General features: G+C 69.7%; 58 protein-coding genes (2 of these 58 only partly in view). 39 read left to right on the top strand and 19 right to left on the bottom strand.

Annotation, left to right across the window (positions count from 1 at the left end):
* Both BZG35_RS01390 and BZG35_RS01385 read left to right on the top strand, forming a co-directional pair.
* On the top strand, nucleotides 1-870 hold the 3' portion of the coding sequence (locus BZG35_RS01390) for an MltA domain-containing protein (protein ID WP_077354009.1). The gene continues 225 nt to the left of window position 1, outside the view; only the last 870 of its 1,095 coding nucleotides appear in the window; the start codon falls outside the window, past its left edge; its stop codon occupies nucleotides 868-870.
* Nucleotides 871-932: 62 nt separating this feature from the next.
* Complete coding sequence (locus tag BZG35_RS01385) at nucleotides 933-1,346, top strand: BLUF domain-containing protein (protein WP_077354008.1); 414 nt, start codon at nucleotides 933-935, stop codon at nucleotides 1,344-1,346.
* A 3-nt stretch (nucleotides 1,347-1,349) separates the two neighbouring features.
* Here the strand turns inward: BZG35_RS01385 and BZG35_RS01380 are convergent, their stop codons facing one another.
* Complete coding sequence (locus BZG35_RS01380; RefSeq protein WP_077357715.1) at nucleotides 1,350-2,882, bottom strand: helicase HerA-like domain-containing protein; 1,533 nt, start codon at nucleotides 2,880-2,882, stop codon at nucleotides 1,350-1,352.
* Nucleotides 2,883-2,991: 109 nt separating this feature from the next.
* Between BZG35_RS01380 and BZG35_RS01375 the strand changes: the two genes are divergently transcribed.
* The 15 genes from BZG35_RS01375 to BZG35_RS01305 all read left to right on the top strand — a co-directional run bounded on the left by BZG35_RS01375 (nucleotide 2,992) and on the right by BZG35_RS01305 (nucleotide 19,332).
* Nucleotides 2,992-4,140, top strand: a complete 1,149-nt coding sequence (locus tag BZG35_RS01375; protein ID WP_077357713.1) for an AI-2E family transporter — start codon at nucleotides 2,992-2,994, stop codon at nucleotides 4,138-4,140.
* 317 nt (nucleotides 4,141-4,457) lie between these two features.
* Nucleotides 4,458-5,297 (top strand): outer membrane protein, encoded by an 840-nt coding sequence (locus BZG35_RS01370; protein ID WP_077354007.1) that lies wholly within the window; start codon nucleotides 4,458-4,460, stop codon nucleotides 5,295-5,297.
* Nucleotides 5,298-5,443: 146 nt separating this feature from the next.
* On the top strand, nucleotides 5,444-10,360 hold the full coding sequence (locus BZG35_RS01365) for an NAD-glutamate dehydrogenase (RefSeq protein WP_077357711.1): 4,917 nt from the start codon (nucleotides 5,444-5,446) through the stop codon (nucleotides 10,358-10,360).
* On the top strand, nucleotides 10,360-10,827 hold the full coding sequence (locus BZG35_RS01360; RefSeq protein WP_077354006.1) for a universal stress protein: 468 nt from the start codon (nucleotides 10,360-10,362) through the stop codon (nucleotides 10,825-10,827). Before BZG35_RS01365 ends, BZG35_RS01360 begins: the two co-directional genes overlap by 1 nt.
* A 153-nt stretch (nucleotides 10,828-10,980) precedes the next feature.
* Nucleotides 10,981-11,538, top strand: coding sequence for a NifU family protein (locus tag BZG35_RS01355; RefSeq protein WP_077354005.1), 558 nt, complete (start codon nucleotides 10,981-10,983; stop codon nucleotides 11,536-11,538).
* A gap of 62 nt (nucleotides 11,539-11,600) precedes the next feature.
* Nucleotides 11,601-12,197, top strand: coding sequence for a helix-turn-helix transcriptional regulator (locus BZG35_RS01350; RefSeq protein WP_077354004.1), 597 nt, complete (start codon nucleotides 11,601-11,603; stop codon nucleotides 12,195-12,197).
* A gap of 72 nt (nucleotides 12,198-12,269) precedes the next feature.
* Nucleotides 12,270-12,656, top strand: a complete 387-nt coding sequence (locus BZG35_RS01345; RefSeq protein WP_077354003.1) for a helix-turn-helix domain-containing protein — start codon at nucleotides 12,270-12,272, stop codon at nucleotides 12,654-12,656.
* 34 nt (nucleotides 12,657-12,690) lie between these two features.
* Nucleotides 12,691-13,356, top strand: a complete 666-nt coding sequence (gene tsaB / locus BZG35_RS01340) for a tRNA (adenosine(37)-N6)-threonylcarbamoyltransferase complex dimerization subunit type 1 TsaB (protein ID WP_077354002.1) — start codon at nucleotides 12,691-12,693, stop codon at nucleotides 13,354-13,356.
* Between the two features lie 11 nt (nucleotides 13,357-13,367).
* Complete coding sequence (locus BZG35_RS01335) at nucleotides 13,368-13,805, top strand: GNAT family N-acetyltransferase (protein ID WP_077357709.1); 438 nt, start codon at nucleotides 13,368-13,370, stop codon at nucleotides 13,803-13,805.
* A gap of 23 nt (nucleotides 13,806-13,828) precedes the next feature.
* Entirely contained in the window at nucleotides 13,829-14,308 is a 480-nt protein-coding gene (locus tag BZG35_RS01330) for a Fur family transcriptional regulator (RefSeq protein ID WP_077354001.1), read from the top strand.
* Between the two features lie 58 nt (nucleotides 14,309-14,366).
* Nucleotides 14,367-15,755: a tRNA (N6-isopentenyl adenosine(37)-C2)-methylthiotransferase MiaB gene (miaB, locus tag BZG35_RS01325; RefSeq protein ID WP_077354000.1), complete on the top strand. Its 1,389-nt coding sequence runs from the start codon at nucleotides 14,367-14,369 to the stop codon at nucleotides 15,753-15,755.
* Nucleotides 15,745-16,746: a PhoH family protein gene (locus BZG35_RS01320; protein ID WP_077353999.1), complete on the top strand. Its 1,002-nt coding sequence runs from the start codon at nucleotides 15,745-15,747 to the stop codon at nucleotides 16,744-16,746. The genes miaB and BZG35_RS01320 overlap by 11 nt, the downstream gene beginning before the upstream one ends.
* On the top strand, nucleotides 16,743-17,201 hold the full coding sequence (gene ybeY / locus BZG35_RS01315) for an rRNA maturation RNase YbeY (RefSeq protein ID WP_077353998.1): 459 nt from the start codon (nucleotides 16,743-16,745) through the stop codon (nucleotides 17,199-17,201). The genes BZG35_RS01320 and ybeY overlap by 4 nt, the downstream gene beginning before the upstream one ends.
* Nucleotides 17,191-18,801, top strand: coding sequence for an apolipoprotein N-acyltransferase (gene lnt, locus BZG35_RS01310; RefSeq protein WP_077353997.1), 1,611 nt, complete (start codon nucleotides 17,191-17,193; stop codon nucleotides 18,799-18,801). Before ybeY ends, lnt begins: the two co-directional genes overlap by 11 nt.
* 117 nt (nucleotides 18,802-18,918) lie before the next feature.
* Nucleotides 18,919-19,332: a helix-turn-helix domain-containing protein gene (locus BZG35_RS01305; RefSeq protein ID WP_077353996.1), complete on the top strand. Its 414-nt coding sequence runs from the start codon at nucleotides 18,919-18,921 to the stop codon at nucleotides 19,330-19,332.
* 103 nt (nucleotides 19,333-19,435) lie between these two features.
* Here BZG35_RS01305 and BZG35_RS01300 read toward each other — a convergent pair whose 3' ends face one another.
* The gene (locus BZG35_RS01300; RefSeq protein ID WP_150125881.1) at nucleotides 19,436-19,951 is read right to left on the bottom strand and encodes an S-type pyocin family protein; all 516 of its coding nucleotides are present in this window, start codon (nucleotides 19,949-19,951) and stop codon (nucleotides 19,436-19,438) included.
* 123 nt (nucleotides 19,952-20,074) lie between these two features.
* On the opposite strand from BZG35_RS01300, the gene coaBC reads away from it, so the two are divergent.
* The 9 genes from coaBC (at nucleotide 20,075) to BZG35_RS01255 (ending at nucleotide 30,046) form a co-directional block, all read left to right on the top strand.
* Complete coding sequence (gene coaBC / locus BZG35_RS01295; protein WP_077353994.1) at nucleotides 20,075-21,304, top strand: bifunctional phosphopantothenoylcysteine decarboxylase/phosphopantothenate--cysteine ligase CoaBC; 1,230 nt, start codon at nucleotides 20,075-20,077, stop codon at nucleotides 21,302-21,304.
* Nucleotides 21,305-21,313: 9 nt separating this feature from the next.
* Entirely contained in the window at nucleotides 21,314-21,763 is a 450-nt protein-coding gene (gene dut / locus BZG35_RS01290) for a dUTP diphosphatase (RefSeq protein WP_077353993.1), read from the top strand.
* Between the two features lie 80 nt (nucleotides 21,764-21,843).
* Entirely contained in the window at nucleotides 21,844-22,212 is a 369-nt protein-coding gene (locus BZG35_RS01285; protein ID WP_077353992.1) for a hypothetical protein, read from the top strand.
* Nucleotides 22,213-22,377: 165 nt separating this feature from the next.
* Nucleotides 22,378-22,971, top strand: a complete 594-nt coding sequence (rimP, locus tag BZG35_RS01280) for a ribosome maturation factor RimP (protein WP_077353991.1) — start codon at nucleotides 22,378-22,380, stop codon at nucleotides 22,969-22,971.
* Complete coding sequence (gene nusA / locus BZG35_RS01275) at nucleotides 22,971-24,719, top strand: transcription termination factor NusA (protein WP_077353990.1); 1,749 nt, start codon at nucleotides 22,971-22,973, stop codon at nucleotides 24,717-24,719. The genes rimP and nusA overlap by 1 nt, the downstream gene beginning before the upstream one ends.
* A 15-nt stretch (nucleotides 24,720-24,734) precedes the next feature.
* A complete protein-coding gene (locus BZG35_RS01270; RefSeq protein ID WP_077353989.1) occupies nucleotides 24,735-25,415 on the top strand; it encodes an RNA-binding protein in 681 nt (226 codons plus the stop codon).
* 120 nt (nucleotides 25,416-25,535) lie between these two features.
* Nucleotides 25,536-28,604 carry a translation initiation factor IF-2 gene (infB, locus tag BZG35_RS01265; protein ID WP_077353988.1) on the top strand — a complete coding sequence of 1,023 codons (3,069 nt, stop codon included), beginning with the start codon at nucleotides 25,536-25,538 and terminating at the stop codon, nucleotides 28,602-28,604.
* A 267-nt stretch (nucleotides 28,605-28,871) separates the two neighbouring features.
* Nucleotides 28,872-29,366, top strand: a complete 495-nt coding sequence (locus BZG35_RS01260) for a hypothetical protein (protein ID WP_077353987.1) — start codon at nucleotides 28,872-28,874, stop codon at nucleotides 29,364-29,366.
* Nucleotides 29,366-30,046: a DUF2459 domain-containing protein gene (locus BZG35_RS01255; RefSeq protein WP_077357707.1), complete on the top strand. Its 681-nt coding sequence runs from the start codon at nucleotides 29,366-29,368 to the stop codon at nucleotides 30,044-30,046. Before BZG35_RS01260 ends, BZG35_RS01255 begins: the two co-directional genes overlap by 1 nt.
* Here BZG35_RS01255 and BZG35_RS01250 read toward each other — a convergent pair.
* Both BZG35_RS01250 and BZG35_RS01245 read right to left on the bottom strand, forming a co-directional pair.
* Entirely contained in the window at nucleotides 30,000-30,317 is a 318-nt protein-coding gene (locus tag BZG35_RS01250; RefSeq protein WP_077353986.1) for a transcriptional regulator, read from the bottom strand. The two genes, BZG35_RS01255 and BZG35_RS01250, sit on opposite strands and share 47 nt — an antisense overlap.
* Before the next feature lie 8 nt (nucleotides 30,318-30,325).
* Nucleotides 30,326-30,892, bottom strand: coding sequence for a hypothetical protein (locus BZG35_RS01245; RefSeq protein ID WP_077353985.1), 567 nt, complete (start codon nucleotides 30,890-30,892; stop codon nucleotides 30,326-30,328).
* A 199-nt stretch (nucleotides 30,893-31,091) separates the two neighbouring features.
* On the opposite strand from BZG35_RS01245, the gene rbfA reads away from it, so the two are divergent.
* The 4 genes from rbfA (at nucleotide 31,092) to pnp (ending at nucleotide 35,272) form a co-directional block, all read left to right on the top strand.
* Complete coding sequence (rbfA, locus tag BZG35_RS01240; protein WP_077353984.1) at nucleotides 31,092-31,568, top strand: 30S ribosome-binding factor RbfA; 477 nt, start codon at nucleotides 31,092-31,094, stop codon at nucleotides 31,566-31,568.
* Nucleotides 31,568-32,500 (top strand): tRNA pseudouridine(55) synthase TruB, encoded by a 933-nt coding sequence (gene truB, locus BZG35_RS01235; protein ID WP_077353983.1) that lies wholly within the window; start codon nucleotides 31,568-31,570, stop codon nucleotides 32,498-32,500. Before rbfA ends, truB begins: the two co-directional genes overlap by 1 nt.
* Nucleotides 32,501-32,512: 12 nt before the next feature.
* Nucleotides 32,513-32,782: a 30S ribosomal protein S15 gene (gene rpsO / locus BZG35_RS01230; protein WP_077353982.1), complete on the top strand. Its 270-nt coding sequence runs from the start codon at nucleotides 32,513-32,515 to the stop codon at nucleotides 32,780-32,782.
* Between the two features lie 243 nt (nucleotides 32,783-33,025).
* Nucleotides 33,026-35,272: a polyribonucleotide nucleotidyltransferase gene (pnp, locus tag BZG35_RS01225; RefSeq protein ID WP_077353981.1), complete on the top strand. Its 2,247-nt coding sequence runs from the start codon at nucleotides 33,026-33,028 to the stop codon at nucleotides 35,270-35,272.
* Nucleotides 35,273-35,370: 98 nt separating this feature from the next.
* On the opposite strand, the gene BZG35_RS01220 is transcribed toward pnp, so the two are convergent.
* Nucleotides 35,371-35,760, bottom strand: coding sequence for a hypothetical protein (locus BZG35_RS01220; protein WP_077353980.1), 390 nt, complete (start codon nucleotides 35,758-35,760; stop codon nucleotides 35,371-35,373).
* Nucleotides 35,761-35,824: 64 nt separating this feature from the next.
* Nucleotides 35,825-36,553, bottom strand: coding sequence for a ribonuclease PH (gene rph, locus BZG35_RS01215; RefSeq protein ID WP_077353979.1), 729 nt, complete (start codon nucleotides 36,551-36,553; stop codon nucleotides 35,825-35,827).
* Between the two features lie 70 nt (nucleotides 36,554-36,623).
* Here rph and hrcA point away from each other — a divergent pair, with 70 nt between their 5' ends.
* Together hrcA and grpE are read left to right on the top strand one after the other, a co-directional pair.
* On the top strand, nucleotides 36,624-37,721 hold the full coding sequence (hrcA, locus tag BZG35_RS01210) for a heat-inducible transcriptional repressor HrcA (protein WP_371454828.1): 1,098 nt from the start codon (nucleotides 36,624-36,626) through the stop codon (nucleotides 37,719-37,721).
* A gap of 29 nt (nucleotides 37,722-37,750) precedes the next feature.
* Entirely contained in the window at nucleotides 37,751-38,362 is a 612-nt protein-coding gene (gene grpE, locus BZG35_RS01205) for a nucleotide exchange factor GrpE (protein ID WP_077353977.1), read from the top strand.
* Here the strand turns inward: grpE and BZG35_RS01200 are convergent.
* The 7 genes from BZG35_RS01200 to BZG35_RS01170 form a co-directional block, all read right to left on the bottom strand.
* The gene (locus tag BZG35_RS01200) at nucleotides 38,359-39,264 is read right to left on the bottom strand and encodes a dienelactone hydrolase family protein (protein WP_077353976.1); all 906 of its coding nucleotides are present in this window, start codon (nucleotides 39,262-39,264) and stop codon (nucleotides 38,359-38,361) included. The genes grpE and BZG35_RS01200 overlap by 4 nt on opposite strands.
* Before the next feature lie 70 nt (nucleotides 39,265-39,334).
* Nucleotides 39,335-39,940, bottom strand: a complete 606-nt coding sequence (locus tag BZG35_RS01195; protein WP_077353975.1) for an alpha-ketoglutarate-dependent dioxygenase AlkB — start codon at nucleotides 39,938-39,940, stop codon at nucleotides 39,335-39,337.
* A gap of 17 nt (nucleotides 39,941-39,957) precedes the next feature.
* Nucleotides 39,958-40,152: a Trm112 family protein gene (locus BZG35_RS01190; RefSeq protein WP_077357705.1), complete on the bottom strand. Its 195-nt coding sequence runs from the start codon at nucleotides 40,150-40,152 to the stop codon at nucleotides 39,958-39,960.
* Between the two features lie 111 nt (nucleotides 40,153-40,263).
* Nucleotides 40,264-40,923: an LON peptidase substrate-binding domain-containing protein gene (locus BZG35_RS01185; protein WP_077353974.1), complete on the bottom strand. Its 660-nt coding sequence runs from the start codon at nucleotides 40,921-40,923 to the stop codon at nucleotides 40,264-40,266.
* Nucleotides 40,924-40,936: 13 nt separating this feature from the next.
* The gene (locus BZG35_RS01180; RefSeq protein WP_077353973.1) at nucleotides 40,937-41,839 is read right to left on the bottom strand and encodes a co-chaperone YbbN; all 903 of its coding nucleotides are present in this window, start codon (nucleotides 41,837-41,839) and stop codon (nucleotides 40,937-40,939) included.
* 129 nt (nucleotides 41,840-41,968) lie between these two features.
* The gene (locus BZG35_RS01175) at nucleotides 41,969-43,213 is read right to left on the bottom strand and encodes an alkaline phosphatase (RefSeq protein WP_077353972.1); all 1,245 of its coding nucleotides are present in this window, start codon (nucleotides 43,211-43,213) and stop codon (nucleotides 41,969-41,971) included.
* Nucleotides 43,214-43,346: 133 nt separating this feature from the next.
* On the bottom strand, nucleotides 43,347-43,877 hold the full coding sequence (locus tag BZG35_RS01170) for a prolyl-tRNA synthetase associated domain-containing protein (RefSeq protein ID WP_077353971.1): 531 nt from the start codon (nucleotides 43,875-43,877) through the stop codon (nucleotides 43,347-43,349).
* A gap of 53 nt (nucleotides 43,878-43,930) precedes the next feature.
* On the opposite strand from BZG35_RS01170, the gene BZG35_RS01165 reads away from it, so the two are divergent.
* Nucleotides 43,931-44,671, top strand: coding sequence for a DUF6065 family protein (locus tag BZG35_RS01165; protein ID WP_077353970.1), 741 nt, complete (start codon nucleotides 43,931-43,933; stop codon nucleotides 44,669-44,671).
* Nucleotides 44,672-44,690: 19 nt separating this feature from the next.
* Here BZG35_RS01165 and BZG35_RS01160 read toward each other — a convergent pair whose 3' ends face one another.
* The 4 genes from BZG35_RS01160 to BZG35_RS01145 form a co-directional block, all read right to left on the bottom strand.
* Entirely contained in the window at nucleotides 44,691-45,239 is a 549-nt protein-coding gene (locus tag BZG35_RS01160; protein WP_077353969.1) for a hypothetical protein, read from the bottom strand.
* 85 nt (nucleotides 45,240-45,324) lie between these two features.
* The gene (locus tag BZG35_RS01155; RefSeq protein WP_077353968.1) at nucleotides 45,325-45,969 is read right to left on the bottom strand and encodes a LysE family translocator; all 645 of its coding nucleotides are present in this window, start codon (nucleotides 45,967-45,969) and stop codon (nucleotides 45,325-45,327) included.
* Nucleotides 45,970-45,976: 7 nt separating this feature from the next.
* Nucleotides 45,977-46,807 carry a serine protease gene (locus tag BZG35_RS01150; RefSeq protein ID WP_077353967.1) on the bottom strand — a complete coding sequence of 277 codons (831 nt, stop codon included), beginning with the start codon at nucleotides 46,805-46,807 and terminating at the stop codon, nucleotides 45,977-45,979.
* A 6-nt stretch (nucleotides 46,808-46,813) separates the two neighbouring features.
* On the bottom strand, nucleotides 46,814-47,257 hold the full coding sequence (locus BZG35_RS01145; protein WP_077353966.1) for a DUF350 domain-containing protein: 444 nt from the start codon (nucleotides 47,255-47,257) through the stop codon (nucleotides 46,814-46,816).
* Between the two features lie 146 nt (nucleotides 47,258-47,403).
* Here BZG35_RS01145 and BZG35_RS01140 point away from each other — a divergent pair, with 146 nt between their 5' ends.
* The 3 genes from BZG35_RS01140 (at nucleotide 47,404) to BZG35_RS01130 (ending at nucleotide 50,295) form a co-directional block, all read left to right on the top strand.
* Entirely contained in the window at nucleotides 47,404-47,820 is a 417-nt protein-coding gene (locus BZG35_RS01140; RefSeq protein WP_077353965.1) for a (deoxy)nucleoside triphosphate pyrophosphohydrolase, read from the top strand.
* A gap of 29 nt (nucleotides 47,821-47,849) precedes the next feature.
* A complete protein-coding gene (locus BZG35_RS01135) occupies nucleotides 47,850-48,023 on the top strand; it encodes a Flp family type IVb pilin (protein WP_150125880.1) in 174 nt (57 codons plus the stop codon).
* A gap of 94 nt (nucleotides 48,024-48,117) precedes the next feature.
* Nucleotides 48,118-50,295, top strand: coding sequence for a protein-disulfide reductase DsbD (locus BZG35_RS01130; RefSeq protein ID WP_253189230.1), 2,178 nt, complete (start codon nucleotides 48,118-48,120; stop codon nucleotides 50,293-50,295).
* Here BZG35_RS01130 and BZG35_RS01125 read toward each other — a convergent pair.
* A complete protein-coding gene (locus BZG35_RS01125) occupies nucleotides 50,292-50,768 on the bottom strand; it encodes a hypothetical protein (protein WP_077353963.1) in 477 nt (158 codons plus the stop codon). The genes BZG35_RS01130 and BZG35_RS01125 overlap by 4 nt on opposite strands.
* Nucleotides 50,769-50,852: 84 nt before the next feature.
* On the opposite strand from BZG35_RS01125, the gene pgi reads away from it, so the two are divergent.
* The 3 genes from pgi (at nucleotide 50,853) to groL (ending at nucleotide 54,650) form a co-directional block, all read left to right on the top strand.
* Nucleotides 50,853-52,460 carry a glucose-6-phosphate isomerase gene (pgi, locus tag BZG35_RS01120; RefSeq protein WP_077353962.1) on the top strand — a complete coding sequence of 536 codons (1,608 nt, stop codon included), beginning with the start codon at nucleotides 50,853-50,855 and terminating at the stop codon, nucleotides 52,458-52,460.
* Between the two features lie 136 nt (nucleotides 52,461-52,596).
* Complete coding sequence (gene groES, locus BZG35_RS01115; protein WP_013267610.1) at nucleotides 52,597-52,881, top strand: co-chaperone GroES; 285 nt, start codon at nucleotides 52,597-52,599, stop codon at nucleotides 52,879-52,881.
* Nucleotides 52,882-52,994: 113 nt separating this feature from the next.
* Nucleotides 52,995-54,650 carry a chaperonin GroEL gene (gene groL / locus BZG35_RS01110; protein ID WP_077353961.1) on the top strand — a complete coding sequence of 552 codons (1,656 nt, stop codon included), beginning with the start codon at nucleotides 52,995-52,997 and terminating at the stop codon, nucleotides 54,648-54,650.
* Nucleotides 54,651-54,749: 99 nt separating this feature from the next.
* Here the strand turns inward: groL and BZG35_RS01105 are convergent, their stop codons facing one another.
* Nucleotides 54,750-54,813, bottom strand: the 3' portion of a protein-coding gene (locus tag BZG35_RS01105; protein ID WP_077353960.1) for a TetR/AcrR family transcriptional regulator. It continues 605 nt past the right edge of the window; 64 of the gene's 669 nt are visible here — the last part of the coding sequence; its start codon lies beyond the right edge, outside the window; the stop codon is at nucleotides 54,750-54,752.

The raw sequence follows: 54,813 nt of genomic DNA, 5'->3' as shown, positions 1-54,813 counted from the left end.
CGCGAGGCGGTTGCTTCTGCGCGATGCGAGCAGGCCCAACAGATCCGCCGGACTTCGAAGCCGGTCACGCCGTCGGCCGCGCGCGCCTTCTTTCAGGACGGGTTCGTGGTGGTGGCGGCCGAGACGCCCAACGGCCGCCCGGGGCTGATGACCGCCTATTTCGCGCCCGAATACCCGGCGCGCCGGCAGGCTGACGCCGTGTTCGATACCCCCGTCCTGGCGCGGCCGCCGGGCTGGATGCGGGGACAGGTCCTGCCCGAGCGGGCCGAGATCGAGGCCGCCGCCCCGCCCTCCCCGCCCCTGGCCTGGATGCGGGCCGAGGATCTGTTTTTCCTGCAGATCCAGGGCTCGGGCTATTTGACCTTCGAGGACGGGTCCAAGGCGCGCGCCGCTTATGCCGCCGACAACGGCCGCCCTTTCGTCGGGATCGCCCGGCCGATGGCCGAGCGGGGCCTGTTGCCGCCGAACGGCACCTCGGGCGAGGCCATCCGGGCCTGGCTGGCGACGCATCGCGGACCGGAAGCCAGGGCGGTCACGGCGCTGAACCCCCGCTATATCTATTTCGCGCTGGATGCGGACGACGGCGGCGATCCGTCGGGCGCGGCCGGTGTGCCGCTGACGGCGCGGCGCGCGATCGCGGTCGATCCGGCGAGCTGGACCTATGGTGACCTGGTGTGGATCGCGGCGGACGCCGGCAATCTGGTCGGGGCCCGGCACGGCTACCAAGGTCTGGTCATGGCCCTGGACACGGGCTCGGCCATCCGCGGACCGGTTCGGGCCGACCTCTATCTCGGGCGCGGGCCGGAGGCGGGGTCCGAGGCGGGCCCGGTGCGCCATCCCCTGCGGATGTGGCGTCTGGTGCCGCGTTAGGCTTTTGGGCCGGATGCGCCTAGGGACATGGGGCGGATTCGCCGCCAGGTTCCCCCCGTAGCATGACATCCCCGATCGAACGCATCGTCTACCGCAGCGATGCCGTGGCCCTGTCCGAAGGGCCCATCGATGTGTCGGGGATCGTCTCCACCTCGGTCCGCAACAATGCGAAACGCCGGGTGACGGGGGCGCTGGCCCTGCGCGACGGGACCTTCGTCCAGGTGCTGGAGGGCGACCCCGAGGTCCTGACGGCCCTGCTGGAAACCCTCGAAGGGGACGATCGGCACCGCAATGTGCGCGTCCTGGCCCGCTGGCCGGTTCAGGCCCAGCTGTTCATGGGATGGGCCATGGCCCTGGTGGATACGCGCGGCCTGTCGGCCCATCACTCGAAACTCCTGACCCAGACCGGATCGGGGGCCCAGGTCACCGGGGTCATGATCGATCTCGCCAGCGCTCGACTGGGGTCGATGATTTAAGGTCTAGCGCCGTTTCAATCCGCCCAGCACGCCGCGCAGCAGCTCACGCGTCAGGGTGGAGCCCGCCGTCCGCAGGACGGACTTGGTCAGGGCCTCGAGCGGGGACTGGCGCGTGGATCGGCGCGGCGCCCTGGGGGGCGGTGCCTCGCGGCGGGACGGCGCGGCCCGACCCTTCGGTGCCGGCGGCGTGGGCGCGTCGGTCGCCTGGGCCTGAACCTCGGCCTGTCGGGCGGCCAGCATCTCCTCGGCCGACTCGCGGTCGATCACGGCGTCATAGACCCCCCGCACCGGACTGGCGGCCATGACGGCCGCGCGCTCCGGGTCGGTGGCCGGTCCCAGCCGGCTGTCCGGCGGGCGGATCAGGGTGCGCTGGACGATGGTGGGCGCGCCCTTTTCGTCGAGGACCGAGACCAGGGCCTCTCCGGTGCCCAGGGCCTGGATCGCTTCGGCCGTGTCGAAGGCGGGGTTGACGCGAAAACTGTCGGACGCCGCCCGCAGCCCCCGCTGATCCGCCGGCGTATAGGCGCGCAGGGCGTGCTGGATCCGGTTGCCCAGCTGGGCCAGGACGCTGTCGGGAATGTCGGCCGGGTTCTGGGTGACGAAATAGATGCCCACGCCCTTGGACCGGATCAGGCGCACCACCTGTTCGACCTTTTCCAGCAGGGGCTTGGGGGCGTCCCGGAACAGCAGATGCGCCTCGTCGAAGAAGAAGACGAGCCGCGGCTGCTCCGGATCGCCGATCTCTGGCAGCTGTTCGAACAGTTCGGAGATCAGCCACAGCAGAAAGGCCCCGTACAGACGGGGACTGTTCATCAGCCGGGTCGAGTCCAGCACATTGACCTGACCCCGGCCGTCCAGGCCGGTGCGGATCATGTCGGTCAGCCTCAGGGCCGGTTCGCCGAAGAAGGCGTCGCCGCCGTCCTGTTCCAGCTGCAGCAGGGCGCGCTGGATCGCGGCGATCGAAGCGGGAGCGACATGGCCGACCTCCCGACCGATGCGGGCGGCATTCTCGGCGACGTGGACGAGCATGGCCCGCAGGTCCTGAAGATCGAGCAGCAGCAGCCCCTCCTGGTCGGCCACGTGGAAAACGACGCTCAGGACGCCCTCCTGCACGTCGTTCAGATCCAGCATGCGCGCCAGCAGCAGCGGCCCGATCTCGGAAACCGTGGCGCGCACGGGGTGGCCTTTCTGTCCGTACAGATCCCAGAACACCGTCGGAGCCGCGCGGGGTTCCAGGGTCAGACCCATGCCGGCCGCGCGAGCCAGCAGCTTGTCACTGGGGGTCCCGACCTGGCTGATGCCGCTGAGGTCGCCCTTCACATCGGCGCAGAAGACCGGCACGCCGCGGTCGGAAAACCCCTGGGCCATGATCTGCAGGGTCACGGTCTTGCCGGTCCCGGTAGCCCCCGCAATGACCCCGTGGCGGTTGGCCCGATGCCAGAGAAGGTGTTCCGCCCGGCCGATGCCAGGGTCGGAGGACTGCCCGAGGAACAGTCCCTCGGCGGCATTCGGGACGGGGCGGGCGGCGTCTGTCATTCTGATCTCCGGGGGTCCGGCCACCATACAGATTCCTTCGCAGCGCGGGAGGGACGATGGCGCGCGGTGCAGCTTGACCACCGGTTCGGTCACCTCCAACAGTCGGCCGATGAAATTGCCTGTCGCTCTTCCGTCCGACGCCGTTGCCCGCAACGCCCTGGTGACCCTGTCGGTGGTGGCGGTCGGCGCGGCGCTGTTCTGGTTGCGGGACATCCTGACGCCGCTGGCCATGGCCATCTTCCTGATGATCATGATCGATGGGGTGAAGCGGTTCATCGAGGAACGGACGGCCCTGCCCAGCCACTGGGCCGGGATCGCCGCCCTGACCCTGGTCATCGTCGTCTTCCTCGCGGCCATCGCCTTCATCGTCAACGGCGCGGCGGGGTTCTTCACGGACGCCTCGGGGGTCTCGAGCGGCATCGGTCCCCGGATCGACGCCATCATCGCCGATGGGGCCAAGCTGTTCGGGGTCGCCGCGCCGCCGACGGCGCAGGACCTGATCGGCAGCATCGATCTGCGCGGCTATCTGATCGGCCTGGCGACCCAGATGCAGGGCGTGGTGTCCGGATCCTTCTTCGTCCTGGTCTATCTCGGCTTCCTTCTGGCCTCCCAGGCCGGGTTCCGCCGCAAGATCATCGCCATGTTTCCGCAGCGCGATCAGCGCAACGAGGCGCTGGAGGTGTTCCAGCGGGTTCGCGGTGGGGTCGAGGGCTATCTGTGGGTCCAGGCGGTCACCGGCGTCATCATCTGTATCGCGGCCTGGATCCTGATGCGGGTCGTGGGTCTGGAGCATGCGGAGTTCTGGACGTTCGTCATCTTCGTCGTGGGCTTCATTCCGGTGCTGGGGGGCGCGATCGCGGGCCTGGCCCCGCCCTTGTTCGCCCTGGTGCAGTTCCCGACCTACTGGCCGGCCTTGATCCTGCTGATCGGTCTGCAACTGATCCTGTTCGTGGTCGGCAACCTGATTCAGCCGCGCATGCAGGGCGAGAACCAGAACATCGACCCGGTCGCGGTCCTGCTGGCCCTGGCCCTGTGGGGCAAGATGTGGGGCGTGGTCGGCATGTTCCTGTCGACGCCGCTGGCGGTCATGGCCATGGCGATCTTGGCGGAGTTCAAGGGCTCGCGATGGATCGCGGTACTGCTGTCCGGCGATGGAAAACCCTATGCCGACGAGGACCAGGGTCCGAAAGCCCACAAACCCCCTGCCAGACGACCGGACCGCGTCAAACCGCCGCGCCCCGGCGCAAGCGAACCCTGACCCGCCGCCCTTGAAGGGCGCGACCCGCTTCCCATCTTGCCTTCAGACGTCGCGGCCCCTCCCCCCTCCTGGTCGCGGCGGCATCGGACCTGCGCCCACTCCCCCCCCCCCCCGGCGCGGGTTCCAGATGAGGCCGCCGGACGCCCGTCCGGCGGCCTTTTCTCTGCCCGCTCGGCTGATGCAGGAATGTGACACCCTGGCGTGGGCCGGGTTGATCCTGCATCCGCGCGGAACGGCTGTTCGTCCCTGCCGTTAGCCCGCCGGAAGGGCGAGGTCTCGCAGCTTGCGGGTGAATTCGACCGAAGGAATATCGACTCATGACCAGAATGATGACCGCCTCCGCGGCCGCACTGCTGCTCGCAGCCGGAGCCGCCCCCGCCATGGCCCAATCGCAGGATTGGAGTGGCCTCTACGCCGGCGTCTACGGCAGCGCGACCCAGACCAACGACCAGGACGACGAACGTCTGCGGTTCGACCGCAACCTGGACGGCAATTTCGGCGACACGGTCACCTTGGCGAACCCGGCCGGGGCGGACGCCTTCAGCCCGGGCTCCTGCGATGGGGCACCCGCCTCCTCGGTGCCGGCCGGCGGTTGCGATGACGATGCCAATGGGGTCGAGGGCGGCGGACGGATCGGCTACGATTTCCAGTTCGGCAGCTTCGTCGTGGGTGCCGTCGCCGAGTATTCGGGCGTGAACGCGGAAGACAGCGTGACGTCCTACTCGACCACCCCGGCCTTCTATACGTTCGAGCGCAACCTGGAGAACCTGGCGGCTCTGCGCGCGCGCGTCGGCTATGCCTATGGGCCGGCTCTGTTCTACGCCACCGGCGGCGGGGCGACCGGCGAGATGTCCAACCGCTTCTATTCGTCGAACGGTCAGAACACCTTCACCGCCACGACCAACGACGACCAGGCGGACGGCTATCAGGCCGGCGGCGGCATTGAATATGCCCTGGCCTCTAACCTGAGCGTGACCGGCGAATACATCTACACCTCGCTGGAAGCGCCGGACTTCGACGTCCGGGTCGGTCGCGGCATCGCGATCGTCACGAACCCCTTCGTCCTGGCCCCCAACACGACGGGCACCGACATCCGCAGGTCGAACGGCCGGTTCGGCCTGCACGCTGTCCGGATCGGGATGAACTACCGCTTCTAGTCGTCGTCCGCCGACACCGATCCCGCGCCGGGTTCCCGCAAGGGAGCCCGGCGTTCGGTTTTTCTGGGCTTCCCGGCGCGCGTCGACGGGCCTATTCCGGCATCCGAGACTGGCGGCCGAGCGCCGCGTTGAACGAGACCCTGCCCATGTCCGGCGATCCGCGCGCGTCCGTCCCTTCCCCTCACACGGAGGCGCTGGCGGCGGCGTTCGCCAAGGCCCTGAAGGCCGGGACCGCCCTGGATGCGCTGGAGCAATCCTTCGTCGCCCAGGCCGCCGACGACTATGCCGAGGACGAGACGCCGGAGCTGGACCGGACGGATCTGGCGACCGTGCTGGCGGACGCCTGGCGCTGGGCCGCTCATCGCGCGCCGGGCGAGGCCCCCCGGGTCCTGATCCAGCCCCTGGCGGGGACCGAGGGCCGCCTCACTCCTTATGACGGCCTGTGGATCGTGCAGGACGACCGTCCCTTCCTGGTCGACAGCGTGATGGGGGAGCTGGCCGACGCGGGCGTGTCGGTGCGAGCCCTGTTCCACCCGGTCCTGTCCCTGGCGCGACAGGCCGACGGCAGCCGAAAGGCCAATGGCGGCGATACGCGCGAGTCCCTGATCGCCATCGTCATGGACCCCCTGCCGCCCGAACGGCGCGAATCCCTCAAGCGCGAGGTCGAGCAGGCGCTCGCGGATGTGCATGCCGCGGTCGGCGATTTCCGGGCCATGAGCGATTTGATGGCCAGCTCCGTCGCCCATCTGGAAGCCTGCCCCGGCGAGATCGATCCCGAGATCGTGGCCGAGAACCTGGCCTTCCTGCGCTGGCTGAACGACGACCATTTCGTCTTCCTGGGCGCGCGCGACTATGCCTACCCGCGGACCGCCGACGGCGGCTATGCCGCCGAGGCTCCGCTGGATCAGGCCCAGGCCGGCGTGGGCGTGCTGCGCGATCCGCAGCGGACGGTGCTGCGTCGCAGCTCGGAACCGGCCGTGCTCACCGCCCAGATGAAGCGGCAGATCGACCTGTCGGACCCCGTCACCGTGGCCAAGGCCAACCTGCGCAGCCGGGTCCATCGCCGCGCCTATATGGACTACGTGGGCGTCAAGCGTTACGGCGCGGACGGTCGCCCGGCGGGCGAGACCCGGTTCGTCGGGCTGTTCACGGCCGAGGCCTACGACCGCGCTGCCTCCCAGGTCCCCCTGATCCGCCGGAAGGTGGCCAACGCCCTGACCCGGGCGGCCAAGACCCCCGGCAGCCACAACGAGAAGCGGCTGAAGAACATCCTGGAGAATTATCCCCGGGACGAGCTGTTCCAGATTTCCGAGGACGAGCTTCTGTCCTCGGCCCTGGGTATTCTTCACCTGTACGACCGGCCACGAATCCGGATCTTCACGCGCCAGGACCCCTTCGACCGCTTCGTCTCGGTCCTGGCCTTCGTGCCGCGCGAGCGGTTCGAGTCGGCGGTACGTGAGCGGATCGGCCGGATCCTGGCGCGGGCCTGGGGCGGACGCCTGTCGGCCTGGTACCCGCAGCTGTCCGACGCCCCCCTGGTGCGCATCCACTACATCATCGGCGTGACCCCCGGCGATCACCCGACCCCGGACCCGAAGGCGCTCGAGGCCGAGGTCGCGGAGGCCGGGCGCAGCTGGGTCGACCGGTTCGAGGGTGCCCTGCGCACCGCCGACATCGACGAGAGCCAGATCGGGGCCCTGAGCCTCAAATGGTCCGACGCCTTCGGGGCCGGCTATCGCGACCGCTATGACGCGACCGAGGCCGTGACCGACCTGCAGGCGATCGACCGGCTGAACGCCTCGGGCGAGATCGGCGCGGGCGAGCCCGTGGCCGTACGCGCCTTCCGGTCGGCCGGCGACACGCCGCTGCAGTTCCGCTTCAAGCTCTACCACCGCGGCGGCGCGGTCCCGCTGTCGGACATCCTGCCCATCCTGGCCGACATGGGTCTGAAGACCCTGGAGGAGTTCGGCCATGCGATCCGCCCGGTCGAACAGGACGAGATCCACGTTCACGAATTCCTGCTGGAGGATCCGCGCGGGGCCGACCTGGCCTTCTCGGACGTGCGCGGACCGTTCGAGGCGGCCTTCACGGCCGTCTGGACCGGCCTGACCGAAAGCGACGGCTTCAACCGGTTGGTGCTCGAGCTCGGCGTCGGCTGGCGCGAGGCGGCCCTGATCCGCACCCTGGCCCGCTATCGCCAGCAGACCGGTCTGGATCCGTCCCAGGCCGTCCAGGAAGAGGCCCTGCGCGACCATCCGGACGTGGCGCGCGCCCTGTTGTCGCTGTTCGCCTGCAAGTTCGACCCGGCGCACGGCGGCTCCGCCGAGGACCGACAGTCGATGGCGGCCGAGCTGAACGACAAGATCACCGGTCTGCTGATGCAGGTGGCGTCTCTGGACCACGACCGGGCCCTGCGCCGGATGACGGCCCTGGTCGGGGCGATCAAGCGCACCAACTACTATCAGACCGCCCCGGATGGGCGCTTCAAACCCCATATCTCGATCAAGATCGCCTCGCGCGAGATCGAAGACCTGCCCCTGCCCAAGCCTTATCGCGAGATCTTCGTCTGGGCCCCGCATATCGAGGGCGTGCACCTGCGCTTCGGCCCGGTGGCGCGCGGGGGCCTGCGTTGGTCCGATCGCCGTGACGACTTCCGCACCGAGGTCCTGGGGCTGGTCAAGGCGCAGCAGGTCAAGAACGCGGTCATCGTGCCCGTCGGCTCCAAGGGCGGCTTCTTCCCGAAGAACCTGTCGCGCATCGTCCGGGCCGGGGGCGACCGCGACGCCCAGCAGGCGGAGGCCATCCGCGCCTACAAGACCTTCCTGTCGGGGCTGCTGGACATCACTGACAACATCGCCGCCGATGGATCGGTGATCCATCCGGCCCATGTCGTCGCCTATGAAGGGGACGACCCCTATCTGGTCGTGGCCGCCGACAAGGGCACCGCCACCTTCAGCGACATCGCCAACGGGGTCTCGGCCGACTACGGCTTCTGGCTGGACGACGCCTTCGCGTCCGGGGGGTCGGTCGGTTACGATCACAAGGCCATGGGCATCACGGCCCGGGGCGCGTGGGAGGCGGTCAAGCGCCACTTCCGCGAGATCGGCAAGGACATCCAGACGGAGCCCTTCACCGTCGTCGGCGTCGGCGACATGTCGGGCGACGTGTTCGGCAACGGCCTGCTGCTGTCCAAGGCCTCGAAACTGGTCGCCGCCTTCGATCACCGCGACATCTTCATCGACCCCACCCCCGACCCGGCCCGGTCGTGGGAGGAGCGCAACCGCCTGTTCCAGCTGCCGCGCTCGTCGTGGCAGGACTACGATAAGGCGCTGATCTCGAACGGGGGCGGGGTGTTCTCCCGCGCGGCCAAGTCGATTTCCCTGACGCCCGAGATCAAGGCCGCGCTCGCCATCACCGACGACGTCCTGGATCCGGTCAGCCTGATCCGCGCCATCCTGAAGGCGCCGGCCGAGCTGCTCTATCTCGGCGGCATCGGCACCTATGTGAAGTCGGTGGCCGAAACCGACGCCCAGGTCGGCGACAAGGGCACGGACGCCCTGCGCGTCAATGCCGACGAATTGCGGGTCAAGGTGGTGGGGGAGGGGGCCAACCTGGGCCTGACCCAGGCCGGGCGGATCGCCTTCGCGGCGGCCGGCGGCCGGATCAACACCGACGCCATCGACAATTCGGCCGGGGTCGATACCTCCGACCACGAGGTCAACATCAAGATCCTGATCGGCTCGGCCGTCACCAACGGCGCATTGCCGCTCGAGGAGCGGGTGCCCCTGCTGGCCTCGATGACCGAGGAGGTCGGGCTCAAGGTCCTGACGCACAACTACGACCAGACCCTGGCCCTGACCCTGCAACAGGCCGAGGGCGCGGGGGCCCTGGACAGCCAGCAGCGGTTCATGCAGGCGCTGACGGCGAAGGGCAAACTGGACCGCAAGGTCGAGGGCCTGCCCACCGACGCCCGCATCACCGAGATGAAGACGGCCGGCGTCGCCCTGACCCGGCCGGAGCTGGCCGTGCTGATGGCCTATTCGAAGCTGGAGCTGGCCGAGGAGATCGTCGCCTCCAGGGCGCCGGAGGATCCCTTCTTCGAAGAGACGCTGGTGCGCTACTTCCCCGCGCCCCTGGCCCGGTTCGAGGACCAGATGAAGGGTCACCGGCTGCGGCGCGAGATCGTCGCCACCGTGCTGTGCAACGAGATCGTCAACATGGCCGGTCCGACCTTCCCCGACCGGCTGAGGGGGGCGGCGGGCTGCGACACGACCGCCCTGGTCATCGCCTTCGAGGCGGCGCGGCGTGTGTTCCGTCTGGACGAGGCCTGGGACGCGGTCAGCGCCCTGGACCTCAAGGTGCCGGCCGAGACCCAGACCGCCCTGTATCAGGAGATCACCCTGGTCCTGCGGCGTCAGACCTTCTGGCTGGCGCGTCGGGCGTCGCGCGAGTCCGGCACGGTCCAGAGCCTGATCGCGGCCTACCGGCCCGCCGCCGATGCCCTGCGGGCCGCCGGGGGCGACGTCCTGTCACGGTTCGAACAGACCCGGCTTCAGGCGCGTCTCAAACGGTTCGCCGACATGGGGGTGGGCGAGGACCTGGCCCAGACCGTCTCGATGCTGCGGCCCCTGGTGGCCACGGCCGACATCGGCGACCTCTCGCGCGACGCCGGGGGCGGGGAGGGCGGCTGGACCGAACCCCGGATGGCGCGGCTCTATCACCAGGTCGGGGCGGCCTTCGATTTCGACCGGTTGCGGGCCGCCGCCGGGGCCGTGCCCTCGGGCGATCATTTCGATCGGCTGGCCGTGCGGCGGTTGATCGAAGACCTGATGGGCGAGCAGGTCACCCTGACGCGGTCGGTCGCCCAGGCCTCGGACCCGTCCGTCGGAGACAGCGAGGCGACGGCCGAAGCCGCCGTCGATGCCTGGATCGGGCCGCGTCAGGCCATGGTCGAGGGCGTCCGGTCGGCCGTGGACGAGATCGAGGCCTCCGGCACCGGCTGGACCTTCGCCAAACTGACCATCGCCAACGGCCAGATCCGCAGCGTGGCGGGATCCGCCTGATGCCCCGGAAATTCCTGGTCGTCGTCGATGACAGCCCCGAGTTCGAGGCGGCCCTGCGCTATGCCGCGCGGCGGGCCCGGTCGACCGGGGGCCGCGTCGCCCTGCTGCGGATCCTGCCCGATGGGTCGGACGAGCAGTGGGCCGGCGTGCGCGACGAGATCCAGCGCCAGCAGCGCGCCGAGGCCGAGATTCTGCTGGCGCGTCTGGGCGAGGAAGCCCAGCAGCGCTCGGGTTCGGCGCCCATCTTCCTGATCGAGGAGGGCGAGCCCCAGGCGGCGATCCGCAAGGTCTGCGGCGAGGATGCGGAGATCAAGATCCTCGTCCTGGCCTCGGCGAGCGGGTCGCGGGGCCCGGGCCCGCTGGTGTCGGCCGTGCTGAAGCAGGGCGCGGCCTTCGGCGGGCGCAAACTGCCGGTGACGATCGTGCCGGGCGAACTGACCGACGCCGAGATCGAGGACCTGGCATAAGCGAAGAGCGCTAACGCTCGGCTCGCGGAGCCTCGCTGCTTGAGCGCGACCGGTCGGGCGCGAGCGCTGTTCAAGCGGGCTTGATGTTCCTACGCAGGGCCTTGCACAGGCGCAGGCCTTGAACGCCGCCGCCGCGGGGCGCATCTCTCGCTCATGTTCATCCAGACCGAACCGACCCCGAACCCCAATGCGCTGAAGTTCCTGCCGGGCCGCGATGTGGCTGTCGGCGGCTCGCGCGAGTTCCTGAGCATCGACCAGGCGACGGCCTCGCCCCTGGCGGAGGCCCTGTTCGAACTCGAAGACGTGACCGGCGTCTTCTTCGGCGGCGACCACATCTCCGTCACCCGCGCCGAACACGGCCGCGACTGGAGCGCCCTGAAGCCCGAGATCCTGTCGGTCATCATGGACCATTTCGTTTCGGGCGCGCCGCTGATGCGGGACGCGGCCGAGACCGCCGACCACGCCGCCGACGATTCCGAGATCGTGGCCGAGATCAAGGCGCTGCTGGACAGCCGCATCCGTCCCGCCGTGGCCCAGGACGGCGGCGACATCCTGTTCGACGCCTTCGACGAGGCGACCGGGGTGCTGAGCCTGCGGATGCGCGGGGCCTGCGCCGGCTGTCCGTCCTCGGCCATGACGCTGAAGGCCGGGGTCGAGCAGATGATGCGCCACTACGTGCCCGAGGTGACCAGCGTCGAGCAGGTCATCTAGGCGCTCACCACGCTGAAACGGAATCGTATGGCTCGCGTGTTCGGTTTCAGCCATGATGCGATATGGCTCGCTTTCATCCCGATCCGCAGGTGACCGCCCTGGGCGAGGCCCTGGCCGCCCTGCGGCGCGAATCGGGCCTCAGCCAGGCGGAGGCCGGCGCGCGCGCGGGCATGACCAGCCAGGGATGGGGTCTCTATGAAGGGGGCCGGCGCCCCGGACTGTTTCGGCCGGATGTGCAGCGCCGTCTGACCGAAGCCCTGGGCGTCACTCCCGAGGATCTGGCCCTGACGCTCGCGGCCCGGTCGAGCTCGGTCCCGGACAGTCCGGCTTCAAGCGTCAGGAGCCCTGGGCGGGGATTCAAGGGGACAGCGGCCTCCCGTGCGCCGGCCTTGGAACGCATGTCGCTGTCGACCGACGAACTCGCGCCTTGGGCGGTCTCCGGCGTGGTGCTGGAGTTCGACGCCGGTCGCTGGCCGCGCCGGGACCAGGGCTGCGTCATCGACCTCAAGGACGGCAGCCGGATCGTGCGCATCTATGTCGGGGCGGACGCGGACCACCTCCACCTTCGGGGCGGTCCCGGCGGGCTGGACAGCGCGACGTCCCTCGACCGATCCACCGTGGCCCGCGTCGCGACGGTGCGGGCAAGGCTTGACGAATGAAACAAAATAATTGCAACGCGCGCCAGATTATGAAACAACGACGTTGTCTCCGATTGCAGCGGATTGTTTTGAATGGCGCGCGCTCCTCATGCCGTGGACCTGTATGTCGGGATGCGGATCGTCGCCCGGCGGACCGCGCTCGGCCTGTCCCAGACCGCGCTGGCTCAGCGGGTGGGCATCAGCTCCCAACAGGTTCAGAAATACGAGGCCGGGACGAACCGGATCTCTGCCTCCAGACTGAGCGCGATCGCCCGAACCCTGGGTCAGGCCCCCGGAGCCTTCTTTCCGGACGGCGCGGACACGATCGGTCCGGGCATGGAGACGGCCGACGAGACCGGTCTGCGGTTCATGACGGCGACGCCGGAGGGCCGCGCCGTGGCCGCGGGCTTTCCCTTGATCGCGGACCGGCGGCTGCGTCAGGCCGTGGCGCTGATCGTCGAGACGCTGGCCCCGACGTGAGCGTATCGACGGGCGCCGAGGTAGGATCTCCGTCATGAGCGTGCTGGTTCTCGACACGGCCCTGGGCGTGTGCACGGCGGCCGTCTTCGCCGACGGCGTGGCGCTGGCGATCCGATCCGAGGCGATGACGCGCGGTCACGCCGAGCGGCTGGCGGGCTTCGCACGGGACGCGGTGGCCGCGGCCGGGGGCGGGTTCGAGGCCCTGGACCGGATCGGCGTGACCGTGGGGCCGGGGTCGTTCACGGGGCTTCGCGTCGGCCTGGCCTTCGCCCAGGGGCTGGGCGCGGCGCTGGATCGGCCGGTGGTCGGCATCTCGACGCTACAGGCCCTGGCCGCCTCCGCGCCCGGCGGCCCAGCGGGTCCCATTGCTGCCGTCATCGATGCGCGGCGGGGCGAGGTCTATCTTCAGCGGTTCGCGGACGGCGCGCCGTTGGGGCCACCGGAGGCCCTGGACGTGGATGCGGCCCGGGGGCGGCTAGACGACGCCGACTGGACCCTGGTCGGCAGCGGCGCGGGGCTCCTGTTTCCTGACCGGGCCAGCGCGGTCCTGGATCCGGCCCCCGGGGCGCTCGCCGGCCTGACCGCGTCGCTGGATCCGGTCAGCCACCCGCCGCGCCCGGTCTATCTGCGGGCCCCCGACGCCGTCCCGCCGACGCGGCTTCCGGGTCAGCCCCGGCCGGTCGGAACGGCGCTCCGGTGAGGGAAGATTCGGTGCCGGACGCTGCGTTGGCCGAGGCCCTGGCCGCGCTTCACGCCGAGGCCTTCGACTCGCCCTGGTCGGCTTCGGCCTTCGCCGGCCTGCTGGGCCAGCCCGGCGTGCTTCTTCGGGCGGAGACGGACGGGTTCGTGCTGGTTCAGCTGGCCGCCGACGAGGCCGAGATCCTGACCCTGGCCGTGCGACCGTCGGCGCGACGACGCGGCACGGGCTCGCGCCTGGTCGCGGCCGTCTCGGACCGGGCCTTCGACCTGGGAGCCCGAAGGCTGTTCCTCGAGGTGGCCGAGGACAATGCGCCGGCCCGCGCCCTCTACGCCGCCCTGGGGTTCGAACCGGCCGGTCGGCGACCGTGCTACTACGCCCGTTCGGACGGGCCGCCCGTCGACGCCTTGCTACTGGTTCTCAACTTGTCCGGACGCCTTCCCACGGCGTGATCGCGGCCCTATCTTCGCCCCCTATGGACCGGATCGAAAAACTCTGCGCCGAGCGCGGCATGCGCATGACCGAACAGCGGCGCGTCATCGCCCGCGTTCTGGGCAGTGCGGAGGATCATCCGGACGTCGAGGAACTGTACCGCCGCGCCTCCGGCATCGATCCCCATATCTCCATCGCCACCGTGTATCGCACCGTGCGTCTGTTCGAAGAGGCCGGGGTGGTCGAGAAGCATGATTTCGGCGATGGCCGGTCGCGCTATGAAGAGGCGGGCGACGACCATCACGACCACCTGATCGACACCCGCACGGGCGAGGTCATCGAGTTCTTCGACGCCGAGATCGAACGGCTGAAGAACGAGATCGCCGAACGCCTGGGCTTCGAACTGGTCGGCCACAAGCTGGAGCTCTACGGCAAGGCCATCGAGGGTGCCGAGCCGTCCAAGCGCGAGGGGCTGATCTTCACCCGCAACGCGGCGCGGGTCGATCCGGACGCCCTGTCCTGAACCAAGACAGACCGGCGGCTGTCTTGCGGGGGTCAAGATCGGCGATCATAAGCGCGCCATGACCGATATCCTCGCCCCGACCGAGGTCGATGGGCCGGCCGCGCCACCGGCCAAGCGGCTGTTCATCAAGACCTACGGCTGTCAGATGAACGTCTATGATTCCGAGCGCATGGCCGATGTCCTGCGCCCGCTGGGCTATGCGCCGACGGACACGCCCGAGGGGGCCGATTTCGTCATCCTGAACACCTGCCATATCCGCGAGAAGGCGGCCGAGAAGGTCTATTCGGAGCTGGGCAAGCTGCGGCTGATGAAGCTGGACAAGGCGGCCGCGGGCGGCGGGGCCATGACCATCGCCGTGGCCGGCTGCGTCGCCCAGGCGGAGGGCGAGGAGATCATGCGCCGCCAGCCCGCGGTCGACATCGTGGTCGGGCCCCAGGCCTATCACCAGCTGCCCGAGCTGCTGACCCGCACGGCGCGGGCCCGGGGCGAGCGGATCGGCGCGGACTTCGCCCCGAACGAGAAGTTCGACGCCATGCCGGCGATGCGCGGCGTCGACGGGCCGACGGCCTTCCTGACGGTGCAGGAGGGGTGCGACAAGTTCTGCAGCTTCTGCGTCGTGCCCTATACGCGCGGGGCCGAATGGTCGCGGCCGGTGGGCGACGTCCTGGCCGAGGCGCGCGGCCTGGCCGCACAGGGGGTGCGCGAGCTGACCCTGCTGGGCCAGAACGTGAATGCCTACGACGGGCTGGGCGAGGGCGGCGGGGTCTGGACCCTGGCCCGACTCGCCCGGGCCCTGGCCGAGATCCCCGGCATCGACCGGATTCGCTATACCACCAGCCATCCCAACGACATGTCCGACGACCTGATCGAGGCGCATCGCGAGCTGGACGCCCTGATGCCCTATCTGCACCTGCCGGTGCAGTCGGGCTCGGACCGCATCCTTCGGGCCATGAACCGCAAGCACGGGCGGGGCAAATACATCGACCTGATCGGCCGTATCCGCGACGCCCGGCCAGACATCGCCATCTCCGGCGATTTCATCGTGGGATTTCCGGGAGAGACGGAGCGGGACTTCGAGGACACCCTGTCGCTGGTGCGGGACATTGGCTACGCCTCGGCCTTCACCTTCATGTATTCGCCCCGGCCCGGAACGCCCGCCGCGAGCATGGGCACCCAGGTGCCGCCCGAGGTGGCGCTGGCGCGGCTGCACGCGCTTCAGGCGCTGATCGTCAAGCAGCAGCTGGCCTTCAACGTCGCCCAGGCGGGCAAGACGCTGAACGTCCTGTTCGAAAAGCCGGGTCGCAACGGTCGCCAGGCGATCGGACGCTCCCCATATCTGCAATCGGTCCACGTCGAGGATGCGGATCACCTGATCGGCCAGATCGTTCCGGTCCGGATCGAACATGGTCAGCAAAACAGTTTGAAAGGGCGACTTCTTGGCGCGTGAGAGCGAGTTTCTGGCCCTGGACGATGCGTCGCTTCGGGCGGTCATCGGGCCCAACAGCCGCCACGTCGCCCTGATCGAGGACGCGTTCAAGGTGCTGATCGAGGCCCCGGGCGGGGGCGTGTCCATCAACGGGGGCGCGCGCGACCGCGCCAATGCCAAGGCGGTCATCGCCGGACTGATCACGCGCGCCGAGAAGGGGGCCGAGGTCAACGAAGCCGACGTGCGCGCCGGCATCGGCCAGGCGCGGGGCATCGGCGGCAAGGGGTCGTCGAACGATGCCATGGCGCTGCCCGTCGGAAAACGCGGCGCCATCGTGCCCAAGACCAATGCCCAGGCCCGCTATCTGGACATCCTGGCCAACCACGAACTGAGCTTCGGGGTCGGCCCGGCGGGGACCGGCAAGACCTTCCTGGCGGCCGCCTATGGGGCCTCCCTGCTGCGGCGTGGACAGGTGGACCGGTTGGTCATCACCCGCCCGGCGGTCGAGGCGGGCGAAAAGCTGGGCTTCCTGCCGGGCGATCTGAACGAGAAGGTCGATCCGTATCTGGCGCCGATCTGGGAAGCCCTGAACGATATCCTGGGAGCCGAGGACGTGCAGCGGCGGCGCGACAAGGGCGAGATCGAGGCGGCCCCGATCGCCTTCATGCGCGGTCGCACCCTGAGCCATGCCTTCGTCATCGTCGACGAGGCCCAGAACACCAGCCGGCTGCAGATGAAGATGGTCCTGACCCGGCTGGGGGAGGGGGCCCGCATGGTCGTGACCGGCGATCCGTCGCAGATCGACCTGCTGAACCCGCGCGACTCCGGCCTGGCCCATGCCCTGCGCATCCTGCGCGACGTGAAGGGCGTCGGAGTGCTGGAGTTCGAGGCCCAGGACGTGGTGCGCCACGCCATGGTCGAGCGCATCGTCCGCGCCTATGACGCCGATGCGGCCGGCGGGCGGCCCAAGGCCGAGCTCGAGGACGGCAGCCGCAAGGACCCGGCCGCTTGATCGAGGTCGAGATCGAGGCCGACGACTGGACGGACGCCATCGACGACGTCGAGGCGGCGGTCGACCGGGCGGCGGTGGCCGCGCGCGGCGATCGGACCGGCGGCGTGGTCGTGCTGCTGACCGACGACGCCACGGTGCAGGACCTGAATGCGCGGTTCCGCGGCAAGGACCGAGCGACCAACGTCCTGTCCTTCCCCGCCGCGGCCATGCCGGGGCTCGACCCTGCGCCGCTGGGCGACATCGTCCTGGCCTACGGCGTCTGCGCGGCGGAAGCGGAAGCGCAGGGCAAGACCCTGACCGATCACCTGACCCATCTGGTGGTGCACGGCGTGCTGCATCTGGCCGGTCGCGACCACGAGGACGAGGCGGAGGCCGAGGCCATGGAGGCCGAGGAGCGGGCCATCCTTGCCAGGCTGGGGGTCGCGGACCCATACACGCTGCCGCATGACGTATGATCCGCAGACCCTGTTGAGCCGCGCCCTGAGCGGGCGGATCACGCGCATCGTCCTGGCGTTGGCGGCCGGGATCGCGGCGGCCCTGGCGCATCCGCCGTTCGGCTTCCTGCCGGGCCTGCTCGCCTACCCCCTGCTGATGCTGCTGGCCGAACGGTCCCGCTCGACCCGCGGGGCCTTCTGGGTCGGGTGGCTGGCCGGGTTCGGCTATTTCGGCGTCGGCTGCTGGTGGGTGGCCGAGGCGTTTCTGGTCAATCCGGCCCAGGCCTGGATGGCCCCCTTCGCCGCCAGCCTGCTGCCCGCGGGGATCGGTCTGTTCTGGGGCGGGGCCACGGCCCTGTATCGCCGCTTCGCCCCGGCCGGCGTCGGCCGTGTCCTGGTCTTCGCCGCCCTGTTCGGCCTGTTCGAGTGGCTGAGGGGCCATGTGTTGACCGGGTTCCCGTGGAATCCGGCGGGGGCCAGCTGGGCGGCCGGCTCGGCCGGGTCGCAGTTCGCCTCGGTGGTGGGGGTCTATGGGCTCGGGCTGGTGACCGTGGCCGCGGTGTCGTGCTTCGGCCTGCTGCTCGGCGACGGGCGGCGCAAGGCGCGGGTGGGCGCGGCGTCGGCGGGGGCGATCGCCCTGCTGGCCCTGCTGGTGTTCGGCGCGGCAAGGCTGAACGGGGCGGTCGTGGAGCCGGGCGAGACCCTGGTCCGCATCGTCCAGGCCGACGTCCAGCAGGAGTCCAAATGGACGCCCGAGGCCTATCGGTCGATCGTCGATCGCTACGTGAACCTGACCGGTCGGCCGGCGGCGCGTCAGCCGGACATCGTCGTCTGGCCCGAAGGGGCCCTGCCGGCCAGTTTCAACGACGTCTTCGGTCCGGAGTCTCTGGACGGCTCGGCCATCGCGCGGGCCCTGCAGCCGGGGCAGACCCTGCTGGCCGGGTTGGCGCGGGGCGAAGCCGGGGCCGACGGGCGCGCGCGTTACTACAACAGCCTGTTCGCTCTGGAGGACGTCGGCGCGGGCGGCCTGCGCATCGCGGCGGTCTATGACAAGTATCGGCTGGTGCCGTTCGGCGAATTCCTGCCGCTCGGCGATTTGCTGGGGGCCCTGGGCGTGCGCAGCCTGGTCCACATGCCGGCCGACTTCAGCCCCGGCCCGCGTCCGTCGCCGATCGCCCTGCCCAATGGCGACCGCGTCCAGCCGCTGATCTGCTACGAGAGCCTGTATCCGGGGTTCACACCGGGCGGGCGGGGTCGGCCCGAATGGATCGCCAACGTCTCCAACGACGCCTGGTTCGGGGCGACCTCGGGCCCGATCCAGCATCTGAACCTGGCCAGCTATCGGGCGATCGAGACGGGTCTTCCGGTCGTGCGCGCGACCCCCACCGGCGTGTCGGCCGTGATCGATCCCTGGGGGCGGGTGGTCCCGGGCCAGCGGCTGGATACGGGTGAGAGCGGCGTGATCGACGCGGTCCTGCCCCGGGCGACGGGATCCACCCCCTATGGGCGGTTCGGCGACCTCCTGCTCGGCCTGATGATCCTGGCGGGGTTGAGCCCGCTGCTGGCCGGCCGGCTGGGCCGGGCTCGTCCTGCCGCACCGGACACCCTGCCAAGACCTTGATCGTACGGGCCGGGGTCTGAGACGGTGGAATCCCCATTTCCCAGAATTCACATGACAGCTTCACAGGAGGGGCGCATGGGGGGCCCGACAGACAAACAGGGCGAAGACAGACGAAAGATGGCCAGAGGTGTCGGCGAAGACGGGCCCCATCCGGTGGACCGCCATGTGGGCAGACGGGTATGCGAAAAGCGTATCAGCCTTGGATACAACCAGAGCGATCTCGGGCGCGCGCTGGGCCTGACCTTTCAGCAGGTCCAGAAGTATGAGAAGGGCGCCAACCGCATCTCGGCTTCCAAGCTTTGGGACATCGCCCGCTTCTTCAAGGTCGACGTGGCCTACTTCTTTCAAGGCCTGGCCGAAGCGCAGTCCGGCGTGGCGGAGGGTAACGGCCCGGTCTTCGACCATGACTATCCTTCCACCCGATACACGATCGAGATGGCCCGCCTGGCCCCGCAACTGTCCAGCCGTCAGCAGAAGCTGGCTCTGGACCTGATGCGCGAGATGACCGGCAAGGCCGATCCCGAAGGCTGAATCGCGATGCTTGCTCCGCCTCGGTGAATCCTGCGCCTGATCTCCATCGTCCTGGCGTCGAGCCAGCAAAACCTGCCCCACGACGGCGATGTTCACAGCCGTATCAATTGGTCGACTGTCGCTGACCGAAGGCGGGGGCCGCGGCCTTCTGCTCGGCCCAATAGGCGGGGCCGTCGTCGGGCTTGAACATCGTGCGCGGCGTGCCGCCGTCGGCCACCACGGCGAAGGTGTTGGTCGAGGCCTGGTACAGCAGGGTGTCGCCGTTGGGCCGCCTGATGGTTTCCACGCCGGGCGGCGGGGTTTGGGTGAAGGCCACCACCTTGTCGAGAAAATCCTCGGCCGACGTGGCCCCGAAATCGTCGCCGTTCCGCGCGTACAGCCGCTGAATCTTGGCATCGACCGTCTCGCGGCGGTTCGCGGTCAGGACCGGCTTTTCGCCAACGGTGGCCTCGATCGTCGAGACCCCGATCGGCCCCGCGCCCTCCGCCGCCGTGAACGTCGCCTGGGCCCCGTCGCCCGCGCGCGCGCGCGTCTCGACCGCCGAAGCCCCGTCGCCGCATCCGGCCAGTCCCATCAGCGCCACGCCGGCCAGTCCGGTCAGCCCCGTCGCCGTCCTCATCAAGAGCCTCATCCCACCCTCCCGGTCCATCTCGACGACCGATGTTATGCATACGGCGTTTGTTCTTGCAATGTTCTTTTTTCGCGGCTCGACGTGCCGCGGGCGCGTCGCTAGAGGAAGCCCATGTCCCCCGCCGCTCTGACCCATCGCAAAATCCTGTTGATCGTGGGCGGTGGCATCGCCGCCTATAAGGCGCTGGAACTGGTTCGCCTGCTCAAGAAAGCGGGGGCCGAGGTGCGGGCCGTCCTGACCGAGAGCGGGGCGGCCTTCGTCACGCCCCTGTCACTGGCGGCCCTGACCGGCCATTCGGTGCGGATGGGTCTGTTCCTCCCGGACGACGAGACCACCATGGGCCATATCGAACTGTCGCGCTGGGCCGATCTGGTGGTCGTGGCCCCGGCGACGGCGGGCCTGATCGCCAAGGCGGCCAACGGTCTGGCCGACGACCTGGCCTCCACCACCCTGCTGGCGACCGACAAGCGGGTGCTGCTGGCCCCGGCCATGAACGTGCGCATGTGGCTGCATCCGGCGGTGCAGGCCAATGTGGCGCGGCTGAAGGGGTTTTCCGGCTTTCACGGCATGGCGGTGGTCGGCCCCGACGACGGCGAGATGGCCTGTGGCGAGTTCGGCCCCGGGCGGATGGCCGAACCGGCGGCCATAGTGGACGCCATCGGGACCCTGCTGGCCGAGCCCGGCGACCGACCCCTGTCCGGACGGCGGGCGGTGGTCACGGCCGGGCCGACCTTCGAGCCGATCGATCCGGTGCGCGGCCTGACCAACCGGTCGAGCGGCAAACAGGGCTATGCCATCGCCCGGGCCCTGGCCGAACGAGGGGCCGAGGTCATCCTGGTGTCGGGCCCGACTGGCCTGGCCACCCCCGAGGGCGTGACGCGGATCGACGTCGAGACCGCCCTGGAGATGCAGGCCGCGACCCTGGCCGCCCTGCCGGCCGAGATCGCGGTGCTGAGCGCCGCCGTGGCCGACTGGCGCGTCGACACGGTGGCGGGCGGCAAGATCAAGAAGGCCCCCGGGGGACCGCCGACGCTCAGCCTGATCGAGAACCCCGACATCCTGGCCGGCCTGGCCAAGCCCGGCCCGCTGCGCCCCCGGCTGGTGATCGGCTTCGCCGCCGAGACGACGGAGCTGGAGGCCAATGCCCGGGCCAAGCTGTCGCGCAAGGGCTGCGACTGGATCGTCGGCAACGACGTCTCGGCCGACGTGTTCGGGGCCGACGGCAATACGGTCCTCTTGGTGACCCGCGACGGGGCGGAGGCCTGGCCGCGTCTGAGCAAGACCGAGGTCGCCACCCGCCTGGCCGACCGGATCGCCGACCATTTCGCCTCCGAAGCCTGAGAGATCCCTGTGAGCACCTTGCGTCTTCTGCGCCTGCCCCATGCCGAGGGTCTGGCCCTGCCCGCCTATGAGACGGCCGGCTCGGCCGGTCTGGACCTGCGGGCCGCCGTGGCCGAGGACGCGCCGCTGACCCTGGAGCCGGGGGCGCGGGCCCTGGTCCCGACCGGGCTGCAGATCGCGCTCGACCCGGGCTGGGAGGCGCAGGTTCGGCCGCGCTCGGGACTGGCGCTGAAGCACGGCGTCACCTGCCTCAACACCCCCGGCACCATCGACAGCGACTATCGCGGCGAGGTCGGGGTGATCCTGGTCAATCTGGGGCAGGCGCCGTTCGTGATCCGGCGCGGCGAGCGCATCGCCCAGATGGTCGTGGCGGCCGTGGCCCAGGCCACGGTCGTCGAGGTCCAGACCCTGGACGAGACGGCGCGCGGCGCGGGCGGATTCGGCTCGACCGGCCGATAGAGCCGCATCCAATCCGGCATACCGGCGTTAACCCTGTCGACGGCCAAGCTGGGCCGTGGAAACATGCCGGAGTCACGACGATGGATGATTTGCTCGCCCAGCTGGGCAATCTGCTGCAGGGGCTGCTCGCCCTGGCCGACAGCGGTTTCGACGGCGTCAATCAGGTCATGGGGCTGATCATCGCTGCGATCTTCGCCTTTTTCCTGATGGCGGGCTGGCGCGGCCTTTGGAGCGCGGCCTTTGGAGCCATGGTGGTTCACACCCTGGTGGTGGCGGTGCTGCCGATGCTGAACGGCGGGGCCTTCGCCCTGCCGGATCTGACCGACCTGGGTTTCTGGATCAGCCGGCTGGCGCTGTTCCTGGGCTATGCCATCGTCATCGCCGTGTTCTTCTTCGTGCGCACGCTCCTGACCGGCGGTTTCGGCCGACGTCGGGCGCACGTGCACTAGGCGGACGGCCAAGGGGCGAGTCGACGGCTCGCCCCTTTCCCTTTGCGCGGGAGGGGTCTATACGGCCATCCACATCGTTAGGCCGGCGTCCAACGGCGTCGTTCAAAGCGGCGGCCGCGGAGGCCGACCGCTTTTCTTTTTGCCCGAAACAGAACCCGAACCCCGTTGCGCGCCAAGACCGTCGAAGACCGTGAGATTCTCGAACTGATCGATCCCGTCGCGGAGTCGATCGGTCTCGACATCGTGCGCGTGCGCCTGATGGGCGGGACGCTGCGGCGGCGGTTGCAGGTCATGGCCGAGCGCCCGGCCGACAACGACATCGACGTCGGCGAATGCGCGCGGCTGAGCCGGGCCATGTCCGAGGTGCTGGACGCCGCCGACCCGATCGCCGGCGAATACCTGCTCGAGGTGTCGTCGCCCGGCATCGACCGGCCCCTGACCCGGCTGAAGGATTTCGACCTGTTCGAGGGGCTGGAGGCGCGGCTGGAGTCCGACCGGATGATCGAGGGGCGCAAGCGCTTCAAGGGCATCCTGGCCGGCACCGAGGGCGACAACATCGCCATCGACCTGGACGGCGAGGACGACACCGCCCTGATCCCGTTCGACTGGCTGGTGGACGCCAAGCTGGTCATGAACGACGCCCTGTTGAAGCGCGGGGCCGCGATCCGCGCCGCACGGGGCGAACCCGAAGACGACGGCCTGCCTGAGGGCACGCCTGAAGACCAAAACAACGCCAAGACTTCTGAGGACGACGCCTGATGGCCGTGACCGGTATTTCCGCCAATCGCCTGGAACTTCTGCAGATCGCCAATGCGGTCGCCCAGGAGAAGAACATCGACCGCGAGATCGTGATCGAGGCGCTGGAAGAGGCGATCCAGAAGGGGGCCAAGTCGCGTTACGGCGCGCACCACGACATCCGCGCCAAGATCGATCCCAAGACCGGCGAACTGGCCCTGACCCGCCACGTCACCATCGTCGAGGACGACTGGATGCCGGAAGACGAGCTGGAGGAGTTCAACGACTCCGCCATGGTCCGGCTGACCGACGCCTCCAAGCGCGACGCCGAGGCCGTGGTCGGCAAGGAATACGTCGAGGATCTGCCGCCGTTCGAGTTCGGCCGGGTCCAGACCCAGATGGCCCGTCAGGTCATCACCGGAAAGGTCCGCGAGGCCGAGCGCGCCAATCAGTACGAGGAGTTCAAGGACCGCGTCGGCGAGATCGTCAACGGCACCGTCAAGCGGGTCGAATACGGCAACACCATCGTCGACCTGGGCCGGGGCGAGGGCATCATGCGCCGCGACCAGTCCATCCCGCGCGAGGTGTTCAACATCGGCGACCGGATCCGCACCTACATCTATGACGTCCGGCCCGAGGCCAAGGGCCCGCAGATCATGCTGTCGCGGGCCCACCCCGGCTTCATGGCCAAGCTGTTCGCCCAGGAAGTGCCCGAGGTCTATGACGGCGTGATCGAGATCCGCGCCGCCGCCCGCGACGCCGGCTCGCGCGCCAAGATGGCCGTCCTGTCCAACGATTCCTCCATCGATCCCGTCGGCGCCTGCGTCGGCATGCGCGGCTCGCGGGTCCAGGCCGTCGTGGCCGAGCTGCAGGGCGAGAAGATCGACATCATCCAGTGGAACCCGGACGAGCCGACTTTCATCGTCAACGCCCTGGCGCCCGCCGAGGTCTCCAAGGTCGTGCTGGACGAAGAGGCCGACCGGGTCGAGGTGGTCGTGCCCGACGAACAGCTGTCGCTGGCCATCGGCCGTCGCGGCCAGAACGTGCGCCTGGCCTCCCAGCTGACCGGCTGGCAGATCGACATCATCACCGAGAGCCAGGACTCGGAGCGCCGCCAGCGCGAGTTCAGCGAACGCACCAGCCTGTTCCAGGAGGCCCTGGACGTCGACGAGGTCATCGCCCAGCTGCTGGTCACCGAAGGCTTCGCCACGATCGAGGACCTGGCCTTCGTCGACAACTATGAAGTGGCCGAGATCGAGGGCTTCGACGAGGACACGGCCGAGGAGCTCCAGGCCCGCGCCCGCGACTATCTGGAGCGCCAGTCGGCCATCCTGGACGCCAAGCGCGTCGAGCTGGGGGTCGAGGATGGCGTCCTGGCCGTGCCCGGCGTCACCCTGCCCATCGCGGTCGCCCTCGGCGAAGGCGGCGTGAAGACGGTCGAGGATCTGGCCGACCTGGCCACCGACGAGATCCGCGGCGGTTTCGAGGTCAAGAACGGCGAGCGGACCAAGCTGCCGGGCGTGCTGGAAAGCTTCAACCTGGCCCAGGAGGACGCCGAGATGCTGATCCTGCAGGCCCGGGTCGCGGCCGGCTGGATCGACGCCTCGGAACTGCCGCAGCCGCCGGAGCCCGAGTACGAGGAAGAGGGCGAGCCCGTCGACGGCGAGTTCGATCCCGAGGCGGCGTTCGACGAGGGCGTCGAGCCGGAAGCCGCTCCTGAAGCCAGCGACGACGCCGAGGTCTCCGACCTCGAGCCGACCCGCGACGCGTGATGCGGTGCCCTGTCCATGAGCCTGCGCGACGCGACGATCGATAGAGAGCGCCGGGACCTGGTGACCCACCAGGCCATGGATGAATCTCGACTGATCCGTTTCGTCGCCGGGCCGGACGGGGCCGTCGCCCCCGACCTGGGGCGCAAGCTGCCGGGGCGGGGCATGTGGGTGGAGGCCTCGCGCGCCTCCATCGACGCCGCCGTGAAGAAGAATCTGTTCTCGCGCTCGGCCAAGGCGCAGCTGCGCCCGCCGTCCGACCTGGCCGATATGGTGGAATCCCTGCTGATCCGGCGCTGTCTGGACCAGCTGGGGCTTGCCCGGCGCGAAGGCGTGCTTATCTCCGGCTTCGAAAAATCGGCCGCGACGATCCGTTCGGGCAAGGCGGCCTGGCTGATCGAGGCGAGCGACGGCGCATCGGACGGGCGTGGAAAACTGCTCGCCCTCGCCCGACATCAGACGACCAAGGTCTGTGGCATTTTCAGTGTGGATGATTTGAGTTTGGCCCTTGGGCTGGAAAATGCGATACACACCGTCCTGCTGCATGGCGGCAGAGCCGATCGCTGGACCCTGGAGGTCGAACGACTGGCGGGGTTTCGATCGCTTCGGCCCGGTGCCTGGGACCTGGATCATCCGGGTTCCGCGCGCGGGAGCGGGTCGGACGCAGACCCGAGGGACGAGCCTGAACGGGCGGATTGACGGGCGGGGTCAGGCCTCTTTCGAGAGGCGGACGCCGCACGGCTTTTTGCGTTTTCAAGCGTTGAGCGACGAGATTTTGAACGACCGGCGGACTTCTCCGCCCACGAGTAAAGCGACCGGATGAGCGACGAGAACGACAAGACCAACGACGGCCAGACTCCGCAGGCCCCCACCGGCACCCCGTCGACGACGGGCCCGCGGGCTCCGATGAGCCTGAAGCCGCGCGCCGTGGGATCGGTTTCAACCGGCACCGTGCGCCAGAGCTTCAGCCATGGCCGCACCAAGACGGTGGTGGTCGAGACCAAGCGTCGCCCCGGGGCCCCGGTCCCCGGCCATCAGCGCCCGGCCGGCTTCGACGTCGCCCGCCCGCGTCAGGATGGACCGCGCCCCGACGCTCCGGCCGCGTCCCAGGCTCCGCGCCCGCCGATGCAGCAGCCCGCCGGGGGTCGCCTGTCCAACGAGGAACAGGAGGCCCGCCGTCGCGCCATCGAACTGGCGACCAAGGCTCAGGCCGACCGCGCCGCCGCCGCCGCCGCCGAACAGGCGCGTCGTGACGCCGCCGCGCGCGAACAGGCCGCCGCCACCGCCGCCGCCGCCAATGCGGCCCAGGCCGAGGCCGCCGCCGCCCGCGCTGCCGCCGAGGCCGCCCGCGCCGAGGCCTCCAAGCTGAGCGCCGTCGCGCCGCTGCCGCCCGGAAAACCGGCGGCCCGCGCGCCCCTGCCACCCAAGCCGGTCGCGGCCGCTCCGGCCCCCGCCCCGGTGGCACCGCCGGCGCCGGCACCCGTCGCCCCCGCGCCGGTCGCGCCCGTCGCGACCGCGCCCGCCGCGCCGGCGGCTCCCCCTCGCCCGGCGCCGCCGGCCCGTCCGGTGGTGAATTTCGGCCAGCGCGTGCCGAAGGCTCCGAACCCGGCCCGCGCGCCGATCGACCGTCCGGCCTTCGGAGCCCGATCGGCCCGTGAAGAGGCCATGGGCGGTGGCGAGAAATCCTATTCCGACCGGCCCGCCTCCGCGCGTCCGGGCGGCGTGGCCCCGCGTCCGGCCGAGCCGGTCCGCTATTCGGCCCTGACCCCGCGTCCGGCCCCGGGGGCGGCCCGTCCCGGCGGGGCCCGCACCGGTCCCGGCGGCCGCCCCGCCCCGAACGCGCCCCCGGTCGCGGCCGAGGTCTCGCGGCCCAGCCGCGCGCCCGGCGGCGGCGGCTTCGCCCGCCCGGTCAAGCCCGAGGACGATCGCGACAAGCGTTTCAGTGATGCCGGCAAGGCCGTCAGCCGCACGCGCGGCGAGCCCAAGCGCCGCGAAGGCCGTCTGACCATCCAGTCCGTGGCCGGTGACGGCGACACGGCCGAGCGGATGCGCTCGCTGGCGTCGGTCCGCCGCGCCCGCGAACGCGAGAAGGAAAAGCGCAAGGGTGGCTCCACCGATGCGCCGAACCGTCCGCGCGAGGTCGTGATCCCCGACGTCATCACCGTGCAGGAGCTGTCCAACCGGATGGCCGTGCGCGGCGTCGACATCATCAAGTTCCTGATGAAGCAGGGCCTGATGATGAAGATCAACGACGTCATCGACACCGACACCGCCGAGCTGGTGGCCGACGAGTTCGGCATGACCGTGCGGCGCGTCTCGGAGTCCGACGTCGAGGCCGGCTTCCTGTCCGACGAGATCGACGACGAGGCGGTCACGCCCCGCGCGCCGGTCGTGGCCATCATGGGCCACGTCGACCACGGCAAGACCTCGCTGCTGGACGCCCTGCGCACCACCGACGTCGCCTCGGGCGAGGCCGGCGGCATCACCCAGCACATCGGCGCCTATCAGGTCCGGACCCCCGGCGGCGACGCCGTGACCTTCCTTGACACGCCCGGCCACGCGGCCTTCAGCGCCATGCGGACGCGCGGCGCCAACGTCACCGACATCGTCATCCTGGTGGTGGCGGCCGACGACGGGGTCATGCCGCAGACGATCGAGAGCATCCAGCACGCCAAGGCGGCCGGGGCCCCGATCATCGTGGCGGTCAACAAGATCGACAAGCCGGACGCCGATCCGCAGAAGGTCGTCAACGAACTGCTGCAGTACGAGATCATCGGCGAGGCCCTGGGTGGCGACACCCAGATCGTCGAGGTCTCGGCCAAGGCCAAGACCAATCTGGACGGGCTGATCGAGGCCATCCTGCTGCAGGCCGAGGTCATGGACCTGAAGGCCGACCCGGAACGTTCGGCCGAAGGCGTGGTCATCGAGGCCAAGCTGGACAAGGGTCGCGGCCCGGTCGCCACCGTCCTGGTCAAGCGCGGCACCCTGCGTCGCGGCGACATCGTCGTGGCCGGCTCCGCCTGGGGCAAGGTCCGCGCCCTGCTGAACGAGCGCAACGAACAGCTGACCGAGGCCGGTCCGTCCGTCCCGGTCGAGATCCTGGGTCTGGACGAGGCCCCGTCGCCCGGCGAACCGCTGGCCGTCGTGGAATCCGAGGCCCGCGCCCGCGAGCTGACCGAATACCGCGCCCGCACCAAGCGCGAGAAGGCCACCGGCGGCATCAACCAGGTCAGCCTGGTCGACATGATGGCCAAGCTGGGATCCAAGAAGATCTCGGAACTGCCGGTCCTCATCAAGTCGGACGTCCAGGGCTCGGGCGAGGCCATCCAGGGCTCGCTGGAGAAGATGGGCAACGACGAGGTCCGCGCCCGGGTCGTCTATTCCGGCGCCGGCGGGATCACCGAGAGCGATGTTCAGCTGGCCAAGTCGGCCGGGGCTCCCATCCTGGGCTTCAACGTCCGTGCCTCGAAACAGGCGCGCGACCTGGCCGAGCGCGAGGGCGTCGAGATCCGTTATTACGCGATCATCTACGACCTGCTGGACGACATGAAGGGCGTGCTCTCGGGCATGCTGGCGCCGCTTCAGCGCGAAACCTTCCTGGGCAATGCGGCGGTGCTGCAGGTGTTCGACATCTCCAAGACCGGCAAGATCGCCGGTTGCCGGGTGTCCGAGGGCGTCGTCCGCAAGGGGGCCAAGGTCCGGATCATCCGCGACGACATCGTCGTGCTGGAACTGGGCACCCTGGCCACGCTCAAGCGCTTCAAGGACGAGGTCAACGAGGTCCCGTCGGGCCAGGAGTGCGGCATGCATTTCCAGGGCTTCCAGGACATCAAGGTCGGCGACTACATCGAGTGCTTCACCGTCGAAGAGATCCAGCGGACGCTCTAAGAAGGGCGCTACCGCTCGCCGCGCGGCGGCTCTCTGCTTGAGCGCGGTGGCGGTGCCCTCTCCCTCCCCCTGCGGGGGAGGGTCGTCGATGCGCTTGCATCGACGGGGTGGGAACGGCCGGTGACGCGGACACGGACCGGTGTGGTTGCGCCTTGCCGCCCCCACCCGGTCTCCGCTTCGCTTCGACCACCCTCCCCCTGCGGGGGAGGGAGAGGCTCACCTTCGCCCCCGCCTCCCTTCCGCCGCAAGTCGCGGTATGGTTCAGCCATGCGCCTTCGCCTGACTCCCCTCCTGCTCCTCGGCCTGATCGCCTCCCCGGCGGCGGCCGACACGCGCTATCTGTCGTTCAACCCGTCCGACCGGGTGACCACCGCCCTGACGCGCGGGGTGACGCTGGAGGTCGAGCGCGGGCTGTTCGGCGGGGTCAATGTGCGCCGGATCATCTCGACCAGCGCGCGCGGCACGGCCGCCATCCGCCGGGGCGGGCCGGAAGGGGCCCGGGGCGTCCTGCCCGACGGCGCGACCCAGTCCACGGTCTATTCCATCGACACCGAGGGCGACGGGCGCGGCCTCGCCCGGGCCCTGTGCCCGGGGGCCGAGGAGACCTTCCTGGTCATCGGCCGGGTCCAGGCGGGACGGCCCATGGCGATGCAGGCGACCGGCCGCTGGCTGGACGGCCAGTTCCGCCACTGCGTGACCCTGTCCTACGACTACCGCGGCGAGTGGAGCCTGCCGCCGCGCCTGACGCCCCCCGCCCCCTGATGCGGGTCTGGCCCGCGCTCCTGCTCGCCGGGGCCCTGGGCTGGATCGCGGCCCTGTGGACCTGGACCCTGGCTGGAGATCCGGCGTCGCTCGCGGGCGGACCGGAGGGCATTCCCGTCCATGTGCTGAACAACGGCTTTCACACCGACCTGGCCGTCCCGCGCGCCGCGCTGGAGGCCCGGGGCGGGCCGCTCGCCGAGGCCTCGCGCGCGATCGGATCGGGCGACTGGGTGTTGATCGGCTGGGGCGACGCCAAATTCTTCACCGACACCACCCCGATGGAAAGCCGGATCCCCGACGGGATCCGCGCCTTCCTGTGGCCGGGCAATGCCTCCGTGATCATGCTGGACCCCGAAGCGGGCGATCCGTCCCGGCGCTTTCCGCCCGGGGCGCGCCGGACCCTGCGTCTGACGCCGGCGGGGTTCAAGGGACTGGCCGGGCGGGTCGAGGCGTCGCTGGCCCTGGACGACGGCCGACCGCGTCGGACCCTGGCGCGGGCCGGCGACGGCGCGCATTTCTTCGCCAGCCAGGAGCCGTTCTGGATCGGCTACCTGTGCAACAACTGGACGGCCCGGGTGCTGAACGCCGCCGGCCTGTCCGTCCGGCCTCAACGGACCGAAACGGCGGGCGAGGTCATGGCGGCGATAGACCGGGCCGCTCGCCGTCCGCCTCCTCGATGATCTGACGCAGATATTCGACATGGCCGCGAAAGGCCCGCCCCCCGCTGGTCGTCAGCGAGACGCGGGTGCGGGGCCGTTTGCCGACGAAGTCTTTCGCGATCGCGACATAGCCCGCCTTCTCGAGCGCCGTCAGATGGCTGCCCAGATTGCCGTCGGTCGCGCCGGTCACGGTCTTCAGCCGACCGAACTCGAGCGGTTCGACTGTCCGATCGGCCCAAAGGGCGGCCATGATCTTCAGGCGCAGTGGCTGGTGGATCAGTTCGTCGAGCATGCCGCCGCTCACGCCCGCCAGATCCAGAAGCCGCCCAACCCCAGGCCGATGCCGCCGACAGCCGCCATCCACAAGGCGTAGTGCGCCGGGAACAGGAAGAAGCCGGCCACGGTCGCCGCGATGAGCGCGGCCCCGACCCAGATGAACCGCGTCATCCGCACCAGGCCCAGGACGATGTAGGCCAGCCCCGCCAGCAGCGCGGGCAGGGCCATGTAGAGACCCGCCGGCAGCGGGCCGGCCATGGCGTAGACGGCGGTGAGCACGGTCGTGATGGCGACGGCGGCGACGATCCCCTTCCACAGGGTGCCGATCCCGGCCGATTGCCCCGCCCCGGACCGGCCCCGCTGCACCAGCCACAGGGTGACAGCGAAACCGACCAGGTCCAGCGGCAGCCAAACCCAGGCCCAGCGATAGTCGGGCGAGAGCGCCATGGCCCCGTATCCCAGCATCCAGATCACACCCCACAGCATGGCGATCGGCCCGGCCGCGCCATAGGCTCGCAGGGTCTGGCTGCGCCCCGTCGTCTGGTCGATGGCCGACAGGGCCGCCGACGCCTCTTCCCTCGATATCACCATCTGCCGTCTCCCTGGATGAAACTCTGTGCTGCAGAGTGAAGCGTGGACTGCACGCTCTGTCAAGCAGAGTCCTCTGATCTTGCGAAACTGGACATGGCGGCTCCACGGGCCTAGACCCCGCCCCTCGCTTTTCGGACCCGCGTCATCAGGTCCGCTTTCCCGACCGGGTCCGATCCCCGGCGCGCAAGGATCGCCTGCCATGAGCAACAAGAAACCCAAGTCCACCGCCGGTCTGGTCAGCCAGCGCCAGCTGCGCGCCTCCGAAATGATCCGCCACGCCCTGGTCGAGGTGATGCGCGAGAACGAGATCCGCGATCCGGCCCTGGTCGGCGTCTCCGTCACGGTCACCGAGGTGCGGCTGTCCCCCGACCTGAAACACGCCACCTGTTTCGTCGAACCGCTGGGGGCCGGCATCGAGACCTCCGACACCGCCGGCCACATCGATGAGATCGTCAAGGCGCTGAACGCCCATGCCAAATTCTTGCGCGGGGCTCTGGGGCGGCATATCGACATGCGGTTTACGCCGGACCTGCGCTTCCGCCACGACGAGAGCTTCGCCGCCGCCGAGCGCCTGAACCGCCTGCTGGACGACCCGCGCGTGCGGGCGGACTCCTTCGTGCCGCCCGTTGAGGATGACGAAGACGGCGCACCGGACCCTACTGGCTCGGCCGCCTGATGGGCCGCAGGAAACGGGGCCTCGTCGTCAATGGCTGGGTCTGTCTGGACAAGCCGTTCGAGCTGGGCTCGACCGACGCCGTGTCCAAGGTCCGCCGGCTGTTCGACGCCCAGAAGGCCGGCCACGCCGGGACGCTGGACCCGCTGGCCAGCGGCATTCTGCCAATCGCCCTGGGCGAGGCGACCAAGACCGTGCCCTTCATGATGGAGGCGGAGAAGGTCTATCGCTTCACCATCAACTGGGGGATCTCGACCGACAGTCTGGACCGGGAGGGCGAGATCGTCGGCCGGTCCGACGTGCGGCCCCCGGTCGAGGCGGTGCGCGCCGCCCTGCCGGCCTTCGTCGGCGAGATCGACCAGACCCCGCCCCGGTTCAGCGCCATCAAGGTCGACGGCCAGCGCGCCTATGACCTGGCCCGCGAGGGGGCCGACTTCGATCTGGAGAGCCGCCGCGTCACCATCCATTCGGCCGAGGTCACGGACGCGCCCGACGCCGACCACGTCGAGCTGACCATCCGCACCGGCAAGGGCGTCTATGTCCGCTCCCTGGCCCGCGACCTGGCGACGATGCTCGGGGCCGAGGGGCATGTCTCGGCCCTGCGCCGCGAGCGGGTCGGGCCGTTTTCGGTCGAGAACGCCGTCACGCTGGATTTCCTGACCGATCTGGTGCATAGGGACGCCGCCTTGGAAGGCCTATTGCCCGTTGCGACCGCCCTGGACGACATCCCGGAGTTGGCCATTACGGACCAGGATGCCTTCTCGCTTCGTCAGGGACGACCGATCGTTCTGCTCCCCCGACAGGTCGAGACGCTCAAGAGCCGCCTTCGGGACGGCTCGCGCACCGTTTCCGCCTTTCAGGGTCAGACCCTCGTCGCTCTCGGTCAGTTGCGGGCCGGCCGGCTAGAACCCGACCGCGTATTCAATCTCCAATAAGGAGTACACCCGATGTCGATTACGCCCGAGCGTAAGAACGAAGTCATCGCCGAGAACGCCCGCACCGCGGGCGACACCGGTTCGGCCGAGGTCCAGGTCGCGATTCTTTCGGAACGCATCGCCAACCTCACCGAGCACTTCAAGACCCACAAGAAGGACAACCACTCGCGCCGCGGCCTGCTCAAGATGGTCTCGCAGCGTCGTCGCCTTCTGGACCACCTGACCAAGGTCGATAAGGAGCGTTACACCGCCCTGATCACCAAGCTGAACCTGCGCCGCTAAGCGCAGACACGCGGACAGTTTCGAGGCGCGGGCCATGTCCGCGCCTCTTTCCGCATCTTAAAGACCGGTGTGCCGCCGGACGTACGGCACATGACGCGAGGGCTCGATAACGGTCCTCAGACACTCCCGGACCGATCGCCATGGGGCGGCGGTCCATGGATCGAAGGACTGAACGCCCGACGCATCCGACCCACTGATGGGACCCCGCCGGGAATACGCCCGCCGGGACACGAAAGACGAAACATGTTCGATATCAAACGCAAGACGATCGACTGGGCCGGACGCCCGCTGACCCTGGAAACGGGCCGCATCGCCCGCCAGGCCGACGGCGCCGTCCTGGCCACCTATGGCGAGACCGTCGTCCTCGCCACCGTCGTTTACGGCCGCGCGCCCAAGCCGGGCCTGGATTTCTTCCCGCTGACCGTCAACTATCAGGAAAAGACCTTCGCCGCCGGCAAGATCCCGGGTGGCTATTTCAAGCGTGAAGGCCGTCCGACCGAGAAGGAGACCCTGGTCTCCCGCCTGATCGACCGTCCGATCCGCCCCCTGTTCGTCAAGGGCTTCAAGAACGAGACCCAGGTCGTCATCACCGTGCTGCAGCACGACCTGGAGAACGACCCCGACATCGTCGGCATGGTCGCCACCTCCGCCGCCCTGACCCTGTCGGGCGTGCCCTTCATGGGCCCGATCGGCGCCGCGCGCGTCGGCTATATCGACGGCGAGTTCGTGCTGAACCCGACCCTGGACCAGCTGCCGTCGTCGGAGCTGGACCTGGTCGTCGCGGGCACCAAGGACGCCCTGATGATGGTCGAGTCCGAAGCCAAAGAACTGTCCGAGCAGATCATGCTGGACGCCCTGATGTTCGCGCACCGCGGCATGCAGCCGGTGATCGACGCCATCATCGAAATGGCCGAGCACGCCGCCAAGGATCCGTTCGACTTCACCGCCGAGGACCACTCGGGCGTCGTCACCCAGATCCAGTCGCTGGTCGGCGAAGACATCAAGGCCGCCTATACCCACCCCGGCAAGCATGCCCGTCATGAAGCCGTCGGCGCCGCCAAGAAGAAGGCCTCGGCCGCCCTGGTGAAGACCGACGAGAACCCGGACGGCGTCGACAGCGCCAAGTTCGGCGTCGCCTGGAAGGAATGCGAAGCCCACGTCCTGCGTCGCGACATCATCGACAACGCCCACCGCGTCGACGGTCGCGCGCTCGACAAGGTCCGCGACATCGTCTCGGAAGTCGGCCTGTTCCCGCGCACCCACGGTTCGGCCCTGTTCACCCGCGGTGAAACCCAGGCCATCGTGGTCGCCACCCTGGGCACCGGCGAGGACGAGCAGTACGTCGACGCCCTGTCGGGGACCTACAAGGAGAAATTCCTCCTGCACTACAACTTCCCTCCCTATTCGGTCGGCGAGACCGGTCGGATGGGCGGCGCGGGCCGTCGGGAAATCGGTCACGGCAAGCTGGCCTGGCGGGCGATCCGTCCGATGCTGCCGACCGCCGAGGAGTTCCCCTATACGATCCGCATCGTCTCGGAGATCACCGAGTCCAACGGCTCGTCCTCCATGGCCTCGGTCTGCGGGGCCTCGCTGGCGCTGATGGACGCGGGCGTGCCCCTGAAGAAGCCCGTCTCGGGCATCGCCATGGGCCTGATCCTGGAGCCGTCGGGCGAGTTCGCCATCCTGTCCGACATCCTGGGTGACGAAGATCACCTGGGCGACATGGACTTCAAGGTCGCCGGCACGCGTGACGGCATCACCTCGCTGCAGATGGACATCAAGGTCGCCGGCATCACCGAAGAGATCATGAAGCAGGCGATCGCCCAGGCCTCGGCCGGCCGTCTTCACATCCTCGACGAGATGGACAAGGCCATCGACGGCGCCCGCACCGAGCTCGGTGAGTACGCGCCGAAGATCGAATCCATCAAGGTTCCGGTCGACAAGATCCGCGACATCATCGGCACCGGCGGCAAGATCATCCGCGAGATCGTCGAGAAGACCGGCGCCAAGATCAACATCGAGGACGACGGCACGGTGAAGATCGCGGCCTCGGATCAAGAGAAGATCGACGCCGCCAAGAACTGGATCTCCTCGATCGTGTCCGAGCCCGAGCCCGGCATGATCTACTCCGGCAAGGTCGTGAAGGTCGTCGACTTCGGCGCCTTCGTGAACTTCTTCGGCGCAAAGGACGGCCTGGTCCACGTGTCCCAGATCGGTCTGGAACGCGTCGCCAACCCGGCCGACGTCCTGTCGGAAGGCCAGGAGGTCAAGGTCAAGTTCCTGGGCTTCGACGATCGCGGCAAGACCAAGCTGTCGATGAAGGTCGTCGACCAGGCCACCGGTGAGGATCTGACCGACAAGATCAATGCCGAACGCGCCGAACGCGGCGAGGCCCCTCTGACCGAAGACACCGGCGGTGGCGGCAAGAAGCGTGAAGGCGGCGGAGACCGTGGCGGCGATCGCGGTCGCGGCCGCAGCCGTCGCGACTAAGCTTCGGCCTCAAGGCTGAAACGAACGAGGCCCCGCTGGCGACAGCGGGGCCTTTTTTTATCTTCTCCCTCCCCATGAAGGGGAGGGAGATTGTCATCCTAGGCCGCGCACTCCGCCGGCTTCGTCTCGTCCGGGCCGTATTGGCCGCAGGCGCGGTCGATCTCGCCCTGGATCAGGGCGCAGGGGTTGGCGGCGTTGCAGGGCGGGCGGGTCGCGGGGCTGACGGCGATGCAGCGCTGGACCAGCCGGGCCGAGGCGGTCTCGCCCAGGCTGTCGCGGCAGGGCGTGTCGGCCGCGGCCGTGTCCAGGCCCCCGGACGGGACGGCCTCTTCCTGCGGAGGCGCGTCGACGGGCATCTCGGCCGTCGACGGAACGGGGGTCACCGCTGCGTCTTCGCTGGGTGCCGCCGCCGGGGCCTGGGCGGGCTGCTGGCAGGCGGAGAGCGCCAGGGCGGCCGTCAGGGCCAAGAGGGCGGGCAGGCGGGGCATGGGCGTCTCCGATCGACAGACCCGGACGATGCTCTGTTTTGTCCCCGCCTGCAAAGCCCTGGCCTCAGCGCGGGACGGCGGCGTCCACGGCGGCGCGCTGCAGGGCGAACAGGTCGGCGCAGCCCATCTCCGCCAGTTGGAACAGCCGGTCGAACTCGGGGCGGGAGAAGCCGCGCTTCTCGCCGGTGGCCTGGATCTCGACGATGGTGCCGGCGCCCGTCAGGACGAAATTGCCGTCGGCCTCGGCGTTGGAGTCCTCCTCGTAGTCGAGGTCCAGAACGGGCGAGTCGGCGAAGATGCCGCAGGAGACGGCGGCGACCTGGTCCAGGATGGGGTCGGTCTTCATCACCCCCTCGGCGCGCAGGTAATTCAGAGCGGTGGCCATGGCGACCCAGGCCCCGGTGATGGAGGCGGTGCGGGTGCCGCCGTCGGCCTGGATCACGTCGCAGTCGATCAGGACCTGACGCTCGCCCAGGGCCTTCAGGTCAACGACGGCGCGCAGGGACCGGCCGATCAGCCGCTGGATCTCCTGGGTGCGGCCCGTCTGTTTGCCGGCGGCGGCCTCGCGCCGGCCGCGGGTGTGGGTGGCGCGGGGCAGCATGCCGTATTCGGCCGTGACCCAGCCGGCCCCCTTGCCGCGCATCCAGCCCGGCACGCTCTCCTCGACCGAGGCCGTGACCAGCACCTTGGTATGGCCGAACGAGACCAGGCAGGACCCCTCGGCATAGCGGTTGACGCCGGTCTCCAGCGTCACGGCGCGAAGCTGTTCGGGGGTGCGGTCGGAGGGGCGCATGGGGGATTTCCTGGAAGCGTGCGAATGCGTTGGCGTATCGGGCCGGGCTGCTTATCCTGAAAGGGTGAGCCTGTATGCCCCCCACCCGTCGCCCTTCGCCGACCAGACCGGCCCCGTCGGCGGTCTGACGGCGCTGGACGCCCGCGCCCGCGACATCTTTCGCACCGTGGTCGAAACCTATCTCCAGACCGGCGAGCCGGTCGGGTCGCGCACCGTGTCCCGGGGCGGCGTCCAGCTATCGCCGGCCTCGATCCGCAACACCATGCAGGACCTGACCCTGGCCGGGCTGCTGGCGGCCCCGCACACCTCGGCCGGGCGCATCCCGACCCATGCCGGCCTGCGGCTGTTCGTCGACGGCCTGCTGGAGATCGGCGACATCGGGGCCGAGGAACGCCGCGAGATCGACGGGCGGCTGGCCGGGCGCGGCAAGGGATTCGAGGAAGCGTTGGGCGAGGCGACGTCGCTGCTCTCGGGCCTCGCCGGCGGCGCGGGGATCGTGGCGACCCCGATCCGCGACGCGGGCGTCAAGCATGTGGAGTTCGTGGCCCTGGGCACGGATCAGGCCCTGGCGGTCCTGGTCGGAGACGACGGCTCGGTCGAGAACCGGATCATGACCCTGGCGGCGGGGGTCACGCCCTCGACGCTGCAGGAGGCCTCCAACTTCCTCAACGCCCGGCTGAAGGGCCGGCCCCTCGCTGAGGCGCGCAGCGAGATGGGGGCCGAGCTGACCGCCGCCCGCCAGGAGCTGAACGCGGCGGCCGCGCGGCTGGTCGAGGACGGGCTGGCGGCCTGGTCGGGCGGGCCCGACCGGGAGCGGTCGCTGATCGTGCGGGGCCGGGCGAATCTGTTGCAGGACGCGGGCGCGGCCGAGGACCTGGAACGGGTCCGGGTCCTGTTCGACGACCTGGAGCAGAAGGAACAGCTGATCGGCCTGCTGGACGGGGTCAATGCGGCGCAGGGCGTGCGCATCTTCATCGGGGCGGAAACGCGGTTGTTTTCGCTTTCGGGTTCCGCTGTCGTCGCGGCGCCCTATATGACGGGCCGCCAGCGGGTTCTGGGCGCCATCGGCGTGATCGGACCCGCTCGACTGAACTATGCCCGGATCATCCCGTTGGTGGACTACACCGCCCGGGTGCTGGGCCGCATCCTGGACGGACAAGACACGTGACCGATACGACCAATACAGGCTCTGAGAAAATGGGCGACCTCGAATCCCAGCTGGACGAGGCCCTGGCCAATGCCGAGGCTGGGCTGGATGCGGATCCCGACAATCTGGCCCCGCTGGACGCCGTGATCGCCGAGCGCGACCAGTGGAAGGACCGCGCGCTGCGGGCGGCGGCCGAGGCCGACAACGTCAAGCGTCGCACCGAGACCCAGATGAACGACGCCCGGGCCTTCGCCATCCAGCGCTTCGCCAAGGACCTGCTGGGCGTGGCCGACAATCTGGAGCGCGCCCTGATGGCGGCGCCCAAGGATGCGGACTCGGCGGCGGCGGGCCTGATCAACGGGCTGGAGCTGACGCAGAAGTCGCTGCTTCAGGCGTTCGAGACCAATGGACTGAAGCGGCTGGCCCCGGCCCTCGGCGATCCCTTCGATCCGCACCTGCACCAGGCCATGATGGAACAGCCCTCGACCGAGGCTCCGGGCGGCACCGTGGTGCAGACCATGCAGGCGGGATACGAGCTGTTCGGCCGCACCGTGCGCCCGGCCATGGTCGTCGTGGCCGCCAAGGGCTCGGGTCCGCAGGGCGCGAACCCCTATGGGACCGTCCCGGGCGGCAACGGCGGGACCTTCGACGGCCAGGCCTAGGCTTTCAGCCTGGCCTCGAACAGGGCCAGCAGGCGCGACCAGCTGTCGGCGGCGTCGGCGGGGTTGTAGCTGGGGCGATAATCGGCGTGGAATCCGTGCTGGGCGTCGTCATAGACCTTGATCCCGCTGTCGGTGGCCCCCGCTGACACCAGGGCCGTCCGCATGGCCTCGACGCTGGCCAGGGGGATGCCCTGGTCCTGCCCGCCGTAGTTGCCGATGACGACGGCCTTCAGGTCGTCGGCCAGATCGACCGGCCAGGGGCGGCCGCCCTCGGTCTGCTCGGCCGTGGCCGTGGCGGCGGGGGCCAGGCGACCGTACCAGGCCACGCCCGCGTCGATGGCGGCGAACCGGGCGGCCGCCTGCCACACCACCTTGCCGCCCCAGCAGAAGCCGGTGATGCCGACCCGTTCGGCCTGGGCCCACAGCTGGCCCGAGGCCCAGCTCAGGGTGGCGTCGATGTCGCCCATGACCTGATCGTATTTGGCTTCCGCGACGATGGCCTGGATACGTCCCATGTCGGACAGGGGGGCCGGATCCTCGACGCGGACGAAGAAGGCCGGAGCGATGGCGGCATAGCCCTGTTTGGCCAGACGGCGGCAGACGTCCTGGATATAGGCGTGCAGGCCGAAGATCTCGGACACCACGATCACCAGGGGAAAGGGGCCCTCCCCCTCGGGCCGGGCGACATAGGCGGGCAGGTCGAAGCCGTCCGGGGCGGGGTAGGTCACCATCGCGACCGCGAGCCCTTCGGCGTCGGTGACGATCGGCTGGGCCGACTGCGACAGGGCGGCCGGGGCATAGCCGGTGAAGACGGCGGCCCCCAGGGTCAGGGCCCCCAGGCCGCGACGCGACAGGTTCAGGTCTTCGGCGGTCAGGCCTTCGGGCCGGGTCAGGATGGTCATGGTGGGCTCCTTCGGTCGCGCGACTGTGGGTCAAGGAACCGCCGCGGTCGAGTCACGCCCGCGTGCGGCCTCAGGTCGCGCGCCTCAGGGTCAGATTGATCCGTCCTCCGCCCGGCACCAGGGTCGAGGATCCCGCCAGCAGCCGGTCGATGCCATGCCGTGCCATCCGGGACGGGCCGTTCAGGGCGCAGACGTCACCCGAGCTGAGCCGCAGCGACCGGGTCGGCCCGCCGGCCGCCGGTCCTATGCGGAACACCGCCGTGTCGCCCAGCGAGAGCGAAAGCACCGGGGCGCCCAGGTCGGCCTCGTCCTTGTCCTGGTGCAGGCCCATCCGGGCGGTGTCGCGGTACAGATTGACGAGGCAGGCGTCCGGCGGCGGCAGGCCTTCGGTCAGCGTGTCCCACAGCGCCAGCAGGGTCTCCGGGATGGCGGGCCAGGGCCGGCCGTTGTCCGGATGGGTGGCCTGGTAGCGATAGCCGGCCCGGTCCGAAACCCAGCCGACCCGGCCCAGGTTGGTCATCCGCACCGAGAACGGTTTCCCGCCCGGGGTGACCGGCTGATACAGCGGGGCCTCCACCAGGGCCGCCTGGATCTCCGACAGGAGGTCGGTCTGTCCCGCCCGGTCGAGCGCGCCGGGCCAGTAGCGAAACCCCGGCAGCTCGGGAAAGGGCTCCATCGTCGGGCCGATGGGGATCAGTCCAGCGCCCGCGCCTCGTCCGGCAGCATGATCGGCACGCCGTCGCGGATCGGGAAGGCCAGTTTCGCCCCCCTGGAGATCAGTTCGCTCGCCGCCCGGTCGTACTCCAGGCTGCCGCGCGTGACGGGGCAGACCAGGACCTCCAGCAGGCGGGGGTCGACCGAGGAGGGCGTGTTGAAGGTGTCGCTCATCAAGGCAGTAGGCAGTAGGCAGTAGGCAGTAGCAAGGGGGATCGTCGTCACATCAGGCCCAGTTGGCCCTCAATCCTACTGCCTACTGCCTACTGCCTACTGCCTCATCTTTCACTGCATCGACGACGGCGTGTCGCCGTCGCCCATTTCGGCGGCGTCGATGCGCATCAGGGCGGTCAGGACGGCGACGCGGTCGTCGAGGGTGGGCGCTTCCAGCAATGCCTGCTTCTCCGGCCCCTCGAACGGGAGCGCCATCGACAGGCTGTTGATCAGCGCCTCCTGCGGCGCGGCCTCGGCGGTTTCCCAGTCGATCTCGAGCTGGCGCCGTTCCAGATAGGCCCGCAGGGCGGCCAGGAAGGTTTCGCGCTGGAAGCTTTCCCCGCCCACCGGCGCGGTCAGGTCGGCCTCGAACGGGGCGAAGGTGGCGCGGACCTGGCGATAAGGAGTCTGGGTCGGCAGCTCGGACGCCACGCGGAACCGGGCCACCCCGGTCAGGGTCACCAAGTAGCGACCGTCGGAGGTCTCGGCGAAGCTGGTGATCCGCCCGGCGCAGCCCACGGCCGCCAGGCTGGGCAGGGGCCTGGGGCCGCCGACCGGCTGGATCAAGCCCACCACCCGGTCTCCGGCCATGGCGTCGTCGATCATGTTAAGATAGCGCGGCTCGAAGATGTTCAGCGGCAGCTGGCCCCGCGGCAGCAGGATCGACCCCGGCAAGGGAAACACGGGAATGACCTGGGGCAGGTCGACCGCCTTGACGTAGCCCTGGGCCATCGTGGCACCCCTCTTAAGCGAACAGGATCGAGGACAGGCGACGGCGCCCGTCCTTGGCGATGTCGGACGACAGGCCGGCGGCCTCGAACACCACCAGCAGCTGTTTGCGCGCGGCCTGGTCGTTCCAATCCCGATCGGCCTGGACGATATCGATCAGGCTGGCGACCGCCCCCTTCAGGTCGCCCGAGGCGGCCTGGGCCAGCGACAGGTCGTAGCGGGCCTGATGGTCGGACGGATCGGCGCGCAGGGCGGCTTCCAGGGTCTCGGTCTCGCTGGCCGGTGCGGCCGAGGCTAGGGCCAATTGGGCGCGCAGGCTGATCACGGCGGCGTTCTTGGAGTCGGCCGGGGCCATGGCGATGGTCTGGCGCGCCTGGTCGGCGTCGCCTCCGGCCAGATAGACCCGCGCCATGCCCGCGATGGCGGTCTCGTTCTCCGGCTCGATGGTCAGGACATGGGCGAAGGCCTGGGCCGCCCCGCCGAAGTCGTCGAGGCCGAGCGATTCCTCACCGAGCGCCAGCAGCTGTTCGACGTCGGTGTTGACGCCGGCCCCGCCGGACAGTTTTTCGATGAAGGCCTTGATCTGGCTTTCGGGAACCGCGCCCTGGAAGCCGTCGACCGGCTGGCCGTCGACGAAGGCATAGACGGTGGGGATCGACTGGACCCGCAGCTGCCCGGCATAGGCGGGGTTCTTGTCGACGTCGATCTTGACCAGCTTGACCGCTCCGCCGGCGGCCCGGACCTGTTTCTCCAGCGCCGGGGTCAGGGTGCGGCAGGGCCCACACCAGGTGGCCCAGAAGTCGACGATGACGGGCTGGATCCTGGACTGGGCGATTACGTCGTCCATGAAGCCGGCGTCGGAGCCGTCCTTGATCAGGTCATCGGCGCCCGCGGGCGTGGTGGGGTCGACAAGGCTCATGAGGGGTCTCTGCTGCAGTCCGTGGTAACGCGGAAGGCCTCAGATGGTCGCGGGACGCCAATGAGGCAAGGCGCGGACGCGTCTTGAACGTCGCGCCACGAGGAGCGTCTGGAACTGCGGACTCGACCCTCAGGCGCCGTCGGCGTCCGGGCGCGCGGCTTCGCTGTCGGACCGGACCGGATCCGACGGCGCCGTATCCGGGCTCCAGCCCCAGGCCGAAATCATGACCTCGAACAGATGGGTATTGGGGAAATAGCCGCGCACGCCCTCGGCGCCCGCTCCGATCGCCAGGGCGGGAACCTCCTCGGCCGTGTGGGTGGTGTTGACCAGCACGTGATCGAGCCGGACCATCCCCTCGACGCCCGCGGCCTTCCACGCCTCATAGCCGTCCAGCAGCGGCTGACCCCGCCGGCCCCCGTCGACCTGCAGTCCGAACGAGTGGTCGGCGGTGAACAGCAGCAGGGTGTCGTCGAGGTCGACGCGCTGTTCGACCTCGGCGATCAGTTTGTCGAAATCCACGACATTCTGCAGGCCCTGACGGGGATCGTCCGTATGGGCGTCCCACTCGACGACCAGGAAATAGCCGGTGTCCGACCGCTCAAGAATGTCGAGCGCGCGCAGGGTGGCGGCGCGGGCGCCGATCGCGTCGGCGACGACGATGGGTCGCTGGTTCGCCTCGGGGGCGGCGTCGAGCGTGTCATAGACGGGCCGATCATGCGCCTCGCCCAGCGCCGCGAAGCTGGTGCCGCGCGCCGCGAGTTGTTCCGCGATCGGCTGGCGGCCCGCCCCGATCAGGACATCGACGCCGTCGCCAAACCGGGGCGCGAAGGCCTGAGGAAAGATCCCGCCCCAGTCGTTGCGGTCGTTGGCGTGGGCATAGTTGGCGGCCGGGGTGGCGTCGGTGATCGCCTGGGTCGTGATGACGCCGGTGCGCAGGCCGCGCGCCTCGGCATACTCCAGCAGGGTCTTGGTCGGGACCCCGTCGGTCCGGCCGCGGACGGCGTCCGGACCCTGGCTGATGACCCCGTTGCGGGTTTTGACCCCGGTGACGATCGCCGACATGCCGTTGGCGGAATCGGACACGAACTCGTCCACCGGCGACGTCTCGCTCAACCCGAGGTGCGGCCATCCCTGGACATGCAGTCGCAACTGTTCGCCATAGGCCATCAGGCTGGCGGCCGAGAGCACGGACACGCCGCCGGCGTCGGCCAGGAACAGGATGATGTTGCGCGCCGGCGCGGGGCGCGCGGCCGCGCGATCGCTCTGCGCCGCGACGACCGGGCTCCGCGCGGGCTCCTGCGCCGCGACGGCGGCCGGGGCCAGGCCCAGCAGGGCCGAAACGGCCACGATGGTCAGACTGCGGGCGATGCGCATGGGTAGGCCTTTTGGAAAGCAGGCGGTTCGATATCGGCGCGGCGCTGCGGTCCCGCGGTCGCGTCCGTGGGATACACCCTCATCCGTGTCAGGACGGCGACGACGGCCGTACCGGCGCGTCCGTGCCTGACCGTCATCCCGCCGCGGGCGGACCGAAATCCACCACCTGGGGGTCGCGCCCCAGCAGCGTCAGAACGCGTCGGAACGCGGCCTGGGGCAGGGCGGTCGTGGCCGTATTGGTGAGGGGATGGAAGTTGACGATGTCGGCCTCCCACAGTCGTCGGTCGAGCACGAAGCCGACCCGCCGCTCGACGTCGTTGATCAGGCCCAGGGCCGTGACCGACCCGGGGCGGACCCCCAGCGTCTCCCACATCAGGGTCTCGTTGCCGAACGACAGCCGGTCCGAGCCGATGGCGCGGGGCGCGGCCTTGAGGTCGATGACCGTGTCCTGTCGCGCCGAGATCAGCCACAGCCGACCCTTCTTGTCCTTGAGAAAGAGGTTCTTGGTGTGGGCCCCGGGCAGGGCGGCCTTCATCTCGAGCCCCTCCTCGACCCGGAAGACGGCCGGATGGTCATGCGTCGTGTGATCGATGCCGTGGGCCGCCATCCAGGCCAGCAGGCCGTCGCGGTCGAAGGCCGGGGTCGGGGGCGGTTGAGTGGTCATGGCCGGCCGGGTTAGGAGGGTTGGCTCGATCGCTGCCTGAAGGATGCCCCGCCTTGGAACTGGAATGCTATCCCATGTCGTCGCGGCCGCCGGACATGGTGCCCGGGCGCCAGTCGCGGAACTGGATGGACGCCTTCGTCAGCCGGCATCCCTACCGCTGCCTGCCCCTGACCATGGCCAATACGACCGGCTGGGAGATCCTGTGCCCCTTCACCTTCACGGCGGAGTGGAACGGGGGGCCGCAGCAGTCGGACATCACCATCACGCCGGAACGGCCGCAGCCGGAGCTGGACCATTTCGTCACCTCGCACTTCTCGCGCGGCGTCCTGACCATGCATCCCCAGTATCTGTTCCGGACGCCGCCGGGCTGGGGGATGATCTGCTCGGGCTCGCCCAATCACCTCAAGGACGGGATTCAGCCCCTGGTCGGGCTGATCGAGACCGACTGGCTTCCCTTCCCCTTCACGATGAACTGGATCTTCACCCGGCCCGGGCGGATCAAGTTCGAACGCGGGGAGCCCTTCTGCTTCATCAACCTGGTCGAGCATCGCAAGCTGGAACAGGTGCAGCCGGTGATCCGGACGCTGGAGTCCAACCCGGTGATGAAGGGCCAGTTCGAGGCCTGGAACCGCCAGCGAACCGATTTCAACACGCGGCTGGCGTCCGGCGATCCGGACGCGGCCAAGGAGGCCTGGCAGCGGTTCTATTTCAAGGGCGAGATTCCGGAGGCGCTCGGCAACGCCCCGGCGACGCACGCCAACAAGCGGCGTCTGAAGACTCCCCGGGTCGGCTGACCGACCCGGGGATCCATCGTTACATCGGGCGGGAGACGCGGCTGCCGATGTTAGAGATCACTTCGCGGGCATCGAAGGCATTGGGATCGCCGGCCGGCTTGGCGCCGCGTCCCATGACGATCTCGGCCGTGGCCTCATAGCGGTCGATCTGCTGGACGTCGAAGTCCGAACGGCCCCAGAACGGATCGCCCCACGGGCTCCAGCCGCGACGGCCGTAGTAGCGCCAGGACGGGCCCCAGTAGCGGTAGCGATCGAAGAAGGGATCGCCGATCGTCTGGAACCGCGTATCGCGATCGGTGGCGCGGTTGGCGGTCGAGAACCAGTCGAAACCGTTCTCGGTCGTCAGTTCGGCCGCGCGCAGCAGCAGCGACATCTCGACCTGCTCGCGCGAGGTCACTGAGTTGCCCGAGAAGCTGACCCGGAAGCGGTCGCTCTCCAGCCGCTGTTCGGCATAGCCGCCCCGCTGGCCGTTGAACCCGGCGGGGGCATAGGGTGTGGCGGTGGCACAGGCGCCCAAGGTCAGGGCGGCGGCGGCGACCATCAGAAATGTCTTGGTCGGGCGTAACATGGGAGAACTCCAGGAGGAGGGCGGGTTATCCGCCTTTTGACCTGAACGGGACATGAACACGCCCGTTCCGCGAATAAGCAAGTCCCTATAATCGCAAACCAATCAGGGCGGCGGCCGAGAGCAGCAGCAGCCCCACGAAGACGCTGAAGACGCGCCTGAAGGTCGGGTCGTCCATCCGCCGGGCCAGGGTCGCGCCCCCCAGACCGTAGGCGGTCATGGTGATCAGGTCCATGCCGATCAACACGCCTGCAAAGACCGCCAACTGCGGACCGGCCGGGCGCGCGACATCCATGAAAGGCGGCAGGACGGCGGAGAAGAACAGGACGATCTTCGGGTTGGCGAGCTGGACCAGAAAGCCGTCGACGAAGGCCGGGCGCTGCGGGCGAACCCTGCCCTCGTCGGCTTCGGCTGGAGCGCGCGGCTTGACCGCCGCCAACAGGGCCGAGAGCCCCAGCCAGCCGACGTAGAGCGCCCCGAGCATCGCCACGACGCGGAACACCTGCGGAAAGGCGGCCACGAGCGCGCCCAGGCCGAGCGCCGCCGCCGCGAACCAGACCAGGGTGGCGGTATTCATGCCGAGGACCGCGACCAGGACCGCACGACGGCCGCGTTCGATCCCGGTGGCGATGGCGAACAGATTGGCCGGGCCGGGCGTCGCAGCCAGCACCGCCATGACCCCGACGAAGACGACGAACAGATGCGGATCGACCGGCAGGGTCAGGCTCGGCATGGAGCGATCAGGCCGACAGACAGACGACCTGCGCCACGCGCAGGTCCCGCCTCAGATCATCGGCGACGCGGCCATAATTCTCGATGGTGACCGGTTCGCTCAGCAGCGGCTCCCCGGCCGGCTGCTCGCCCCGGATGGCGGGGCCCAGGGTGTCGGGCGAGGTCGTGTAGATCCGGCCCCGGCGCGGGGCCTCGGCGATGGTCATGCCGACGACCCGGCCTCGCCGGTCCATGGCCGGGGCGCCCGACAGCCCGGCCAGCGTCCCGTCCAGACCCTCGGTCCGGCCCACTTCGGCCCAGGCCAGAACCGGCTCGTCGCGCTGTCCCCGCCCCCGAACATGCAGCACCTCGCGACCGAGCAGGCGCGACGTCACCTCCCCCGCCGTGCCTTGCGGAAAGCCGGGGTGGAAGGCGCGCTGACCGACCCGCAGGGGGGCGGTCGTGGTCACCGGCAGGGCGGGCGGCCCCCCGGTCGTGATCAGGAGCGCGATGTCGGCGCGCGGCGACAGACGGACGTCGGCCGCGACCGCGCGCCCCCCGCCGACCACCAGGGCCGGGCGGCGGCAGCCTTCCACCACGTGTTTCGCTGTCAGCCAGCGCCCCTCGCCGGCGATCGAAAAGGCGGTCCCGGAGGCCGGCTGGAACGGGATGTCCGGCGAGATCACGGTCACGGCCGGATCGAAGGGGGTCACGGGTCCCAGCAGGGCCCCCTCGACCGCATCGAGCGGCGGGGGCGCGGGCGGAGCGTCGGCGTTTTCGCGCTGCGCCAGCGAGGCGAAGACCAGAAGCAGGCCGGCTCCCGCATAGAGCAACAGGTCGGCGGGCCGGGGCAGGGTCATCGGGCCTCAGCCCGTCAGGGCGGCGGCGAGGATCAGCGCCGTCGCCAGCTTGGCCGAGACCAGCAGGACGGCGGCGGACACCTCCCCCTCCTGGATCCGCTGGGGCAGGCCCGTCAGCACGATGTCGACGATGCGGAAGGCCAGAAGCTGCAGCACCAGGGTGGCCACGCCCCACACCGCGATGTCGGCGACCGAGGTCGAGACCGACAGCGAGACCGCCAGGGGAATGGCCAGACCGACCAGGACGCCGCCGAAGGCCACGCCCGCCGCGGCATTGCCTTGGCGGATCAGCGCGATCTCCTTCCACGGCGTCAGCAGGCCGTAGACCACGGCCCCGGTGCCGAGAAGGAAGAAGGTGACCACCAGATGCAGCACGAGCACGGGAAAGCCACTGGCGAAGGCCTGGACCTCCGGGCTCGACAGGGTCTCGGACAGGGACGAAGGAGCCATAAGGCCTCGGGCTAGGACACAGGGCAGGCGTGCGGAACGAAAGCAAAACGTCTTGCCCGATTATGGCCCCAATCGGCAAGGACGCCGGGGACACACTGCGTGACCAATGATTGCGCTGGCGTTACGCAAGACGGTATCAGCGCGGAATGACGCCCTCGCCCCTCCCGCCCACCGTCCTCGTCGTCGCCGCTGCCCTGGTGGATGTGGACGGCCGGGTGCTGATTGCCAAGCGGCCGGAGGGCAAGGCCCTGGCGGGGTTGTGGGAGTTTCCGGGGGGCAAGGTCGAGGCCGGGGAACGCCCCGAGGCCGCCCTGATCCGAGAACTGCAGGAGGAGCTGGGGATCGACGTGCAGGAGGCCTGTCTGGCCCCGTTCGTTTTTGCCAGCCACTCTTACGATTCGTTTCACCTTCTCATGCCACTCTACCTGTGCCGGCGCTGGTCCGGCGTGGTCGTCGCGCGCGAGCACGCCGCACTGGCCTGGGTGAGGCCCAACGCCTTGTCGGACTATCCCATGCCCCCGGCCGACGCCCCTCTGGTGGCCTGGCTGCGGGACCTGCTCTGAGGCCGATGGGCCACGAAAGGCACGCGACCATGTCCTTGCTTCGCCGCTTCCTGCATGACGCGCGTGGAACCACGGCGATCGAGTACGCCGTGATCGGAGCCATTCTCGCGGTGGCCGTCCTGGCCGCCGTGTCGGTCTTCGCATCCGGTCTGTCCGATCTGTTCGGTACGCTTTTCACAGCAATGGACGGCGCCCTCGCCTGACGTCGGCCCCGATCGGCCGCGACCTCTGGGGCGTGGCGGGCGACGCGCCGTGGGGGTATGGGTCGCGCCTCTGTTCCTTCGCCGAGAGCTCTGCGTGCGCCTGTCGGTCCTGTCTGCCTGGCTGCTGACCCTTTTCGCGGGCGGGCTGTCCCTGCCCGCCGAGGCGGCGGCCCAGGCCGGTCAGTCGCGTCTGGTTTCTGCGGCACCGGCGGGCGCCCAGAGCAATGCGCGCATCGAGGTCGAGCTGGTGGCCATGAGCGCCTGGGCCGCGCCCGGGTCCACGGCGATCGTGGCCCTGCGCCAGAAGATCCGGCCCGGCTGGCATACCTACTGGCGCAACCCCGGGGACTCCGGCGGACCGACCACCCTGGACTGGGCCCTGCCCACGGGGATCGTCGCCGGCGACATCCTGTGGCCCCTGCCGCAGCGCCAGCGCCTGCAGGACATCGTCAATCTGGGCTATGAGGGCGACGTCCTCCTGCCGGTGCCGATCGACATTCCGGCCTCGGCCCGGGTCGGCGGCGTGGTGCCCCTGACGGTCGATGCGGTGCTGTTCGTCTGCAGCGACGAGATGTGCGTGCCCGACAGCTTCACCCTGCGCCTGGATCTGCCGATCCGCGAGGGGGCGGCCCCCCTGGCCGGTGCGGACGGGGCGGCGATCCAGCGGCTGGTCGAGACCGCGCCCCGCCCGGCCGGCATCACGGCCCGGGCCACCCTGGTCGGCGACCGGCTGGTGCTCAGCGCGACGGGAGGGCCGCTGGCCGGGGCCGACATCACGCGGGCCACCTTCTATCCGTTCGAAACGGGACAGATCAGCCACGACGTGGCCCTGTCGGCGGCGCGGGGACCGGCGGGCTTGAGCCTGCGGCTGGATCCGACCGACGATCTGAGCGCGGCGGGTCTGACCCAGCCCCTGTCCGGGGTGCTCGCCACCGACGCCGGGGCCTGGGAGATCGTGGCCCGGCCCGGCCCGGTCCTGTCAGGAACGGACGGAGAGGCCGTGGCGACCGACGACGCGGTCGCGGGCCGGTTTGACGCGGGGGCGGCGGCCCAGGCGGTGCTGTTCGCCTTCCTGGGCGGGCTGATCCTGAACCTGATGCCCTGCGTCTTTCCCGTCCTGGCGCTGAAGGCGGCATCGCTCGCGCGGTCGTCTCGGGATGCGCGCGAGGCGCGGATCGACGGTTTCGCCTATCTGGCCGGGGTGGTGGTGACCTTCCTTCTGCTCGGGGCGGGGATGCTGCTGCTGCGCGGCCTGGGTCAGGAGATCGGCTGGGGCTTCCAGCTGCAGTCGCCGCCGGTGGTGGCGGTGCTGGCGCTGCTGATGCTGGCGGTGGGGCTGAATCTGCTGGGCTTGTTCCAGATCGGCCTGGGTCTGCAGGCGGTCGGCGGCTCCCGCCTGGCCCGGCTCAACGGGCCGATCGGGGCCTTCTTCACGGGCGTCCTGGCGGTGGTCGTGGCCGCGCCCTGTACCGCCCCCTTCATGGCCGTGGCCCTGGGCGCGGCCCTGGTCCTGCCCGCGCCCCTCGCCCTGCTGGTCTTCCTGTTCCTCGGGCTCGGCCTGGCCCTGCCCTATCTGGCGCTCAGCCTGTCGCCCCGCCTGCTCGCGCGTCTCCCCCGACCCGGCCCCTGGATGGCGCGGCTGCAACAGGTCCTGGCCGTGCCGATGTTCGCCACGGCGTTGTGGCTGGCCTGGGTCTTCCAGCGCCAGCAGGGCGGGTCGGCGGCCCTGTTGCTGTTGGTCGGCGCGATTCTGCTGGGCGTTGCGGCCTGGACCTTCGGACGGCGTCAGCGCCTGGCCGCTGCGGGGGTCGTTGGTGGTCCGCTGGGGGTCGTCTCGGCCTTGTCGGTGGCGATCTCGGTCATGGTGGTCGTCGCCGCCACCCTCGTTCCCCCCTCGAACAGCGTCGGATCGGTCGAGGGCGCGGGCCCGGAGGCGCGGCCGTGGTCACCCGACGCCGTGGCCGGGGCCCTGGCCCAAGGTCGCCCTGTTCTGGTCGACTTCACCGCCGACTGGTGCGTCAGCTGCAAGATCAATGAACGCACCGCGCTCCACACGGCGCGTGTGGCCGAGGCCGTGACCCGGACCGACACCGTCTACCTGGTCGCCGACTGGACCCGGCGCGACCCGGCCATCGCCCGGGAACTGGCCGCGCACGGCCGCTCGGGCGTGCCTCTGTATCTCGTTTATGCCCCAGGCGAGGCCCGGCCCCGTATCCTGCCGCAACTCCTGACCGAGGGCCTCGTCATCGAGGCCCTGGACGAGGCTCGCTAGTTCGCCTCCACGCCCGACTGGGCGTCCGGCTGCGGCGGGGCGGTGATTACCTCGACATTGTCGTTCAGCAGATAGGCGAGGTCCGACAGGGCCGTGGCGCGGGCCTCGGGCGTCGCCGCGGTTTCGACGGCCTGGATCTTGACCGGGATGTCCTCGGAGATCCCGCGCAGGATGCATTTCAGGTCCCCGTCCGTGCCACGTTCCTTGAGGACCAGGTGCGCCTGAAGATCGAGGGCCGACAGGGCGGCGGCGCGCCCCTTGAAGGTTTCGAACGCGGTCGGCGACGCGCCGGTCGGCCCCCACGCGTCGACGATCGCCTTCAGGGCGCTGGCCTGGGTGACGATGTCGGTGAACAGGGGCTCGGACGCGACCGATACGGGCGCGCCGGCCACCGCCGCCGGCTGGGCGGCCGCCAGGGCCACCGTGGGGTCCGAGAGCAGCAGCGAGACGGCGAGGGCGATGCCACAAGACATGGTCTGATCCTTTTCGCGATTCCGCGATTGAACCGGTCTACGCCCGACCCGTAAACGAGAGCTTGATTATCGAGAGGACAGGCCATGACCGACGCTGACATCTGGACCGGCTTCGACGCCGCCGCCGCGCGCGACGCAGACGCCCGCATCGTCGACCAGTTCGCCGCCGATCCCGATCGTCTCGCCCGGATGAGCGTGGAGGCGGCGGGCCTGTATCTCGACCTGTCCAAACAGAGCTGGACCCGCGACGCCTTCGACGCCTGTCTGGATCTGGCGCGCGCCGCCGGCGTCGAGGCCGGTCGCGCGCGCCTGTTCGGCGGCGAGGCGGTCAACAACACCGAGGGCCGGGCCGTCCTGCACCCCGCCCTGCGGGCCGGAAACGACGCCGATTTCCACGCCCTGGGCGAGGCCGTGTCGGGCGAGGTCCAGGAGGTCCGGCAGGCCATGGCCACCTTCGCCGAGGCCGTCCGGGCGGGCCGGGAGACGGGGGCCACGGGCCGGGCGTTCCAGACCCTCGTCCACATCGGCATCGGCGGATCGGACCTGGGGCCGCGGGTGGTCTGGGACGCGCTGAAGCCCCTCAACCCCGCCCTCGACCTGCGATTTGTGGCCAATATCGACCCGCGCGACATGGCCGAGGCCCTGACTGACCTGGACCCCGAGACCACCCTGGTCGTGGTGGTGTCCAAGACCTTCACCACCCAGGAGACCCTGGCCAATGCCGAGGTCGCCAAGGCCTGGCTGGCGGCGGGCCTGCCCGAGACGGGCCGCGACAAGCATTTCATCGGCGTCACGGCGGCCCCCGACCGGGCCGCGGCCTTCGGCTGCGGCCGCACCTTCGGCTTCCGCGACTGGGTCGGCGGGCGGTATTCTCTGTGGTCGGCGGTCAGCCTGTCCTGCGTCATCGCCCTGGGGCCGGACGTGTTCGACGGCCTGCTGGCCGGAGCCCGGGCCATGGACGACCATTTCGTCGAGGCTCCCCTTGAGCAAAATGCGCCGGTCCTTATGGCCCTGGCCCAGATCTGGAACGTCGACGGCCTCAATCGTCCGGCCCGGACAGTCGCCCCCTATGCCCATGGCCTGCGCCGCCTGGCGGCCTTCCTGCAGCAGCTCGAGATGGAGTCGAACGGCAAGCGGGTCCACCGCGACGGCCGCCCTGTGACCCGTCAGACCTGTCCGGTGGTGTTCGGCGAGCCGGGCACGAACGGCCAGCACGCCTTCTTCCAGCAGATCCACCAGGGGCCTCAGGTCGTCCCGGCCGAGTTCGTCATCGTGGCCGAGACCCTGGACGGCGCGGCCGGCGCGCCGCTGTGGTCCAACGCCCTGGCCCAGGGTCAGGCCCTGATGCTGGGCAAGACGACCGATCAGGCCCGGGCCGAGCTCGAGGCCGCCGGAACCGCCGCCGAGGACATCGACCAGCTGGCCGCGCACAAGACCTTCCCCGGCAACCGGCCGTCCACGACGATCGTGATGGAGCATCTGACGCCCCAGACGCTCGGGGCCCTGCTCGCCCTGTACGAGCACAAGACCTTCGTCGAAGGGGTGATCTGGGACATCAACAGCTTCGACCAGTGGGGCGTGGAGCTGGGCAAGGTGCTCGCCAAGGCCATTCTGGCCGACGTCTCGGCGGGTGCGCCCTCGTCTGGCCTGGACCCGTCAACGGCGAACCTTCTGACCCGTCTGATGGGTTAGCCGCCCGCCGCGACGCCTTGACGCTCAGGCTCAACGCTCTTATCTCCGCTGCGCGTTAGCACTCTCGGGTCACGGCTGCCAAAGCCGGTTCGGGGGGGCGGCTTCAAAACCTTAGAGCTATACGGAGACATCACACATGGCGTTTCGTCCTCTCGGCGATCGCGTGCTGGTCAAGCGCGTGGAAGAAGAATCCAAGACCAAGGGCGGGATCATCATCCCCGACACGGCCAAGGAAAAGCCCCAGGAAGGCGAAGTCGTCGCCGTGGGCCCCGGCGTCCGTGACGAGCGCGGCACGGTCAACGCCCTGGAACTGAAGGCCGGCGACCGGATCCTGTTCGGCAAATGGTCGGGCACGGAGGTCAAGCTGGAAGGCGAAGACCTGATCATCATGAAAGAGTCGGACGTTCTCGGCGTCCTCTAGGTGACTGGTGGCTGGTGATGGGTGGCTGGCGCGACCGCAACCGGTTCGCCGCCGCCGCCGATCCCAGCGACCACTAGCCACCCACCCCCAACCCCCTTCTTAGGAGCTGCCTCATGGCTGCCAAACAAGTTCAGTTCTCCACCGACGCCCGCGAGAAGATGCTGCGCGGCGTCAACGTCCTGGCCAATGCGGTCAAGGTCACCCTGGGTCCCAAGGGCCGCAACGTCGTGATCCAGAAGTCCTTCGGCGCCCCGCGCTCGACCAAGGACGGCGTCTCGGTCGCCAAGGAAATCGAACTCGAAGACGCCTTCGAGAACATGGGCGCCCAGATGATCCGGGAAGTCGCCTCCAAGACCAATGACAAGGCCGGCGACGGCACCACCACCGCCACCGTCCTGGCCCAGTCGATCGTCCAGGAAGGCCTCAAGGCCGTGGCCGCCGGCATGAACCCGATGGATCTGAAGCGCGGCATCGACAAGGCGGTCACCGCCGTCCTGGCCGACATCAAGGACTCCAGCCGCAAGGTCAGCGCCAACTCCGAGATCGCCCAGGTCGGCACCATCTCGGCCAACGGCGACCAGGAAGTCGGCGACATGATCGCCCGCGCCATGGAAAAGGTCGGCAACGAAGGCGTCATCACGGTCGAGGAAGCCAAGACCGCCGAGACCGAACTCGACGTCGTCGAGGGCATGCAGTTCGACCGCGGCTACCTGTCGCCCTATTTCATCACCAACGCCGACAAGATGGAGGTCCAGCTCGAGGAACCCCTCATCCTGCTGTTCGAGAAGAAACTCTCGAGCCTTCAGGCCATGCTGCCGATCCTGGAAGCCGTGGTCCAGTCGGGCCGCCCGCTGCTGATCATCGCCGAGGACATCGAGGGCGAGGCCCTGGCCACCCTGGTCGTCAACAAGCTGCGCGGGGGCCTGCGCGTCGCCGCCGTCAAGGCGCCGGGCTTCGGCGACCGCCGCAAGTCCATGCTGGAGGACATCGCCGTCCTGACCGGCGGCCAGGTCATCTCGGAAGACCTGGGCATCAAGCTCGAGAACGTCACGATCGACATGCTCGGCAAGGCCAAGAAGGTCACCATCACCAAGGACGACACCACCATCGTGGACGGCGTCGGCGGCAAGGATGAGATCGAGGCCCGCATCGGCCAGATCAAGAAGCAGATCGAGGACACCTCGTCCGACTACGACAAGGAAAAGCTGCAGGAACGTCTGGCCAAACTGGCCGGCGGCGTCGCCGTCATCCGCGTCGGCGGCTCGACCGAAGTGGAAGTGAAGGAGAAGAAGGACCGCGTCGACGACGCCCTCAACGCCACCCGCGCGGCGGTTGAGGAAGGCATCGTCCCCGGCGGCGGCATCGCCCTGCTGAAGGCGACCCGCGCCCTGGAAGGCCTGACCGGCGACAACGCCGACCAGACCGCCGGCATCGCCATCATCCGGCGCGCCATCCAGGCCCCGATCCGTCAGATCGTCGAGAACGCCGGCGTCGAAGGCTCGATCGTGGTCGGCAAGGTGCTGGAGAACCCCTCGGCCACCTACGGCTTCAACGCCCAGACCGAAGAGTATGTCGACATGATCCAGGCCGGCGTCATCGACCCCGCCAAGGTTGTGCGCACCGCTCTGCAGGACGCCGCCTCCGTGGCCGGCATCCTGATCACCACCGAGGCCGCCGTGGCCGACGCCCCCAAGAAGGGCTCCGCCGGCGGTGCCGGTGGCGGCATGGGCGGCGGCGGCATGGGCGGCATGGGCGACATGGACTTCTAGTCCGTCGTTCAGCCGACCGGCTGAAGACAGAAGGGGGTGGAGCCAGCAGGCCCCACCCCCTTTTCTACGTTCGGACGTCTTTCTGACCGAACGGCTCCGTCAAGATGCGGACGTCCCGTCTCGGACCGACGTCTTCACCCCGGCCCCGCAGGCCAAGCCCTCG

It is taken from the genome of Brevundimonas sp. LM2, from assembly GCF_002002865.1.
Lineage (GTDB): Bacteria > Pseudomonadota > Alphaproteobacteria > Caulobacterales > Caulobacteraceae > Brevundimonas.
Note: the sequence above shows the minus strand (reverse complement) of the source record. Positions and strands in the feature narration are given on the sequence as shown.

Bases quoted from the DNA above. Each gene is read 5' to 3' on its own strand.
- grpE (WP_077353977.1), top strand. From the start codon at position 37,751: ATGGGCGACCTCGAATCCCAGCTGGACGAGGCCCTGGCCAATGCCGAG.
- BZG35_RS01255 (WP_077357707.1), top strand. From the start codon at position 29,366: ATGCGGGTCTGGCCCGCGCTCCTGCTCGCCGGGGCCCTGGGCTGGATC.
- pgi (WP_077353962.1), top strand. From the start codon at position 50,853: ATGACCGACGCTGACATCTGGACCGGCTTCGACGCCGCCGCCGCGCGC.
- BZG35_RS01220 (WP_077353980.1), bottom strand. From the start codon at position 35,760: ATGCCCCGCCTGCCCGCCCTCTTGGCCCTGACGGCCGCCCTGGCGCTC.
- rph (WP_077353979.1), bottom strand. From the start codon at position 36,553: ATGCGCCCCTCCGACCGCACCCCCGAACAGCTTCGCGCCGTGACGCTG.
- groES (WP_013267610.1), top strand. From the start codon at position 52,597: ATGGCGTTTCGTCCTCTCGGCGATCGCGTGCTGGTCAAGCGCGTGGAA.
- BZG35_RS01370 (WP_077354007.1), top strand. From the start codon at position 4,458: ATGACCAGAATGATGACCGCCTCCGCGGCCGCACTGCTGCTCGCAGCC.
- BZG35_RS01330 (WP_077354001.1), top strand. From the start codon at position 13,829: ATGGACCGGATCGAAAAACTCTGCGCCGAGCGCGGCATGCGCATGACC.
- infB (WP_077353988.1), top strand. From the start codon at position 25,536: ATGAGCGACGAGAACGACAAGACCAACGACGGCCAGACTCCGCAGGCC.
- BZG35_RS01180 (WP_077353973.1), bottom strand. From the start codon at position 41,839: ATGAGCCTTGTCGACCCCACCACGCCCGCGGGCGCCGATGACCTGATC.
- BZG35_RS01270 (WP_077353989.1), top strand. From the start codon at position 24,735: ATGAGCCTGCGCGACGCGACGATCGATAGAGAGCGCCGGGACCTGGTG.
- pnp (WP_077353981.1), top strand. From the start codon at position 33,026: ATGTTCGATATCAAACGCAAGACGATCGACTGGGCCGGACGCCCGCTG.
- miaB (WP_077354000.1), top strand. From the start codon at position 14,367: ATGACCGATATCCTCGCCCCGACCGAGGTCGATGGGCCGGCCGCGCCA.
- BZG35_RS01245 (WP_077353985.1), bottom strand. From the start codon at position 30,892: ATGGTGATATCGAGGGAAGAGGCGTCGGCGGCCCTGTCGGCCATCGAC.
- BZG35_RS01185 (WP_077353974.1), bottom strand. From the start codon at position 40,923: ATGGCCCAGGGCTACGTCAAGGCGGTCGACCTGCCCCAGGTCATTCCC.
- BZG35_RS01170 (WP_077353971.1), bottom strand. From the start codon at position 43,877: ATGACCACTCAACCGCCCCCGACCCCGGCCTTCGACCGCGACGGCCTG.
- BZG35_RS01305 (WP_077353996.1), top strand. From the start codon at position 18,919: ATGGCCAGAGGTGTCGGCGAAGACGGGCCCCATCCGGTGGACCGCCAT.
- groL (WP_077353961.1), top strand. From the start codon at position 52,995: ATGGCTGCCAAACAAGTTCAGTTCTCCACCGACGCCCGCGAGAAGATG.
- BZG35_RS01360 (WP_077354006.1), top strand. From the start codon at position 10,360: ATGCCCCGGAAATTCCTGGTCGTCGTCGATGACAGCCCCGAGTTCGAG.
- BZG35_RS01345 (WP_077354003.1), top strand. From the start codon at position 12,270: ATGGCGCGCGCTCCTCATGCCGTGGACCTGTATGTCGGGATGCGGATC.
- nusA (WP_077353990.1), top strand. From the start codon at position 22,971: ATGGCCGTGACCGGTATTTCCGCCAATCGCCTGGAACTTCTGCAGATC.
- BZG35_RS01160 (WP_077353969.1), bottom strand. From the start codon at position 45,239: ATGTTACGCCCGACCAAGACATTTCTGATGGTCGCCGCCGCCGCCCTG.
- BZG35_RS01195 (WP_077353975.1), bottom strand. From the start codon at position 39,940: ATGGAGCCCTTTCCCGAGCTGCCGGGGTTTCGCTACTGGCCCGGCGCG.
- tsaB (WP_077354002.1), top strand. From the start codon at position 12,691: ATGAGCGTGCTGGTTCTCGACACGGCCCTGGGCGTGTGCACGGCGGCC.
- lnt (WP_077353997.1), top strand. From the start codon at position 17,191: ATGACGTATGATCCGCAGACCCTGTTGAGCCGCGCCCTGAGCGGGCGG.
- truB (WP_077353983.1), top strand. From the start codon at position 31,568: ATGGGCCGCAGGAAACGGGGCCTCGTCGTCAATGGCTGGGTCTGTCTG.
- BZG35_RS01285 (WP_077353992.1), top strand. From the start codon at position 21,844: ATGGATGATTTGCTCGCCCAGCTGGGCAATCTGCTGCAGGGGCTGCTC.
- BZG35_RS01260 (WP_077353987.1), top strand. From the start codon at position 28,872: ATGCGCCTTCGCCTGACTCCCCTCCTGCTCCTCGGCCTGATCGCCTCC.
- BZG35_RS01140 (WP_077353965.1), top strand. From the start codon at position 47,404: ATGACGCCCTCGCCCCTCCCGCCCACCGTCCTCGTCGTCGCCGCTGCC.
- BZG35_RS01300 (WP_150125881.1), bottom strand. From the start codon at position 19,951: ATGAGGACGGCGACGGGGCTGACCGGACTGGCCGGCGTGGCGCTGATG.
- BZG35_RS01125 (WP_077353963.1), bottom strand. From the start codon at position 50,768: ATGTCTTGTGGCATCGCCCTCGCCGTCTCGCTGCTGCTCTCGGACCCC.
- rpsO (WP_077353982.1), top strand. From the start codon at position 32,513: ATGTCGATTACGCCCGAGCGTAAGAACGAAGTCATCGCCGAGAACGCC.
- BZG35_RS01355 (WP_077354005.1), top strand. From the start codon at position 10,981: ATGTTCATCCAGACCGAACCGACCCCGAACCCCAATGCGCTGAAGTTC.
- BZG35_RS01385 (WP_077354008.1), top strand. From the start codon at position 933: ATGACATCCCCGATCGAACGCATCGTCTACCGCAGCGATGCCGTGGCC.
- BZG35_RS01190 (WP_077357705.1), bottom strand. From the start codon at position 40,152: ATGAGCGACACCTTCAACACGCCCTCCTCGGTCGACCCCCGCCTGCTG.
- BZG35_RS01155 (WP_077353968.1), bottom strand. From the start codon at position 45,969: ATGCCGAGCCTGACCCTGCCGGTCGATCCGCATCTGTTCGTCGTCTTC.
- BZG35_RS01365 (WP_077357711.1), top strand. From the start codon at position 5,444: ATGTCCGGCGATCCGCGCGCGTCCGTCCCTTCCCCTCACACGGAGGCG.
- BZG35_RS01380 (WP_077357715.1), bottom strand. From the start codon at position 2,882: ATGACAGACGCCGCCCGCCCCGTCCCGAATGCCGCCGAGGGACTGTTC.
- BZG35_RS01250 (WP_077353986.1), bottom strand. From the start codon at position 30,317: ATGCTCGACGAACTGATCCACCAGCCACTGCGCCTGAAGATCATGGCC.
- coaBC (WP_077353994.1), top strand. From the start codon at position 20,075: ATGTCCCCCGCCGCTCTGACCCATCGCAAAATCCTGTTGATCGTGGGC.
- BZG35_RS01145 (WP_077353966.1), bottom strand. From the start codon at position 47,257: ATGGCTCCTTCGTCCCTGTCCGAGACCCTGTCGAGCCCGGAGGTCCAG.
- rbfA (WP_077353984.1), top strand. From the start codon at position 31,092: ATGAGCAACAAGAAACCCAAGTCCACCGCCGGTCTGGTCAGCCAGCGC.
- BZG35_RS01375 (WP_077357713.1), top strand. From the start codon at position 2,992: ATGAAATTGCCTGTCGCTCTTCCGTCCGACGCCGTTGCCCGCAACGCC.
- BZG35_RS01175 (WP_077353972.1), bottom strand. From the start codon at position 43,213: ATGCGCATCGCCCGCAGTCTGACCATCGTGGCCGTTTCGGCCCTGCTG.
- BZG35_RS01150 (WP_077353967.1), bottom strand. From the start codon at position 46,807: ATGACCCTGCCCCGGCCCGCCGACCTGTTGCTCTATGCGGGAGCCGGC.
- BZG35_RS01135 (WP_150125880.1), top strand. From the start codon at position 47,850: ATGTCCTTGCTTCGCCGCTTCCTGCATGACGCGCGTGGAACCACGGCG.
- BZG35_RS01200 (WP_077353976.1), bottom strand. From the start codon at position 39,264: ATGACCATCCTGACCCGGCCCGAAGGCCTGACCGCCGAAGACCTGAAC.
- BZG35_RS01350 (WP_077354004.1), top strand. From the start codon at position 11,601: ATGGCTCGCTTTCATCCCGATCCGCAGGTGACCGCCCTGGGCGAGGCC.